At 59.6% G+C, this 57,671-nt stretch carries 39 protein-coding genes (1 of these 39 running past the window's edge); 26 read left to right on the top strand and 13 right to left on the bottom strand.

The window, feature by feature from the left end; genetic code table 11:
* Positions 1 to 1,156 carry the 3' portion of a glucose-1-phosphate adenylyltransferase gene (gene glgC, locus HMPREF2875_RS07750; RefSeq protein ID WP_070671973.1) on the top strand. The gene continues 62 nt to the left of window position 1, outside the view, so the window shows 1,156 of its 1,218 coding nt (coding positions 63-1,218); the start codon falls outside the window, past its left edge; its stop codon occupies positions 1,154 to 1,156.
* 137 nt (positions 1,157 to 1,293) lie between these two features.
* Here the strand turns inward: glgC and HMPREF2875_RS07745 are convergent, their stop codons facing one another.
* Positions 1,294 to 1,941 (bottom strand): O-methyltransferase, encoded by a 648-nt coding sequence (locus HMPREF2875_RS07745; RefSeq protein ID WP_070671830.1) that lies wholly within the window; start codon positions 1,939 to 1,941, stop codon positions 1,294 to 1,296.
* Positions 1,942 to 2,104: 163 nt separating this feature from the next.
* Here HMPREF2875_RS07745 and sigE point away from each other — a divergent pair, with 163 nt between their 5' ends.
* The 3 genes from sigE to HMPREF2875_RS07730 all read left to right on the top strand — a co-directional run bounded on the left by sigE (position 2,105) and on the right by HMPREF2875_RS07730 (position 3,952).
* Positions 2,105 to 2,767 (top strand): RNA polymerase sigma factor SigE, encoded by a 663-nt coding sequence (sigE, locus tag HMPREF2875_RS07740; protein ID WP_070671968.1) that lies wholly within the window; start codon positions 2,105 to 2,107, stop codon positions 2,765 to 2,767.
* A gap of 73 nt (positions 2,768 to 2,840) precedes the next feature.
* The gene (locus HMPREF2875_RS07735) at positions 2,841 to 3,290 is read left to right on the top strand and encodes an anti-sigma factor family protein (RefSeq protein WP_070671828.1); all 450 of its coding nucleotides are present in this window, start codon (positions 2,841 to 2,843) and stop codon (positions 3,288 to 3,290) included.
* 77 nt (positions 3,291 to 3,367) lie between these two features.
* A complete protein-coding gene (locus tag HMPREF2875_RS07730) occupies positions 3,368 to 3,952 on the top strand; it encodes a twin-arginine translocase TatA/TatE family subunit (RefSeq protein WP_070671826.1) in 585 nt (194 codons plus the stop codon).
* Between the two features lie 10 nt (positions 3,953 to 3,962).
* On the opposite strand, the gene HMPREF2875_RS07725 is transcribed toward HMPREF2875_RS07730, so the two are convergent.
* The gene (locus HMPREF2875_RS07725) at positions 3,963 to 5,102 is read right to left on the bottom strand and encodes an Mrp/NBP35 family ATP-binding protein (protein WP_070671824.1); all 1,140 of its coding nucleotides are present in this window, start codon (positions 5,100 to 5,102) and stop codon (positions 3,963 to 3,965) included.
* A gap of 161 nt (positions 5,103 to 5,263) precedes the next feature.
* Between HMPREF2875_RS07725 and HMPREF2875_RS07720 the strand changes: the two genes are divergently transcribed.
* Both HMPREF2875_RS07720 and HMPREF2875_RS07715 read left to right on the top strand, forming a co-directional pair.
* Entirely contained in the window at positions 5,264 to 6,040 is a 777-nt protein-coding gene (locus HMPREF2875_RS07720; RefSeq protein ID WP_070671822.1) for a hypothetical protein, read from the top strand.
* A 386-nt stretch (positions 6,041 to 6,426) separates the two neighbouring features.
* Positions 6,427 to 14,661, top strand: a complete 8,235-nt coding sequence (locus HMPREF2875_RS07715) for a G5 domain-containing protein (RefSeq protein WP_083311886.1) — start codon at positions 6,427 to 6,429, stop codon at positions 14,659 to 14,661.
* A gap of 347 nt (positions 14,662 to 15,008) precedes the next feature.
* On the opposite strand, the gene HMPREF2875_RS07710 is transcribed toward HMPREF2875_RS07715, so the two are convergent.
* The gene (locus tag HMPREF2875_RS07710) at positions 15,009 to 18,752 is read right to left on the bottom strand and encodes a multifunctional oxoglutarate decarboxylase/oxoglutarate dehydrogenase thiamine pyrophosphate-binding subunit/dihydrolipoyllysine-residue succinyltransferase subunit (RefSeq protein ID WP_070671818.1); all 3,744 of its coding nucleotides are present in this window, start codon (positions 18,750 to 18,752) and stop codon (positions 15,009 to 15,011) included.
* A 153-nt stretch (positions 18,753 to 18,905) separates the two neighbouring features.
* Positions 18,906 to 19,625: a hypothetical protein gene (locus HMPREF2875_RS07705; RefSeq protein WP_070671816.1), complete on the bottom strand. Its 720-nt coding sequence runs from the start codon at positions 19,623 to 19,625 to the stop codon at positions 18,906 to 18,908.
* A 103-nt stretch (positions 19,626 to 19,728) separates the two neighbouring features.
* Here HMPREF2875_RS07705 and HMPREF2875_RS07700 point away from each other — a divergent pair, with 103 nt between their 5' ends.
* From HMPREF2875_RS07700 to HMPREF2875_RS07690, 3 genes are all read left to right on the top strand, one after another.
* Positions 19,729 to 21,444 carry a carboxylesterase/lipase family protein gene (locus HMPREF2875_RS07700; protein ID WP_070671814.1) on the top strand — a complete coding sequence of 572 codons (1,716 nt, stop codon included), beginning with the start codon at positions 19,729 to 19,731 and terminating at the stop codon, positions 21,442 to 21,444.
* A gap of 60 nt (positions 21,445 to 21,504) precedes the next feature.
* Complete coding sequence (locus HMPREF2875_RS07695) at positions 21,505 to 22,395, top strand: DNA primase (protein ID WP_070671812.1); 891 nt, start codon at positions 21,505 to 21,507, stop codon at positions 22,393 to 22,395.
* A 77-nt stretch (positions 22,396 to 22,472) separates the two neighbouring features.
* On the top strand, positions 22,473 to 23,324 hold the full coding sequence (locus tag HMPREF2875_RS07690; RefSeq protein ID WP_070671810.1) for a hypothetical protein: 852 nt from the start codon (positions 22,473 to 22,475) through the stop codon (positions 23,322 to 23,324).
* 11 nt (positions 23,325 to 23,335) lie between these two features.
* Here HMPREF2875_RS07690 and HMPREF2875_RS14000 read toward each other — a convergent pair whose 3' ends face one another.
* The gene (locus HMPREF2875_RS14000) at positions 23,336 to 23,872 is read right to left on the bottom strand and encodes a hypothetical protein (RefSeq protein ID WP_246817071.1); all 537 of its coding nucleotides are present in this window, start codon (positions 23,870 to 23,872) and stop codon (positions 23,336 to 23,338) included.
* A gap of 94 nt (positions 23,873 to 23,966) precedes the next feature.
* Here HMPREF2875_RS14000 and HMPREF2875_RS07685 point away from each other — a divergent pair, with 94 nt between their 5' ends.
* Both HMPREF2875_RS07685 and HMPREF2875_RS07680 read left to right on the top strand, forming a co-directional pair.
* Positions 23,967 to 25,193, top strand: a complete 1,227-nt coding sequence (locus HMPREF2875_RS07685) for an MFS transporter (RefSeq protein ID WP_070671808.1) — start codon at positions 23,967 to 23,969, stop codon at positions 25,191 to 25,193.
* An 80-nt stretch (positions 25,194 to 25,273) separates the two neighbouring features.
* Positions 25,274 to 26,113, top strand: coding sequence for a MurR/RpiR family transcriptional regulator (locus tag HMPREF2875_RS07680; protein ID WP_070671805.1), 840 nt, complete (start codon positions 25,274 to 25,276; stop codon positions 26,111 to 26,113).
* A 506-nt stretch (positions 26,114 to 26,619) separates the two neighbouring features.
* On the opposite strand, the gene HMPREF2875_RS07675 is transcribed toward HMPREF2875_RS07680, so the two are convergent.
* Genes HMPREF2875_RS07675 through HMPREF2875_RS07660 form a run of 4 tightly spaced genes read right to left on the bottom strand, consistent with a single transcriptional unit; the run spans position 26,620 to position 32,525 of the window.
* Positions 26,620 to 29,736, bottom strand: coding sequence for a DUF3427 domain-containing protein (locus tag HMPREF2875_RS07675; RefSeq protein WP_070671803.1), 3,117 nt, complete (start codon positions 29,734 to 29,736; stop codon positions 26,620 to 26,622).
* Positions 29,733 to 30,125, bottom strand: coding sequence for a (deoxy)nucleoside triphosphate pyrophosphohydrolase (locus HMPREF2875_RS07670; RefSeq protein WP_070671801.1), 393 nt, complete (start codon positions 30,123 to 30,125; stop codon positions 29,733 to 29,735). The genes HMPREF2875_RS07675 and HMPREF2875_RS07670 overlap by 4 nt, the downstream gene beginning before the upstream one ends.
* Before the next feature lie 52 nt (positions 30,126 to 30,177).
* Positions 30,178 to 31,137 carry a formimidoylglutamase gene (gene hutG, locus HMPREF2875_RS07665; RefSeq protein WP_070671799.1) on the bottom strand — a complete coding sequence of 320 codons (960 nt, stop codon included), beginning with the start codon at positions 31,135 to 31,137 and terminating at the stop codon, positions 30,178 to 30,180.
* 2 nt (positions 31,138 to 31,139) lie between these two features.
* Positions 31,140 to 32,525, bottom strand: coding sequence for an amino acid permease (locus HMPREF2875_RS07660; RefSeq protein ID WP_070671797.1), 1,386 nt, complete (start codon positions 32,523 to 32,525; stop codon positions 31,140 to 31,142).
* 375 nt (positions 32,526 to 32,900) lie between these two features.
* Between HMPREF2875_RS07660 and HMPREF2875_RS07655 the strand changes: the two genes are divergently transcribed.
* The 7 genes from HMPREF2875_RS07655 to HMPREF2875_RS07625 all read left to right on the top strand — a co-directional run bounded on the left by HMPREF2875_RS07655 (position 32,901) and on the right by HMPREF2875_RS07625 (position 43,572).
* Complete coding sequence (locus HMPREF2875_RS07655) at positions 32,901 to 34,247, top strand: YjiH family protein (RefSeq protein WP_070671795.1); 1,347 nt, start codon at positions 32,901 to 32,903, stop codon at positions 34,245 to 34,247.
* Between the two features lie 37 nt (positions 34,248 to 34,284).
* Positions 34,285 to 35,013, top strand: coding sequence for an IclR family transcriptional regulator (locus HMPREF2875_RS07650; RefSeq protein WP_070671793.1), 729 nt, complete (start codon positions 34,285 to 34,287; stop codon positions 35,011 to 35,013).
* Between the two features lie 189 nt (positions 35,014 to 35,202).
* Positions 35,203 to 36,756 carry a histidine ammonia-lyase gene (gene hutH, locus HMPREF2875_RS07645; protein WP_070671792.1) on the top strand — a complete coding sequence of 518 codons (1,554 nt, stop codon included), beginning with the start codon at positions 35,203 to 35,205 and terminating at the stop codon, positions 36,754 to 36,756.
* A 246-nt stretch (positions 36,757 to 37,002) separates the two neighbouring features.
* Positions 37,003 to 38,679, top strand: a complete 1,677-nt coding sequence (locus HMPREF2875_RS07640) for a urocanate hydratase (protein WP_070671789.1) — start codon at positions 37,003 to 37,005, stop codon at positions 38,677 to 38,679.
* A 21-nt stretch (positions 38,680 to 38,700) separates the two neighbouring features.
* A complete protein-coding gene (gene hutI / locus HMPREF2875_RS07635) occupies positions 38,701 to 39,882 on the top strand; it encodes an imidazolonepropionase (RefSeq protein ID WP_070671787.1) in 1,182 nt (393 codons plus the stop codon).
* A gap of 86 nt (positions 39,883 to 39,968) precedes the next feature.
* Positions 39,969 to 41,531: an ATP-binding protein gene (locus HMPREF2875_RS07630; RefSeq protein ID WP_070671785.1), complete on the top strand. Its 1,563-nt coding sequence runs from the start codon at positions 39,969 to 39,971 to the stop codon at positions 41,529 to 41,531.
* A 67-nt stretch (positions 41,532 to 41,598) separates the two neighbouring features.
* Positions 41,599 to 43,572: a DEAD/DEAH box helicase gene (locus tag HMPREF2875_RS07625; protein ID WP_070671782.1), complete on the top strand. Its 1,974-nt coding sequence runs from the start codon at positions 41,599 to 41,601 to the stop codon at positions 43,570 to 43,572.
* Positions 43,573 to 43,726: 154 nt separating this feature from the next.
* Here the strand turns inward: HMPREF2875_RS07625 and HMPREF2875_RS07620 are convergent, their stop codons facing one another.
* On the bottom strand, positions 43,727 to 44,170 hold the full coding sequence (locus tag HMPREF2875_RS07620) for a DUF2269 domain-containing protein (RefSeq protein WP_070671780.1): 444 nt from the start codon (positions 44,168 to 44,170) through the stop codon (positions 43,727 to 43,729).
* A 46-nt stretch (positions 44,171 to 44,216) separates the two neighbouring features.
* The gene (locus HMPREF2875_RS07615; RefSeq protein WP_070671778.1) at positions 44,217 to 44,759 is read right to left on the bottom strand and encodes an HNH endonuclease family protein; all 543 of its coding nucleotides are present in this window, start codon (positions 44,757 to 44,759) and stop codon (positions 44,217 to 44,219) included.
* Between the two features lie 189 nt (positions 44,760 to 44,948).
* Here HMPREF2875_RS07615 and HMPREF2875_RS07610 point away from each other — a divergent pair, with 189 nt between their 5' ends.
* Positions 44,949 to 46,289 (top strand): lipase family protein, encoded by a 1,341-nt coding sequence (locus HMPREF2875_RS07610; protein WP_070671776.1) that lies wholly within the window; start codon positions 44,949 to 44,951, stop codon positions 46,287 to 46,289.
* Between the two features lie 97 nt (positions 46,290 to 46,386).
* Here the strand turns inward: HMPREF2875_RS07610 and putP are convergent, their stop codons facing one another.
* A complete protein-coding gene (gene putP / locus HMPREF2875_RS07605) occupies positions 46,387 to 47,949 on the bottom strand; it encodes a sodium/proline symporter PutP (RefSeq protein WP_070671774.1) in 1,563 nt (520 codons plus the stop codon).
* Positions 47,950 to 48,191: 242 nt separating this feature from the next.
* Here putP and HMPREF2875_RS07600 point away from each other — a divergent pair, with 242 nt between their 5' ends.
* The 7 genes from HMPREF2875_RS07600 (at position 48,192) to HMPREF2875_RS07570 (ending at position 57,145) form a co-directional block, all read left to right on the top strand.
* On the top strand, positions 48,192 to 51,296 hold the full coding sequence (locus HMPREF2875_RS07600; RefSeq protein WP_070671772.1) for a DEAD/DEAH box helicase: 3,105 nt from the start codon (positions 48,192 to 48,194) through the stop codon (positions 51,294 to 51,296).
* On the top strand, positions 51,297 to 52,121 hold the full coding sequence (locus tag HMPREF2875_RS07595) for an SWIM zinc finger family protein (protein ID WP_070671770.1): 825 nt from the start codon (positions 51,297 to 51,299) through the stop codon (positions 52,119 to 52,121).
* 37 nt (positions 52,122 to 52,158) lie between these two features.
* Positions 52,159 to 53,292 (top strand): metallophosphoesterase family protein, encoded by a 1,134-nt coding sequence (locus tag HMPREF2875_RS07590; RefSeq protein WP_070671768.1) that lies wholly within the window; start codon positions 52,159 to 52,161, stop codon positions 53,290 to 53,292.
* A 3-nt stretch (positions 53,293 to 53,295) separates the two neighbouring features.
* Positions 53,296 to 55,878 carry an AAA family ATPase gene (locus HMPREF2875_RS07585; protein ID WP_070671766.1) on the top strand — a complete coding sequence of 861 codons (2,583 nt, stop codon included), beginning with the start codon at positions 53,296 to 53,298 and terminating at the stop codon, positions 55,876 to 55,878.
* A 10-nt stretch (positions 55,879 to 55,888) separates the two neighbouring features.
* Positions 55,889 to 56,398: a MarR family winged helix-turn-helix transcriptional regulator gene (locus tag HMPREF2875_RS07580; protein WP_070671765.1), complete on the top strand. Its 510-nt coding sequence runs from the start codon at positions 55,889 to 55,891 to the stop codon at positions 56,396 to 56,398.
* A gap of 66 nt (positions 56,399 to 56,464) precedes the next feature.
* The gene (locus HMPREF2875_RS07575) at positions 56,465 to 56,758 is read left to right on the top strand and encodes a molecular chaperone GrpE (protein WP_070671762.1); all 294 of its coding nucleotides are present in this window, start codon (positions 56,465 to 56,467) and stop codon (positions 56,756 to 56,758) included.
* A gap of 177 nt (positions 56,759 to 56,935) precedes the next feature.
* Complete coding sequence (locus HMPREF2875_RS07570; protein ID WP_070671760.1) at positions 56,936 to 57,145, top strand: hypothetical protein; 210 nt, start codon at positions 56,936 to 56,938, stop codon at positions 57,143 to 57,145.
* Between the two features lie 145 nt (positions 57,146 to 57,290).
* On the opposite strand, the gene HMPREF2875_RS07565 is transcribed toward HMPREF2875_RS07570, so the two are convergent.
* The gene (locus tag HMPREF2875_RS07565; protein WP_070671757.1) at positions 57,291 to 57,653 is read right to left on the bottom strand and encodes a VOC family protein; all 363 of its coding nucleotides are present in this window, start codon (positions 57,651 to 57,653) and stop codon (positions 57,291 to 57,293) included.
* Positions 57,654 to 57,671 lie beyond the last annotated feature (18 nt).

Below are 57,671 nucleotides of genomic sequence, written 5' to 3'. Positions count from 1 at the left end.
CCCCCTAACTGAAGACCGCGCCAAGCCCGCCGTTCCGTTTGGTGGTTCCTACCGCCTCATTGACTTCGTGTTGTCTAACCTCGTCAACGCCGGTTTCTTGAAGATTGCCGTGCTGACTCAGTACAAGTCCCACTCCCTGGACCGCCATATCTCCCAGGCGTGGAACCTGTCGGGGCCGACTCCGCAGTTCATCGCCTCCGTCCCGGCCCAGCAGCGCCGCGGTAAGCGTTGGTACAACGGTTCAGCCGATGCCATCGTGCAGTCGTTGAACCTCATCTATGACGAGAAGCCCGATTATGTCATCGTCTTCGGCGCAGACCACGTCTACCGCATGGACCCGGCTCAGATGGTGGAGGAGCACATCGCTACGGGTCTGGACTGCTCTGTTGCAGGTATTCGCGTTCCACGTTCGGAAGCTACCGCCTTCGGCTGCATCCAGGCAGACGGCATGGGCACCATCACGTCCTTCGTAGAAAAGCCAGCAGATCCGCCGGCTACTCCGGATGATCCGAACATGACCTACGCGTCGATGGGCAACTATGTCTTCACCACTGGGGCCCTCATTGAGGCCCTCCTGCAGGATGAGAAGAATGAGGAATCTGCCCACGATATGGGTGGTGACATCATCCCGTACTTCGTGGATCGCCAGCAGGCTCACGTCTATGACTTCATGTCCAATGAGGTCCCCGGTTCCACGGACCGTGACCACGGTTATTGGCGCGATGTCGGTACCATCGATTCCTTCTATGAGGCGCACATGGACATGATTTCCGTGCACCCCATTTTCAATCTGTACAACCGCTCGTGGCCTATTCACTCCACGGATGATTCCAACTTCCCACCGGCCAAGTTTGTGCAGAACGGTATTGCCCAGTCCTCGATGGTGGCACCTGGCTGCATCGTCTCCGGCGGTACTGTGCGCAACTCGGTGCTGGCTTCCGACGTTCACGTGGCCGACGGAGCAACGGTCGAAGGCTCCGTCATTCTCCCCGGCGTGCGCATCGGCCGCGGTGCCGTGGTGCGCCGCGCCATCTTGGACAAGAACGTCGTTGTGAGCGACGGCGCCATTATCGGTGTAGACCGTGAGCGCGATGAGCAGCGCTTCAAGGTCTCCGATGGCGGCGTGGTCGTCGTGGGCAAGAACGAGAAGGTTTAACTCAGCCCACACCGCGGCCCCAGACCGGAACCAGCCCCTCGACCAAGACCAAAGAGAGGGCACAAGGACAACAATCCCGGCCTCTTCACCCCATGCAAGGGGGGAGGAGAGCCGGGATATTTATTCGCCTCGGTGAATTAGAGCTTGGTCACGAGGGTGAGCCCCGCACCATAGGGCAAGCGCGTGACGGCCGCGCCTTCGAGGGAACGCGCGAATTCGTCGGCCTCACGGGCAGCGGCGGTGTCGCGGTCAGTACGCGAGGTATCGGCCACAGTGCCATCCAGCAGCGAGTTCGCGAGCACCAACGTGCCGTGCTGGTGTAGGAGCGGCCAGGCGGCCTTGACCAGCGCGGGCATATCGAGGGCGGGGACCTCGGCGTAGATGACCTGGTAGGTGTCGTTAGCCAAACGCCCCATGATGTCGAGCGGACGTGAGGGCAGGAAGCGCCCGCGGCTGGAGGAATAGCCGGCATCGCGGAAGGTCTGCTTTGCACTGGCTTGGTGCTCAGCCTCTGGATCAATGCAGGTGAGAATGCCGTTGCCCGACATTCCGGCGAGAAGGTAGAGGCCCACCACCGAAGCCGCCGGGGTAATCGCTACCGCCTGGGGGCGCGACGTCGTGCCGGAAGAGACCGCCGCCAGGGTGCTCAGAAGCTGTCCGGTGGATTCATCCGGAACCGGCAGTCCGTACTCTTCTGCGTGGGCGCGGGCGCTGGTGAGCGCTTCCGATACCTCGCTGGTGGATTCGATAAAAGATCGCAGTGCGTCATAAGCCGTAGTAGTCACAGTGAAAACCATAGTGAAAGGACCGTGGCTGTGGGACAAGAATCGCGCAGGATGCAGTGCCCTATGTGACGCGAGTAGCGCATGAAACCGGTGGTATGGATTCACAGGGTGCTCACAGTACTGTGGCTGGAGTTTCCGTGCTGTCTATAGAAAGATGATCGTCATGACAAAAAAGCAGCGCGAGAACGTACCCTCTCTCAGCTCCGACGAACAGGTCAGCACCCTCGAAGAACACACCGCTGACACTGAAGAGCTCACGGGTACTGCCGCGTTTGATGCCGGTGAAGCTGACATGCCCTCGTGGGGCGAGCTGGTGGCCGAGCATGCTGATGGCGTCTACCGCTTGGCGTACCGCCTCTCCGGTAACCAGCACGATGCCGAGGACCTCACGCAGGAAACCTTCATGCGCGTCTTCCGCTCTCTGGACAAGTATCAGGCCGGTACGTTCCATGGCTGGTTGCACCGCATCACCACCAACCTCTTCCTCGATATGGTGCGCCACCGCTCCAAGATTCGCATGGAGGCCCTGCCGGAGGATTACGAACGAGTGCCTGGTACCGACATGACCCCAGAGCAGGCCTACTCGGTGGCCAACTTGGACCCGGCGCTGCAGTCGGCCTTGGATAACCTGGCTCCGGACTTCCGTGTCGCCGTAGTTCTCTGTGATGTCGTGGGCATGAGCTACGACGAGATTGCCGAAACCCTCGGAGTCAAGATGGGTACTGTGCGCTCCCGTATCCACCGTGGCCGTTCTCAGCTGCGTGCTGCACTGGAAAAGGAAGCGCAGACCAACGCAGACACCCGCAGCCTCCTGCGTACGCGCTAACGCTAGACTTGGCCAACAACTAGCCCCCTCGATAGGGGCGGCCCGAAGATTGAGGACGAAAGGAGAACGTTTCGTGGAGTCGTTAAATGGCAAGTCCCACGAGCGTTCCCATTCCTTGCCCGGCATCTTTACGGAGGCACAGGCCAAGGTCCGTGATAAGGCTAAGGCTCGCGCACAGCGCGCGGACACCATCGGGCATTTGGGCCCGGAAGCCATCGTGGCTTTCGTGGATGGGGAAATGCCCGCAAAATATGCGCACCGCGTGCGCGTCCACCTCGTGCACTGTGCCGAGTGCCGCGCCGAAATTCACCATCAGCGCAACGCCTCCGAGTGGGTCCGTGAATGCAGCGTGGAATCACACGTGAGAGCCCCGGAATCCCTCATGGCCAAACTGGCCGGTATTGCTCACCAAGGGGCGGGTCCAGGTCCCGATGCGGAGGAACCTGCCTGCCAGCCGCGCCAGGATTTCCTGGACAAGGTGGAGATGGTGATGCGCGCCATTAAGCACAATCAGCGCGGCTGAGCTGGGAGAGTGCTCGTGCTCAGTAAGCGCGGCATGCTCGTCCCAGATCCTGCCGGCAAAGTGGTTAAGATAGTTTCGTGTTTTCCTCAATCGGTTGGCTGGAGATCATCACTATTGTTCTCCTCGGCCTCGTCATCATTGGTCCGGAGCGCCTCCCCGGCGTGATTATGGACGTGCGTGCGGCCATCTACGCGGCGCGCAAGGCCATTAACAATGCCAAAGCGGAGCTCAATGGTGAGATGAACGGATTGGGTTCGGAATTCGATGACCTCCGCGTGCCCCTCGGGCAGGCGATGGAGTGGACGCGCTTGGGACCACGTGGTGTCATCACAAAGGCGCTTTTCGACGGCGACGATTCCGCCTGGGATGACTTCAACCCGAAGAAGATGGCGGAGGACATCAAACACAGCACGGACCCCGCTCAAAGGGACATGCCGTCCCCTGCGGCTCAGACCGGGCAGGCGCCACAGCAGACCGGTGGGCCACAGCCAGCAGCGCAGGATCCGCACGAGCAGCGCTCGCCGCAGCCAGGCCGCCCGACCTTTGATTACTCCCAGATTTACGCCGACCCTAACGCCAGCTCCCCTGAGAAAGAGCAACCCCCGCGCGGCGGGAATGCATCCACCGGCGGGGGCAGCGTCTCGTGGGAAGACGTCACGTAAGCGTGGCGTACTAGTTTTTACGGGTTACACCGAGGCCGAGCTTCTTACCCACGAGGGAATCCGAGCGCACGGCGATGGAGTCTGCCACCGAGTTGATGGCCTGGGTGGCGGGGGACTGTGGCGCCTTGATAACGATGGGCGTTCCCTCGTCGCCAGCAGCGCGCAGGGCGGGGTCCAGTGGGATGGAAGCCATGAGCGGAACCTCGTGGCCCAACAGCACGCTAAGGCGCTCAGCCACGACCTGTCCGCCGCCTTCACCGAAAATGTCCATGGTGGAGCCATCCGGCATGACCATGGCGCCCATGTTCTCAATGACGCCGGCAACGCGCTGGCGCGTTTGCTGGGAAATGGAACCGGCGCGCTCGGCAACCTCGGCAGCCGCAGCCTGCGGGGTGGTCACGATGAGTAGCTCAGCATTCGGAATGAGCTGCGCTACCGACAGCGCCACGTCACCGGTGCCCGGCGGAAGGTCGAGGAGGAGAACATCTAGGTCACCCCAGAAGACATCTGCGAGGAACTGCTGGAGTGCGCGGTGCAGCATGGGGCCGCGCCAGACGACGGGAGCATTACCCTCAACGAACTGACCAATGGAAATGTGCTTGATGCCATGGGAGATGGGGGGAAGCAGCATTTCGTCGTCAAGCACTGTGGGGCCCGCAGTGGAGCCGAGCAGGCTGGGGACGGAGTGGCCATAAATATCGGCGTCCACAATGCCGACCTTGAGGCCCTTCTCCACGAGAGCAGCTGCTAGATTCACCGTGACGGAGGACTTGCCCACACCACCCTTGCCGGATGCTACGGCGAATACGCGGGTGGTGGACTCCGGCTTGGCAAAAGGAATCTCCGGCTCAGCCTGCCCACCGCGCAGCTTCTGCTTGAGCTCCTTGCGTTGCTCATCGCTCATCGGCGTCATGGAGATGGAAATCTCACCCACGCCATCAATCTCAGCGACGGCTGCGCGGGTGTTGGATTCGATGGTGCTCTTCATCGGGCAGCCGGCGATGGTGAGATACAGCTCGATGTCCACATCCGCCCCGTTGACGGTCACGGCCTTCACCATGCCGAGCTCAGTGATGGGACGGCCGATTTCAGGGTCGTCGACGCGCTCAAGCGCGGAACGAACAGCAGATTCAGTAATTGCGCTAGTCATAACTCGCACCAGTCTAGTCATCCTCCATTGAGGAGAGCCACACCGCATGAGGGCTACGGGGTGTGTAAGATTCAGCCAGACGCTGCAGCTAAGCGCTGCGGCCCGTTAGTTGTGACATGTTGTGCTTGATGTCCTGTGCCTTGTCCGGTCAAAAAGAAAGAATGCGCCAGATTTTGATGCCCCGCCTTGCTGCACCTTCCCGAACCTTCTCCCGCGTTGTTGGGGTGGCAATGGTGGGGATCGTGGGGGCGTCGATAAGCGCGTGCTCCGAGTATGAACCCAAACCGGACCCGCAACCTTTTGCGTCCTCGCCCATCACCATCATGATTGACCCGACGTCCCACAAGCAGCGCGTGCTGGCGGAAATCTACCGCCAGACCCTGCTCGATGAAGGACGCGCAGTCACCGTGTCCCAGGATCCCATGGTGGTGCGGCGCGGCACTGGACATACTGGCGGCGTGAGCCGCACCGGCAACTTTTTTGTAGGCTGCACGGGTGAGTTTTTGAACGCCTTTAATCCAGCGGAAGCCCGCGCGATATCGAAAGACTACGCGGCCGCTCAGGATGAGGGCACAAAAGACGTAGATTTCTTGGAGCGTGCACACATCGCGCTCATGGCGTCGATGCCGCCGGAGCTGTCCGTAGTGGAACCCGCAGGCGCTCAAGGCTGCCCGAACGCCAAGCCGGAGCTGCCGCAGAATTACGTCGTGGTCTACCAAGATGGCCTGTTCAACCGCGACGAGAAGCTCGAAGTCGCCTCCTTCACCAAGTTCCTTACCGCGCAGGACCTCGACGAGGTAGTGCAGGACGTGAAGGACTCCGACGACTTTGAGGCAGTCGTGCGTGCCTGGATGGAGGCCAACCTCCAGCAAAACCTTAATGAGGAGGGCGACTCCAACTCTTCCGGCGGTTCGGATTTGGTCCATGAGGAATCCTAGAAGAGACAGGCATAAGGGGTGAAGCTCCAGGCATCTGAGCGATGTCCCAGGACTGTATAAAACGCCGATGGGCACGCCCTGCTTGGCGACGTCTCACCGAACCGCCCGTTCCTTCAGTGCAGAAACGGATCAGTTTCTCACAGGGTGGGTGGTTCAGGAAAAATTATAATTCCCATGAGGCGGGTAGTTTTTCTTAGAAATCCCAGGTAAAAGCCTGTTTTCCTTGAGATTTTCTGTGACGGCGGGTAATATCCAAGGTGACCATCTGCCTTTTTTCTGTCTATTCTCAAGAGGATTTGTGAAGCAATGTCTTGATAAGTCACAGCGACTATCGGGTTGCCCAATGTTGGGTGAGGCAGGGTACTGCATTTGAAAGGACCTAAGGAATGAATGCACCACGAAGTGACTTCGCCCGTCGGCGCTCTTCCCGTAAAGGAGTGGCAGCCCTTTCTGCTATTACGCTCGCGCTGAGTGGCCTCAGCATCACCTCTTTTAATACGGTGGTTCCCGAAGCCACCGCTGCGGAGTTCTCCGGGGGTATCCGCGACAAGTCGGGAGCGGTGGAGCAGGATGCCCAGAAGGCCTCGGATCTGCCGGCTGGCTCGTGTGTTGTCTCGGAGAACGCTCCGCAGGGCAGCCAGGCTGGTTTCAGCTGGTATACCTCTGAGCCGTCTGCGACCAGCCCCAACAAGAAAGCCTGGGGCTTGAGTGTTTCCTTTGATAATTCGAAGGACCGCACGTTTGCCGATTGGAACTTTTCCAATTCAGGCCTGATGGGTAAGTACCTCGATGCAGCGCAAATTCCCGCTACGGACGCGGGCCAGACTTTTGGTGACAAGGTAGTCACAGACAAGGCCGACGAAGCCCTCGTGATTGATGGCTCTAGGGACCAGCGAAACCTGAACCTCTACGCGGAACTGACCGATGCGAAAGTCAAGCAGTTCGCTGAAGCCACTGCCGCTAACCCGGTACGTTACGCCTGGCAGGGAAACTATAAGGCTGACCGTACCTCCGGCCCGTTTGCCACCCAGGGGGGGGGCAGTGCATCCTTTACGGCCATCGTGAACCCGTGGCCGAGCGAGAACATCGAATGTAATCCGATCTCGGTATCCTGGGAGAACCGAGAAAAGCTGGTGATCAGGCCGGGCGAAGAGCTCAAGGTCGGTAAGATTAACGTTCCAGCGATTAAAAATGGGGGCGTGGATGATTCCCTGTCCCGCATGGTTGTGGAGGCCTACGACGCCCAGGGTAGCTTCATCGGAACGAGCGACACCGCTGCTTCCGGTGGTGGCACGTCGAGCCTGCGTATTGATCAGACTACCGGCGATATCTACTACACCATGCCGGAGTACAAGGGCACGAAGCTGAGTCAACAGCAGGGCATGCGGTTTAGCGTGTTGGCCAAGCCGCGTTCTGTGGAGCAGCTTCAAGCTGCTGCTGAGAAGAATAACGGCGGCGAAGGCAGTGCTTTTGATAGCTCTAATTCGCTATCTCGCTACAATAAGGCCAACGTAGTGAGCAACTATCAGTGGAGCTTCGACGACACCCAGTTCCACGATCCGGAGTATTCGCCGGTCCAGCAATCGGTGACCTCTGGCGTTGATAAGGCTTCGAATACAGTTGTCACTGGGCCCCAGACCCTTACGTATAAGCAAGTTGGTGACAAGATCGCTGACTTGATAAGAAGACGTGAGGATGGCGGCGTCGAAGCCGAAGTTAAACTTGATAAGCGCTACGTTTATAGAGGTTGGGACGCCAAGCTAGATCCAAACACCTATGACGTCACGGTCACGACCCCAGCCAATCCGATGCCGGGCACGTTTGCTCAGCCTCGTGTTATCGTCACCTATTCCAATGGCTCGCAAGATATTATTCCGCTGCTCGCTGTCATCGACCCGAACGATACTCAGGTTACGGAATTAGCTGTCAGAGGAACCGTCGAGGGCCCAGCTGGTAAGGAACTTGTTTCCGAGCTTGATTTAAAGCCCAGCTTTGAGGGATACGACCCAGTCTGGCCCAAGTCTTTTGATGTTGACCCTACGTCCGTTCCGGAAGGATGGAAAGTAACGGTCGATGATGACGGAACTGTGAAGGTCAAGGCGACGTCGCCGGAAGCTGCTGCGAACAACACCAAGATTTTGCCGAGGGTTATCGCTACCTACCCAGATGGGACGACCGATACCGTTGAGGTTCCCTTCCAGATCGTCAATGCGATCAAGGTTCCGGACTACACCGCGGAGTCTGGCCACGTAAATCAAACGGTTACGCTTCAGCCAACCTTGCCGGATCTTGGCTTGGGCGGTCGCACCGATGACGAGAAGCCCAATCGCTATACTTTCCCAGACGGTTCTTTGGAGTACAAGTATGGTGACTGGACAGTCACTATCGACGAGAATACTGGTGAGCTGACTTCGACGATTCCGGAAACAGCTATACCTGGCGCGCGACTAACCATCCCAGTGAAGGCTTACTACGATACGGGCGCTACCCCACAGGTGGTGACCGGAACCATCAACGTTATTGGTGATGGCACCGGCAAGGACTTCGCTTCCTACCCTGCGCAGGTGACTAAGGCAGGGGAGAAGGTGACTTCGGATATCGATACGATGTTGTCCGATCCGAAGCTCGCTAAGTACAAGTTGCCTGATAACTTGCCGCAGGACTGGAAATTCGACATTGATGAGAAGGGTACGGTTACCGCAACCCCGGATGTGACTGTGCAGAACGGAACGACTGTCACCGTTCCGGTAGAAGTAACCTACCCAGACGGTTCCACCGCTACCGTTCCGGCAGAGTTTACGGTCATCGATGCCTACGCGCGTACAAACGATCCCGTGTATCCGACAGTTACGGGCCGACCAGGCGACTTGGCGGTCAGCCAGGTTGACCGCACTAAGATGCACGAAGCTTCTGAACCGAAATTCTCCATCATCACGGATCCGAATGATCCGGACTATATTGCGCCTCCGCGTAATTTGAAGTGGGAAGACGTAAAGATTGACCCGGATACGGGTGTGATCTCTACCCCGATTAGCAAGCGAGCGCTTCCTGGTAGTTCCGCGGATATTCCTGTTCGCGTCACCTATAAGGACGGCTCGTCTGATAGGACCATCGCTACCGTCGTCGTTGTGGCAGAGATGCGTCAGGTTTACGAGGCACAGTACATGCTGCAGACCACGACGCCGGGTGGCGTGATTACGTCTGACATCACGGACGAATCAAAGATTCCCGAGCGCGACCTAGCTAAAGATCCGTCGCAGCGCTACAAGGTGCCTTCCGACTTCAATGGATGGAAGATCAGCGTCGACGAAAACGGTGTCGTCACCGCCACCGCACCGAAGGACGCTCGACCTGGTGACGGTGTGAATGTCCCTGTTACCGTCACGTACATCGACGGTTCCACTGACACCGTCTTCGCACCGTTCAATGTGAAGGGGAACCAGAAGGACATCAGCGAGCCTACCTACCCGGTCCAATCCACCAAGCCAGGCGCTGAGGTGAAGCGTTCGGTTAACCGGGACGGTGCACCGGAAGGTACGACCTTCTCCTTCGGCATGGACGGCGACAACCCGAGAACTAAGGACACCGTTGATGGATGGACCTACAAGATCGATCCGAAAACCGGTGAAGTTTCCGTAACCCCGCCTGCTGGCTCAAAGCCGGGCGACAAGCACGTACACAACGTCACGGTGACCTACCCTGATGGCTCAACTGATGAGACCCCAGTTACCACCGTGGTGAACTTGACTCAGAACTTTGAGGTCGATCCGACCTACCCGCCGGAGACTACGTTCCCTGGTGAGACGGTTACTTCTCCGCTCACCATTGAGCTGCCTGAAGGTATTACCGTGGCGAAGGATCAGCCATACAAGATCACTCCGGCTGATGGCTACACTGCAACCGGGGATAAAAACGAGTTTGGTAATCCGACGTACACGGTCGCGACGGCCAACGGCAATTGGCTGGTCGGCCTGGATGACAAGGGCAACGTAATTGCTATTGCACCTAAGACCGCGAAGCCGGGTGACTCTATCAAGGTTCCGGTCACGGTTACCTACTCCGATGGTTCCACCGATCGGATTTATGCACCGATCAACATCCAGGATGCCCCGACGCGCGAGGTGCCGTTCGATGTTGAGTACAAGTTCGATGACACCGTCCCGCAGGGCACCTACAAGGTCGAAACCGAAGGTGTTCCAGGCACAGAGGTACAGGACCGAAAGGGCAAGTGGTCGCAGACCAAGGCTCCGGTCAATGAGGTCGTCGTCATTGGTACCAAGCCCGCAAAGGCTACCGATGAAATGACCTGGACCATGGCTACTGGTTTCGATACCATCATGCGTCCGAACTCGGCACTCAAGCCGGGTGAGGTGAAGGTTGTTCAGGAGGGCGAAGCTGGCGAGCGCACCATCACTGCGAAATTCGACGCCACCCTTGAGCCGGGCGGTGTTCCAACGGTGAAGACCACGTCGGATACCGTGACCAAGGATCCGAAGCCACGCATCGTGGAGTATGGCCCGCGCCTTGATGATCAGGAACTGGTCTTCACCGAGAAGAACCGCGTTCCGTTCGAGACTGAGATCATTTATGACGACACTCTTAAGGCTGGTGAGCAGGTCGTTAAACAGAAGGGTGAAGAAGGCGAAGAGACCGTTACGACTAAGCAGAAGCTTGTCGACGGTCAACCTTCTGGCGACCCTGTAATCACCACCGAGCGCACCAAGGAGCCGGTCAAGCAGATCATCCGCGTTGGTGGCATGACCACTGGTGAGAACGTCGAAACCTTCAAGACGGAAGCTCCGTTCAAGGTCGTCATCAAGTACGACCCGAACATGCCTGCTGGTGAGTCCAAGGTGACGAAGCCAGGTGTTCCGGGTGAGAAGACGGTGACGATCAAGCGCGACATCGTCAACTCCAAGCCCGGTGATCCGCAGATCACCGAGGAGATCACCAAGCAGCCTGTCGACGAGGTCATCACCGTTGGTACCAAGCAGGCCACGGCGACCGACAAGGTGGAATGGAAGGAGCCGATTCCGTTCGGCACGACCCTGCGACCGAACCCTGACCTCGCTCCGGGCGAGACTAGGGTTATTCAGGAAGGCAAGAACGGCGAGGCTTCCTATGCTGCAGCCTTCACCGGCACCAACGGTGAAGCACAGGTTGCGGAAAGCAGGGCCCGCACTGAACCTGTCGAGCGCATCATCGAGTACGGCCCGAAGGCTAAAGAGACCTCTGTGGTAACCAAGACTGAGAAGCCGGTGCCGTTCGAAACGAAGATTACCGCGGACCCGAAATTGGAGGCAGGCAAGCAGGTCGTCGACAAGCAGGGCGAACTCGGTACCGAGGTTGTGACCTCGACTCAGAAGATCAAGGACGGCAAGCCGGATGGCGATCCGACCGTGACAACTGAGCGCACCAAGGAACCGGTTGCAGCTGAAATTCGTGTGGGCACTAAGACCACTGGTGAAACCACCAAGACGGTTGAGACTGACGTTCCGTTCGGTGTGAAGGTCGAGTTTGACCCGAACATGCCGGCTGGTACGTCTGAGACTGTCACCGAGGGCAAGCCAGGCAAGAAGACCATCACAGTGACGCAGAAGGTCACCAACTCCCAGCCGGATGGCGAGGCCACCGTGGAGGAGAAGGTCACCGAACAGCCGGTGGACCAGGTCATCAAGGTCGGCATTAAGCCTGCCGAAAACAGCGAAAAGGCCGAATGGACCGTACCGGTGCCGTACAGCACCACTGTGCGCGTTAACCCTGACCTGAAGCCGGGTGAGACCCGCGTTGTCCAGAAGGGCGAGAACGGCGAGAAGTCCTTCACCGCCATCTTCCGTTCTGTTGGTGATGAGTCCTACGTAGCTGAGGGCGAAACCACCAAGGAACCGGTCGAGGAAATCATCGAGTACGGCCCGCAGGCCGAGGACACCTCTGTTGTCACCAAGACCGAGAAGCCTGTCCCGTTCGAGACGGAGATCGTCTTTGATGATTCTCTGAAGGCGGGGGAGAAGGTCGTCGACAAGCAGGGCGAGAACGGCACCGAGGTTGTGACCTCTACTCAGAAGATTGTGGATGGCAAGCCGGATGGCGATCCGACCGTGACCACTGAGCGCACCAAGGAGCCGGTCAACGCCAAGATCCGCGTGGGTACCAAGACTGAGGGCACGTACACCACCGAGTCCGAGGTTGCCGTTCCGTTCGAGACCGAGATTCAGTTCGACGATTCCCTGCCGGCCGGCACTCAGGAGACTGTCCAGGAGGGCAAGCCAGGTAAGGATAAGGTCACCACGACCCAGACCATCGAGAACTCGAAGGTCACGGGTATCACGACCGAAACCAAGCCCGTTGATGAGCCGGTCAAGAAGATCATCAAGGTCGGCACTAAGGGTAAGACCACGTCCAAGACCATTGAGTGGACCGAGAACACCCCGTTCGAGGTCGAGGTTCGCGAGAATCCGAACCTGAAGGCTGGTGAGACCAAGGTTGTCCAGGAAGGCAAGCCGGGCGAGGTCAAGCACACCGTCAAGGTGACCTCCGATAATGGCGAGATTTCTACCAAGGATGACACCGAGGAGATCAGCAAGCCGACCAAGCAGATCATCGAGGTCGGTACTGCACCGACTCAGACCGAGCTGACGGATAAGCACACCGAGCAGACTCCGTATGAGACCCTCATTGAGACTGACCCGAACCTTGAGGCCGGAAAGGTTGTAGAGGACCAGGCCGGTTCCTTCGGCGAGAAGGAAGTCACCAAGGTTTGGAAGCTCAAGGACGGCAAGGTCGTCGGTGACCCAGAAACCACTGAGGACGTCACCAAGGAGCCGACCCCGCGCAAGCTGCGCGTAGGCACCAAGGTGGTCACGGAAACGCAGACCGAGACCGAAGCCGAGAAGGTCACCGAGACCAAGGAAGTTCCGGTCCAGCTGGACCGCGGCTTCTACGGCGTGGAGCTGACCAAGCCGGGTGAGCCTGCCTCCCAGAACATCAAGGACGGCTCCGAGGGCAATACCTACGAGATTGGTGAGCTCCCGGCCGGCTGGACCGCCACGGTGGACGAGAACGGCACGGTTACGGCCACGCCGCCTGCCGACGCCAAGTCTGGCGACTACGCCGAAATCCCCGTTACGGTTACCCCAGAGGGCGGCAAGCCCTACACCGCGACGGCAACGTTCATCGTCAAGGATGACCAGCCGGTAGACCCGACTCAGCCAACCGAGACCGAAGTCATCACCGCGCCAACCTATAACCCAGCGGTTATTGAGGCCAGCGATACCCAGACCGTAGACATCAACTACGGCCACACGGATGGCAATACCTACGAGTTGGGCGAGGTTCCAGCGGGCTGGACCGTGACCATCGATGAGACCACCGGCCAGCTGACGGTTATGCCGCCGGATGATACCCCGAGCGGTACCATCCAGGAAATCCCGGTCACCGTCACCACCGAGGATGGCCAGACCTTCAACGTGAAGACCGTCATCGGCGTCATCAGTGACAACTGCGGTTGCGAGCCGGTTGAGCCAAATGAGCCAACCGACGAACCCACGGACGAACCAACTGGTACGCCGACCGACGAACCGGAGGAGCCAACAGTCAAGCCGGAGGTCCCGACGACTGTAACGGTTACCGAAACGGTTGATCCGTCTAACCCGACGCCGAGCGAGGACCCGAAGGGTCCAGAGCCGACCGACGAGCAGCCAACGGGTGATGTCTCGACGACGACCGTCACGGTTACCGAAACCAAGGAGTCTCCGAAACCGAGCGAACCGACGCCGTCTGACGACCCGAAGGAACCGGAGCCGAAGCCGACGGTCACCGTGACAGTAACTGAGGATCCGTCTAAGCCGACCCCAACCGACGAGACCACGTCGACCGTGCCGACTTCAGACAATCCGAAGCCGTCTGATGAGAATCCGACAGTGACGGTTACCGTGACGGAGGATCCTTCCGAGCCGAGCCCGACCGACGACACCACGCCGGCAGAGCCGAGTGCGGAAGAGACCCCGTCTGAGGATCCGACCACTCCGGTGGAGCCTTCCGACCCGACTGATCCGGATACTCCGGCTGAACCGTCCGACCCGACTGATCCGAACGAGCCGACTGAGCCGGACACTCCGTCCGACCCGAACGAGCCTCGTATTCCGGAGGTCGGCAGTCTGTGGCCGATCCTCATTCCGCTGGTCCTGGTACCTGCAGTCATCGGTCACTTCATCAACCAGCCGGGATCTCCGGCTCCGAAGCTGCCTGGTCTGCCGCTGAAGCCGCAGAAGCCGGAGGATGCCATCAAGGATTTGCAGCCAAAGGCTCCGGGCGAGGCAGAACAGCCTCAGCCGCAGGCACCGGTGGAGAATGAGCAGCCTAAGCCGCAGGACCCGCAGGCTCCGGTGGAGAGCGAGCGGTCGAACTCGGTCGAATCTAACGATGTTCAGCCAAGCCAGAGCGACAACACCAGCCGCTACACTGGCAAGTCCCCGAGCACCACGGATTCCAAGAAGAGCACCAATTCTGGGTTGCTGGCCAGCACTGGTGCGAACGTCCTGGGGCTGCTGGCCGCAGGTCTGGCGCTCATTGCTGGTGCCGCACTGCTGCTGCGTCCTGGTCGCCGCCGCAAGGAGTCGTAGAACAACCTAGGACCCCTGGGCCAGATTGGCCTTAGGCCGCGGCTGCTGAAGCCGTGACAGAAACACCCGAGCATAATGCTCGGGTGTTTCTTGTTTTGCTGGGTCCCTTGTCTAGTGTGGGCTCCTTCATCCCCATGTGCGATGGCGCAAAAAATGAGCACGATAGGCGACGAAAGGAAATTGATTGAGGGGCTATCGTGCTCATTTTTATCGGTCGGGGTAGGGCGCAAGCATAGTGTGGACAGGAGCACGTGAGCCTGCTTGGAAGAAAGGTATAGCAAAGGCCCCGGCCGCCACTACTCGGGGAGAGGTGGCAAGACCGGGGCCTTGGAAGAGCCTAGACGCTACTAGATGTCGAATGCCTCTTCCAGCAGGTTCTTCTGTTCAATCTGGTGAACCTTTGCGTTACCGGTTGCAGTCGAGGACTGCGAGCGGCGGGAGACGCGGACCAGCTCCGGCATATCCGGGATGAGCTCACGCAGGTGTTCGTTGTAGAACGGCCACGGACCCTGGTTGGCCGGCTCGTCCTGAACGAAGCGAACCTGCTCAGCGTTCGGGTAAGACTCGAAGGCCTCACGCAGACGGTTGAACGGAATCGGGTGGAGCATCTCCACGCGCACGATGGCGATGTCATCGCGGCCATCGGCTTCCTTCTTCTTGGCCAGCTCCCAGTAGAGCTTGCCGGAGACCAGCATGATGGTCTTGACCTTGTCGGCGTCGCCTACCTTCTTACCGTTGATGTCGAAGAAGTTCGGGTCGTTGATAACGGACTGGAACTTCGTGACCTCGGTGAAGTCGGACACGGAGGAGGTCGCAGCCTTGTTACGCAGCATGGACTTCGGGGTGAAGACGACCAGCGGGCGCTTCATCTCACCGAGGGCCTGGCGGCGCAGCAGGTGGAAGTGATTGGCCGGGGTGGATGGCTGGGCCACGGTCATGGAGCCCTCAGCGCACAGCTGCAGGTAACGCTCGATGCGGGCGGAGGAGTGGTCCGGGCCCTGGCCCTCGTAGCCGTGCGGCAGCAGCAGGATCAGGCTGGAGAGCTGGCCCCACTTGGCCTCACCGGAGGAGATGTACTCATCGATGATGGTCTGAGCGCCGTTGGCGAAGTCACCGAACTGTGCCTCCCAGGCCACGACGGCATCCGGGTTACCCACGGTGTAGCCGTACTCGAAGCCCATGCCGGCGAACTCGGTCAGTGCCGAGTTGTAGACCATGAACTTACCGCCGTTGCCCTTGGACGTAGCCAGGTGAGCAACCGGGTTGTACTCTTCGCCGGTGGCTGGGTCGAAGGCCACAGCGTGGCGCTGGGTAAAGGTACCGCGGCGGGAATCCTCACCGGCGAGGCGAACAACCTTGCCGGAGTTAGCCAGGGAACCGAAGGCGATGAGCTCGCCCCAACCCCAGTCGATGCCGCCTTCGCGGGCGGACTTCTGGCGCTCCTTGGCAACCTTGCCCACACGCTTGTGGTACTCGAAGCCCTCCGGCGGGGTGCCGTAGGCATCGCCAATCTCCGCCATCTCCTCGGCGGTGATGGAGGTATCCAGACCGCGGGTGAGGTCCTGGGAGGAGGTGATACCGGTCTGCTCCTTCGGGCCGGCCTTCTCCGCTTCCTTGTGCTCAGCGAAGACGGACTCCATCTGGTCATGGAAGTCACGTGCAGCTGCCTCTGCCTCTTCATCAGACAGGTCACCGCGGCCGATGAGCTCCTCGGTGTAGCGCTCACGGACGGACTTGTGGTTGTCGATGATGTCGTAGAGCTGCGGCTGCGTCATGGACGGGTCATCGGCCTCGTTGTGGCCGCGCAGGCGGTAGCACACGAGGTCAATGAAGACGTCCTTGCCAAAGCGGCGGCGGTATTCAGTGGCGAGCTTACCTACCCAGACAACAGCCTCCGGGTTGTCGCCATTGACGTGGAAGACTGGGCAGTCGAAGCCTTTGGCCAGGTCGGTGGCGTAGTGCGTGGAACGGCCAGAATCCGGGGTAGTGGTGAAGCCCACCTGGTTGTTGACCACAACGTGGACGGTACCGCCGGTGGTGTAGCCACGCAGCTGAGACAGGTTGATGGTCTCCTGCACCACGCCCAAGCCGGCGAAGGAAGCATCGCCGTGGAGCATGATCGGGACAACAGTGTGACCCTCCGGGCCCTTGTCCAGGATGTCCTGCTTGGCGCGGGCAATACCTTCCATGACCGGGTCAACGGCTTCGAGGTGAGACGGGTTAGCGGCCAGGGTGACCTTGATTTCACCGTCGCCGAACATCTGGAGGTGTTCGCCCTCAGCACCGAGGTGGTACTTCACGTCGCCAGAGCCGCCGAGCTGGCCGCCCTTGTAGTTGCCATCGAACTCACCGAAGATATCGGCCAGCGGCTTGCCCACGATGTTGAAGAGCACGTTGAGGCGGCCGCGGTGCGGCATGCCGATGACGACCTCGTCGAGGTCCTGGCCAGCGGCAGTGTCCACGATGGAGTCCAGCAGTGCGATGAGGGACTCCGCACCCTCCAGGGAGAAGCGCTTCTGGCCCACGTACTTGGTCTGCAGGAAGTTCTCGAAAGCCTCGGCAGCGTTGACCTTCTGCAGGATGTACTTCTGCTCAGAGTTGGACGGCTTCGGCATGCCGGCCTCAATCTGCTCCTGCAGCCAGCTGCGCTCGTCGCGGTCCAGGATGTGGGTGTATTCGGAGCCCACCTTGAGGGTGTAGGCGGAGCGCAGGCGGGTAACCACCTCGCGCAGCGTCATGGTCTCCTTGCCACCGAAACCACCCACGTTGAAGGTACGGTCCAGATCCCAAATGGTCAGACCGTGAGTAGACAGGTCGAGGTCGCGGTGGTCCGGCCACGGCAGGCCCGGCTGCTTCCAACCCAGCGGGTTGATGTCAGCCAGCAAGTGGCCGCGGGAGCGGTAGGCCTCGATGTACTGCATAACGCGCGTGTTCTTATCGACGCCCGTGTTGGGCACGTCAGCAGCCCAGCGGAAGGGCTGGTAGGGAACACCCAGGGACTCGAAGAGCTCGTCCCAGAAAGCGTCGTCCAGAATGAGCTGGCCAATGGTGCGCAGGAATTCACCGGACTCCGCGCCCTGAATAACGCGGTGGTCGTAGGTGGAGGTCAGGGTAACCAGGCGGCCAACGCCCAAGTCAGCCAAGCGGTCGGCGGAGGTGCCGGCGAACTCAGCCGGGTAGTCCATAGAACCGACACCGATGATGGAGCCGGAGCCCTTGGTCAGGCGGGCGATGGAGTGGCGGGTACCAATGCCACCCGGGTTGGTGAGGTTAATCGTGACGCCGGAGAAGTCATCCATCGTCAGCTTGTTCTTGCGGGAACGGTCAACGATGTCCTGATAGGCATCGATGAACTCAGCAAAGGACTTGTTCTCGGCTTCCTTAATGGCAGCAACCACGAGGGCGCGGGAGCCATCCTTCTGCGGAAGGTCAATGGCCAGGCCCAGGTTGATGTGCTCCGGCTGAACCACGGTGGGCTTGCCGTCCTGAATCTCGTAGCGCACGTTCATGTCCGGGTGGATCTGAACGGCCTTGACCAGGGCGTAGCCAAGGATGTGGGTAAAGGAAATCTTGCCGCCGCGGGTGCGCTTGAGGTGATCGTTGATCATCGCGCGGTTTTCCCACATGAGCTTGACCGGGATGTCGCGGACGGTCGTAGCAGTCGGGATCTCCAGGGATTCGTCCATGTTCTTGGCAATTGCCTTGAACATGCCCTTGAGCACGCGGGAGCCGGGCTCCGGGGCGTCCTTGATGCGGTCGAGCGGGGACTCCGACTTCTTCGGATCTGCCTTCGCCTTCGTTGCCGAAGACTTCGAGTCGCTCGGTGCCTTAGCACCAGGAGCAGCAGGGGACTTCTCTGCAGGCTTAGGAGCGGAGCTTTCCTTCTTTTCTGCCGGCTTCTGTGCCGGGGCAGAAGCCGTGGAGCCAGAGGCCTTGGCGGAGGCCTTGGGCTGTGCGGCTTGCTTGGGAGCCCCGTTGGCCTCAAAGTAGTCACGCCACTCCTTATCTACGGAGTTGGGGTCCTTTGAGTACTGCTGGAACTGTTCGTCAATCAGCCACGCGTTCGGGCCGTAGATGCTCGATTTGCTCACGGCAGGTGTTCGCCTCTTTCTGTGCTTTAAAGTTTGTCTTTAATCGACTGTAGTAGGCCATTCCATGGGTACGAAAGGCACCCGGAAAGGCGTCTCCCCATATGATACGGCCCACGTAAGTTTGCTCACTACCCTGGGGCGCGTTTCCCGGTTTTAATCCCCCTGCAGGGGGGAGAGCTGGGTGCCCGCATGGTTAATAACTTGGCGGGCAATTTTACGGTTGGCCGTTGTTCCCAGAACTGCGCCTACCCCCATCGGCAAGAGTTTAGACAGCCATGCCCACTTCACTTTCTTACGGGCCTGCTTCAAGAACAGCTTGGTCAATCGGCCGTTGATGCCACTGAGGGTGGGCCCGGAGAAACGGGAGAGGGTAGCAGCGGACTTCATGCCGGAGAGCGTGGTGACGTCGCCAAGCATGGTGTCCACCAAAGCACTGCCCTGGGAGCCAGTAAGGACTACAAGAACGAGCGCACGGCGGCGCTCTTCATCGCGGATATCATCGCCACGCAAGTGCGCCGAGGCCAGGATGTACCACGCAGCAGCCTCAAGGAAGACGAGGGATTCTGCACCAACGGCTGCCGCGCCGGAGACCAGACCGATGCCGGGGATGGCGGCCGAGGCACCCGCGGCCGCACCGGTGCCCGAGACGATATTGAGAAAGTGCTTGTCAATGAGCTGCTGCAGCTGCTCCGGGGATGCGTCCTTATTCTTCTTCTTTAGACGGTCGACATAGCCGATGATGATGGAGGATTGCGCCGACACCACCTTGTTGGTGGCCGCCAGAAATCCTTGACTAATGCGGTTGCTCTCGTCCACAGAGAGCTTGTCCACCTCGACGGGCGTGTTCTGTTCTTTCTCGCTAATTCCGAACATGTTCTTCACCTGATTTCGTCTACATTGTTAACGGTATGTTCACTACCGTATCGAAAAAGCAGTTCCCAGCGCAGAGTCAGGCTGGGGGATTAGTCTAGGGTCCATGAGCGAGTACGAGCCTTTCCCGCCGCGCGAGGTAAGCGCGGCTGCGGCCCGCCTGCTTGCTGAGTCTTTGCACACCCGCGCCCGCGCCGCTCAAGAAGCAGCGCGGACGGCGTTGGCGGATGAGATTACGGTTCTCACATCCTCTGGGTGGGTACGCGGCAGCATCGAGGAGGACTTGCGCCCGGACCGGCCACTGTCGACGCCAGTGCGTTCGTGGCGCGGCATTCCTTTTGGGGCCGATACCGCGGGGGAGTATCGCTTCCGTGAACCGCGCCCAGCGCCGGCGTGGGAAGGAATTCGGGATTGCCGTGAGTTCGGAGAGGTGGCCCCGCAGCCGGTCTATTCGTGGACGGACCGCATCGAAGGCACAGAGAATTGCTTGACCCTCGATATCGTCCGCCCACACACCGAACCCAGCCCTGGCACTGCCCCAAACACGGAGAAGCTCCCCGTTGTCGTCTACTTACATGGCGGCAGTTTTATCGTGGGTTCTTCGCACATGCTCATGCTGCGCGGCTTTGAGTTCGCCGCGCAGATGGGCGTGGTCTATGTGTCCGTCAACTTTCGCTTAGGGGCGCTGGGCTACCTCGACGTGCGCAGTTTGGGAGGGGAGGCCTGCGCTAACCCCGCGGTGGCGGACCAAGTCCTTGCCTTGGAGTGGGTTCGCGACAACATCGCTGCCTTCGGCGGAGACCCGAATAACGTGACTCTTATGGGCGAATCCGCGGGTGGCGCAGCGGTGCTGACCCTCATGGCGGTGCCCCGCGCGGAAGGCCTCTTTCACCGCGCCATTGCCCAGTCGCCGCCGATTGGCATGATTCATTCCCGTGCACAGTCGATGTTCTGGGCGCGCGAGCTTGTGGACAAGATGGCCCTGCCGCGAGACACCACTGCGGATGATCTACGCCGCGAGGATTTCGCGGACCTAGTGCGCTCGGGTCAATCCATGATGTGGCGCGCAGGCGAGTTGCTTTACCTGAACTCCTGCTACGCGCCCACCGTGGATGGTGAACTCATTCCGCAGCATCCTATCGAAGCTTTTGAGGACGGCGCTCAGCACCCGGTGCCGCTGCTCATCGGAACTAACTCCGGTGAGGCGAGTTTTGGAAAGTTCCTCTATCAACGCCAACGCTCCCGCGAACGTGCGGCCTTGCGGCTGTTGGCGTCTTTCGATCCGGAGAGCGCGCCGGACGTCGTTGCGGCCTACGGTGGGGCAGTCTCGCGCAGTGACTTCGGGGACTTGCTTACCGACGCCCTCTTTTGGGCCCCCACCGTTCGTGTCGCCTCCGAACACGCTCGTCGGTTCCCCACGTGGATGTACCGATTCGACTTCGCGCCGGCAGCGTTGCGCTGGCTGGGGTTGGGGGCGATGCACTCGATGGAGTTGTCCAACATCTTTGGCGATCCTGGTGCCTCGCGCGTGTCCTTTTTGACCACCATGGGCAAGTCCTCCGAAATGGAGGAGGTCACTGAGAATATGCAAGAGCAATGGAGGGCGTTCATTAACGGCGGCGCTCCGCGCGAGGATTGGCCGCGCTACCGGGCCCCGCAGCGCGAGACGATGATTTTCGACGTGCAGCCTCATATCGAAGAGGCACCAATGGAGGCGCGCCGCCAGGCCTGGGAGTCCTATGACATGTTGGAGTGGGGAACCGGACGCCCGGAGATTCTGAAGCTTTTGGGTTTCATGCCCGATGACCACGATCGCGGGTAGGATGTGTGGGGCCTTGGTAGCAGCCGGGGTGACACTGCCACATGGACGGATGTTGATCACATGAGCTTTTTTGAAGATATTGCTTCTGCGCTGGACGGGGAAGGCATTGAGTCCCGCGTCAATGACGATGTGATGTTCGTGCCCATCACCTCTGACTTGGAGATCCAGTTTGTAGAAATTGACCCGATTCTCCCCGCCGCAAACGTCTACATCGCCGCCGCAGATGTGGATGAGGATGATGAGGATTTCGAGGCCGTCTTGGTCTCCGTTGCGTTCTCTGTGGAGGATGCGGTGGAAGCCGTGTCGCGCCATATCGCTACCGACCAAGTGGTCACCGTGCTCCGAGACCTTCTTGAGGGCACCGATGAGCGTATTGCTGAGTTGGAGTTTCTCCAGGATGAGTTCAACCCGAACCTCGTCGTGGCGGAGGTCGCCAACGATTCCGAGCTGCGCGTGCTCGTGGAAACCATCGACGGCGTCCCCAGCGCTGTGGTGCGGTTCCTCTCCTTCGACTTTGATGAGGACGAGCTCGACGAGCTGGAAGATGAAGCTATCAACGAGCTGTGGGAAAACGACGCCATGGAGGACCTGGGGGAGGAAGAGCGCGTGGCGCTTTTCGACGCCGGCGAGTTCGACGACGCCACCCTCGCCCCCATCATCGAGGTTCCCGCCGAAGCACTCGAGCTTGGCACCTACACCGACTTTGATCGCCTCTTTGACGTCCTGAGCTTGGTCTCCGACCAGGCCCTGGATTGGGAAGCCCAGCTGGTCAGCGTGGAGGACCCCGACTTTGATGAGCCGGACGTCTACGACATCTTCGGTGCCGACGACGATGAGGACGACGATGACATTCTCTTCGACGATGCCGATGGCGACGAGGTCGAAGACGATGATGCCGACAACGAAGCCGATGATGGCGCCAACAATGGCCCAGAAGGCAGCGACAGCTAGGATTAGTCGCCTCCTAGGCATGGGCACGCTAGGATAATCGGGTACATTTTGAACTCGATGAGGAGCAGCCAGGGGCTATGCCGGTTAACAGGGCTTTTCGTGGTCAGCGCATAAGCGTTGTCCTTGGCGTAGCCTGCGCAGTGGCGGCGTGGGGCCTCACCTTGACCCCGAGGTTCAAGTTCGCCGAAAGGACCTTTGAATCCCTCCTCCCAGCAACTGTGTGGGGCTTGAGTTTTCTATGCGTCCTTCTCCTCTTTGGCTCCCAGCGAGGGCTATGGAGTAGGCATGCGCTCATCAATGCCTTGCTCGCAGTTGTGGTGGACATGGTGGGCTCAACGGTGTTCTTCAATCTCCACATCCCGCTCTATATGGACACGGTGGGAACGGTGTTCATTGCGATTATTTATGGCCCCGTTCTTGGGATGGGGACCGCAGCTCTGGCATTGAGCCTCAGGTGCGTCGTCAGTCCTTTGGAACTTGCTTACCTGCCCAACGCGTTGATTCTGGCGTTAATGGTGGGCTGGCTAGCACGCCGTGGTGCGTTCAAACGCATGATTTCTACCCTGTTTGCGGGCTATGGGCTCGGCATCATTGCAGCGCTCGTGTCGTTGGCCTCGACCCTGTTTGCGCTGAACCAGATTTTGCCCCGCGGCGCCCGAGAGCTCGCCAACTTCTTCCTGTTGATTACCCACGACGAAACCACGGCGACACTTCTCCAAGTTCTAACCTCAGACCCGCTCGATAAGGCCTTTACTGTCGTGCTGGTGTGCTTGTTTATCCGCTTCGTGCCGAAGCCCGTGCGGAACTCGTTCGACCGACCAGAAACCCAGTCGGCCGTGGCCCGTGTGCTGACAGAAGGTCGTTTCACCCTTTCCTTGGACGAGGAACCTCCCCGCAGCTTCGTCGGCCGATTGCAACGCTACCTGTAGAGCGCCGCGGCTTAAGCTGCCTGGCTGAATCCTTCGAACAACGACAGCGGAGAGCGAACTGGGGTGTACGTGCTATCAACGAGCCAGACGAAGGTCGCAGCACTGCTGCTTGAAATCTCATGCACTGCCGTGACTAAGTGTGCGGGAACGAGCGCGCGTACCCACGCTTCCGCGACCGCAGGGGACACGGGCCGTCCGGTAGGGGAGGTAATACGAACGGTAATGAGGTAGGTCGGCACACGTTTTTCCCCGAAGCCAAGTACACGAGCTTTCGCCCGTTCGCCAACACGGTGACGCGACACAGTTAGCGTCAGCGGTGGGGTGGATTCTCCTTCCTCGCCTCGAAGCGGTACTGAGGGAAGTGACTTTGATGGTGGCCGCCATTGCGGTGTGGGACGCGCCAATGAGCGTGGATGGCGAATGATGCTCTCCACGGAGTTCAAGGTGTCACTGTGGTGAAAGAGGATATCTGCCGTGAGTTCGCCAGCATGAATGCTGGGCTGAGTGGAGCGCGGAACCGAGGTACGAAAGCTGTTGTAATTCTTCATGGCCCTCACAGTAGAAAGCGGTGCGGACATCGAAACCTACATTTGCGAAAAGATGTTCGACAGTTTGGATGGGTAGGCTACAGTTGGTGTCGCTATGAGTAAGGGCGTTGCACAAGAACTGAAGATTCCGCGGGAGATCTGGGTGATGGTTACCGCGGGCTTTATCATCGCATTGGGCTATGGGTTAATCGCGCCCTTGCTTCCGCAGTTCATTGTCAGCTTCGATGTGTCGATGGCGGCCGCGGGACTGGTGGTCTCCATTTTCTCTGCTAGCCGTCTCATCTTCGCACCAGCCGCTGGCCGCCTCATCGATCGCGTTGGCACGCGCGGTGTCTACCTGACGGGGTTGTTAACCGTTGCTCTTACGACGGGTCTTGTGGGAATCGCCCAGGAGTATTGGCACATCGTGGTGCTGCGCGCCATCGCGGGTATTGGCTCCACCATGTTCACTGTGGCAGCCATGGCGCTCATCGTGAAGCTCTCGCCACCTGCTATTCGCGGTCGGTGCTCAGCCACGTATGCCACGTCCTTCCTGCTGGGAAACGTCATCGGCCCGCTCGTTGGTGCCAGCTTGTCCTTCCTCGGCTTTCGGTGGCCCTTCTTCATTTACGGGCTAGGAGTGGCGCTCGCGGCACTCGTTGTCTGGGTTCTGATGCCGGCGGTCGACACCGATGCTGAGCGTCAACACTGCCTTCCGCCGATGAAGCTGCAGGAGGCCTGGGGTGATACCGCTTATCGAGCAGTATTGACCTCGAATTTTGCCCAAGGATGGATCAATATGGGCGTGCGTGTTGCAGTCCTTCCACTGTTTGCAGCGTCCATCTTCCATAATGGTGGCCAGGCCTCGGGCATCGCACTCGCGGTCTTTGCGGCGGGAAATGCAGCTGTGCTGCAGTTTTCTGGTTCCTGGTCTGACCGTATTGGACGCCGGCCACTCATTCTTGCGGGCCTTGTGGGCTCGGCGCTGTTTGTAGGAACGCTGGGCTTGGCGACGTCCGTGTGGACCCTCCTTGTGCTCTCCGCCTTCGCCGGTGCTTCATCAGGGCTTATTGTGCCGTCGCAGCAGGCGGCCATCGCCGATGTGGTGGGGTTGAAGCGTTCTGGTGGACAGGTGCTTTCGACCTTTCAGATGGCTGGTGACTTTGGGCAAATCCTGGGGCCGATCGTGATTGGATTCCTTGCGGATCGATTCGGCTTTGGGGTGGCCTTCAGCATGTGTGCCATCGTGGCGGCGGGCGGAGTCCTTGCGTGGAGCTTCGGGCGTGACACCTTGCAGGATAAAAAAATTGTGTTGCAGGGGCTTCGCCGAAAGTATAAGTAGAACCTGCAAAAAGTCACTATATTTGGCCACATTTTGAAAGCTGAGGCGGCCCTTAAAAAACTTTTTGTTAAACTTGTGGTGTGAATTTTCAACAAAGGGTGGAGCGCCACCGGGCGGAACTTAGTCGGGCAGACGAGGCGGTTGTTGATGTGATTCTTAGCCGCCCGCAAGAAGCGGCCCTGTGGCGCGGCGAAGACGTCGCTGCCAAGGCCGGCGTCCACGGTTCTGCCGTGACTCGAACGGCCAAGAAGCTTGGATACAAAGGCTACCTGGAGCTGCGCCAAGAATTGCGCATGTTGCATGACCAGTACCTTGCTGCTGAGCATTCGAACGGTCGTCGGGCATTCCGCAATGAGGCTGGACAGACGATTCTGGGACAACTGGTGTCCAAGGAAATGGATTCGTTGTCCGCGGCGTCGGGAAGCGTTGACCAGCATTCCATTAACAGGGCAGCGGACTTGGTGATGAATGCCCGCGATATCTACATCTACGGCCGCGGCAACTCCATTCCACTGTGTGATCAGGCAGAGCGCCGCTTTCGCCGACTGGGACGATCTGTCCACGACCTTGCGGGTGAGACGGACCAAGACATCGCTGAACAGCTGCTCCGCATGGGGGAGCCGGACCTTCTTATAGTCTTCGCCTTCCGCCGCTCCACGCGTCCGCTACGTCAGCTGCTGAACTATGCTGAGGCGGTTAAATGTAAGGTCCTTCTCATTACGGATGACCTGCGTGTTGTTCACCCAGTACCTGTCGTCACTCTGGCCGCTCCCCGTGGCGATGAGGGAACCTTTACCACCCTGTCGGTTCCAATGCTCATGCTAAACGCCATTGTGCTGTCGATTCAGCGGCGGTACGAGCATGATATTGCGCCGTTCCAGCAGAAGCTGAAGAATATTCTCGAGGGCTTCGAGTACTAACGAGAGGTATGTGCTCGCTTGCTGCAGGCGGCCCAGCGTGGGGCGTGGCCCAATGCAGCCTTGAAGTCACGCTCGCGAAAACGCGTGAAGCCATACGTGGAAGCCTCGGAACCGGTAGTAGGGCGGCTCCATCGCTTCTGGCTGCGTTTGCTGGAGGCTTCCATGCCTCTCCTCCGTAAGTTGCTCAACGGGTGTATATGCTCAGCGGACACTAAGCATCTAAGAGAATATTAGGTTAGTGCAAAATATCAGTCAATTCGCCACCATGAAATCCTCTCATTCGGGGGTGTGATTCTGACCAAATCCAAATGCCAACGCCCGATCTGAATCTGATACACCGTGAATATAGGCATTCTTTGTTGAATTGGGGGTGCCAGTATGTACCCGAGGTTAGCTAGCGTTACCAGACCGTAAGTTCCTGAAAATTCTTACATAACTGAATCAATTGCGGCAGTTCTATCTCCACTTGGTGGAGGTGTCCTCGACCTAAAGTGGCCAGTTATTGTTTAAGCGACCGTTCGTCCTGCCGCATACAGCTTCTTAGGCATGTCGCGACGTAGGCTCCATTCGAATTGGATGGGCTTTTCGCCGCGGTGAGTTACATAGTCAACGTTGCCGAGGAAGGTATAGGCCGCTGCGGTATCAACCTTGTTCTTCTTGGTGAAACGAGTAGCGATGATGATGCTTCCGCCGAGTTCTTGGTGATGGATGTAGCGCTTGGCCATCGCTGACTTCAAAGTGGTCGTGGATTGAGATTCCCAGTGAAGTCGATCTGGAGATAGCGGGTAGTCGCGGTAATTTGTCGAAGCACTTACATTCTCATCCTTTTGGAAGGTCACCAAGAAGAGATCAGTGTTTGATGTGTCGAAGCGTTTGACTCCTTCGCGGGGAAGGTTGGCGAGCTTCTTGAGCGGGCCCTCGTCCAAGGCACCGACAAGTTCAGCAAGGCTATAGTCTGCATGCGTCTCGAGCACACTGTGAGAGGACTGCTGAGGAATTACGCGGGACGCTTCAATTGCAATCCGCATGACTTGATTGACTTCGTTGACGAACGCGGGATGGGACCGAACGATTTCAAGCGCTTCATCCAACGAGCCCGGGATGGCTTTATTGGAATTCGCCCAGAGCGCCAGAACGAGCATCGTGGCATAGCGCTTTTCGCGGTCAGTCATGTCCTGTTCTGAGGGGCCGTCGGCCTCCATGAGTCGGCTGTATGCCGCTACGCGGCCGGGGTCATTGATGTGGAGCAGAACTCGGATACGGCTCAGGAGGAAGGATTCTTCGCTGTCCTCGTTGGACGGAAGCAGAAGCTTTTCATCACGGAGGAGTGTGGTCCAGGAGATTCCTTTCCTGCGGTAGATGTCCTCCAGAGGAATATTGGAGGCGTGGATGAAAGCCGCAAGGTCAGTGGTGCCGTGTTCACTAATCTGAGAGCGGATCTTCTTGACTGTGTTTCGTGCCAGACGCTTGACGTTGGCCAAAACGCGGTCTGTCGTCACACGGTCCAACGTGATGTTGGAACCCGGTGGCGCAGTGGGGAAGCCCTGCTCGACTTCCTTCATGAAACTTTTGCCGCGGGCAGCGGTTAGCACTTTGAAGCGTTCTTCAAAGTCGAATTCTTCGTGCTGGAGTCCAAGAAAATCGAACACGATACATGCGTCCTTACCCTGGTTAAGGCGCAGTCCGCGGCCCAGCTGCTGAACGAAAAGAACCGGGCTCTGAGTTGGGCGCAGGAGCAGCAGAGTGTTGATAGAAGGAATGTCGACACCCTCGTTGAAAATGTCGACCGCAAAGATGATCTTGATGTAGCCATCGCGCAGCTGTGCAATAGCTCTTCTGCGTTCCTCAGTACTTTGCTTGCTGCTTACCGCTAAAGCAGGAATACCAAAAGCGTTAAATTGCTCCGCCATGTACTCGGCGTGGGCGATCGAAACACAAAAGCCGAGGGCTTTCATCTCGGAGAGATCGAAGATTCGGCGATTGAGTTCATTGATGATGAAACGGGTGCGCTTTTCTCCAGCCTTTATATAAAACTCGCTGAGCTCTGTCGTGTTGTAGTCTTTCTTTCCTCTGTTCCATGTCAGACTCGAGAGGTCGGTATCGTCATCGACCCCGTAATAGTGCAAAGGCGCGAGTAGCTGTAGGCGAAGCGCATCCCAGAGGCGTAGTTCATGGGCCACGCGGTAGTCGAAGAATTTCTGGACGTTCTCGCCGTCTCCGCGCTCGGGTGTTGCTGTGAGTCCGAGGAGCTCTTGAGGTTGGAAGTAATCGAGAATCTTTCGGTAGGTCGTGGCCTCTGCGTGGTGGAATTCATCGATCACGATGACATCGAAGTGGTCAGGAGCTATGCGCGTCAGGCGTTCGCCGTGGAGGGATTGAATACTTGCGAAAACATGGTCCCAGCGACGAGGCTCTTCGCCGCCAACCAGAAGTTCACCAAAATCGGAGCTCTGGAGAACCTCCCGGTAGGTGCGCTGTGCCTGTTGGAGGATTTCCCGGCGGTGAGCCACAAACAGAAGGCGCGGACGGCGTCCAAACTCATCACAGAGGTGGCGATAGTCTAAGGCTGCGACGACAGTCTTACCGGTGCCGGTAGCAGCGATTAGCAAGTTCTTGTGTCGGCCGTGCACTGCTCGCTCTGAACGCAATGCCTCCAGCATCTCCTGCTGATAGGGGTAGGGCTCGACACGCAGGCCCGATAACTCAAGCTTCTCTCCCTCCTTTGCTTCGAGGAACTTCGCTCCACGAAGTGCTTCAAGCAAGCGCTCGTAATCACGCTCCGGGTCGAAATGTTTGAAGTGATTGTCGAACCAATAGCTGTCAAAAGTCTTGATGAACTTCTCGATGATCTCCGGAGTGGTAGAGCGGGAGCCGCGAACGTTCCACTCCCATCCGTCGACAAGGGCAGAACGGGACAGGTTAGAACTGCCGATGAAGGCGGTATCGAATCCGGACTCACGGCGAAAGAGCCACGCCTTTGCATGCAAGCGGGTGGTCTTGTGCTCGTAGCAGATTCGAACCTCAGCGTTGTAGTCTTCGACAAGACGGCGCACTGCAGCGGCTTCAGTCGCACCGCAATATGTTGAGGTGATGACTCGCAGAGGTTTCTTGTGGTCGCGAAGGTATTCCAGCTCATCACTAATGACAGAAATTCCGGAATTCTTGATGAATGCGCAGAGCAGATCGACTGAATCCGCAGTACAAATCTCGCGCGCAATTTCCACCGACATGTTGGTGTCGTCCACGCTATTGGTGAAAAGCGCGCTGGAGTTCAGGGATACTTCGGGCAGGACTGGTGGTTCGGTGAGCTCTGAACTGTAAATCGCATAAAGGAGCTGTTCAGCTGATACCTTTTCGTCTGCACCAAGGTGCTGCGCGAGGTCATTGATGAGCGCGACGCGTTCTTCCGGCTTTTTGACTTCGAGCAGCCGTTGTTCAATAAGCCGGGCGAAGTGTTGGGAAACGGCCGTGGCAAATCTTGGATCGACATCCTTAGTGGTCACCTCGGTAATTCCGGAAGCCGCAGTGGGAAGGGCTCGTTGAGTTTCCTTGATGCGCTCGTGGATACGAGCCGTGACGGGCGTTTCGTAGATGCCAAAAGGCAGCAGGGAATCAGAAGTCATAGGCGTGAGGAGATGAGCTCAACGGCAGGGATGTCAGCGGGAGCCCAGTCGAGCTCTTGTGCTTCGGCGGCGGTGACCCACCGGGTGGCGTCATGGTCGGTGAGTACAAGGTCACCGGATTGGATGGTGCACAGGAAGGTGGTGAGTTCGATGGTGGCGAACTCATAAGTGTGAAGCGTCGTGGTGACTTTCTCACCGACAGTCGCTGTGAGAGAGAGTTCTTCTGCCAACTCGCGAGCTAATGCCTCCTGTGGAGTCTCGCCCGGCTCAATCTTTCCACCCGGGAATTCCCACATGCCGGCTAGAGATTTTCCTGGGGCCTTACGGCAAGCCAGGAATCGGTCACCATCAATAAAGATGGCGCCGACAACACGAATCGGAAAACTCATGTGACCAGTATGCCGGCTGGGCCGGCTCTTAGCCAGAAGGTACGGCCTGGTTTTAGGCCGAAACCGCAGAAAAGTGTGCGGTCACGATGTCGTCGATAAGCCGGGCGGCGAGCTTGGCTGTGCGGGAGTCGAGGTCGAAGGAGGGGTTGAGCTCGACGACGTCGACAAGCGCGAGGCGTCCCGTGGCGGCGAGGGTGACGGCGAGTTCGCGGATGATGGGGAGGTCAACGCCGAGGCCTGCGGGGGCAGAAACGCCCGGGGCTTGTGCTGCGGGGAGGACATCCAGGTCAATGGAGAGATGGATGGGGGCGTCATCGGTGCACAGGTGCTCGGCGTGGGCGCGGACCTGCTGGAGGTTCATGGCGAGCAGTTCCTCGTCAAGAGTGATGGCGACGCCGAGGTCGGCGGCCTCGTCGAAGAGGACCTTGGTGTTGTTGGGGCGGGAAATGCCGAGCACGGTGTAGTCGAATTTCTCGCGGCCAACGAGTTCAGAAATCTGCTTAAACGGCGTGCCGGAGGTCGGCACGTCCGCGGTGCGCAGATCGAAGTGGGCATCGAGGTTGATGATCTTCAGCGGGCCCTTCGCCTGAAAAGCGCCGCGGTGAGAACCGAAGGCAGTCTCATGGCCGCCGCCCAAGATGATGGGCAGGTGGCCGGCATTGGAGAGGGCTTCCACAGAGGTGGAGAGGCGTTCGTGGGCGGACTCCAGGTCGGTGCCTTGGGTGGTGATCGTGCCGGCGTCGTAAAGCACATGCGCATGGTGCACCGCGAGGGAACCGAGGGCACTGCGCAGTGCTTCCGGGCCCGCAGCCGCGCCGGGGCGGCCATGGTTGCGCGCCACTCCCTCGTCAGAGGCGAAGCCCAGTAGTGCTACGCCGGGCTGCCCCTGGGGGTTGTCCACGTCGAGGGGACGAACCACGCTGTGCCACCGCGCGTGCTCTGGGCCGGGGCCATCGGAGCGGCCGGACCACTCGGGGGCAGGGGAGTAAGCGGGGGCATCAACGCTGTTCATAGCTATCCTCTCGAAACGGGGCTGGGGTCAGTGTGTGCAGTGGCGTGGTTGTGCCGGCCGGTGAGGTAGAAAATGGCTGTCATGAGGATGATAAAGCCAACGCCTACCGCTAGGGCCGGACGATACTGCGGCTGCCATGCCATGATGCCAAAAGTAAACGTGATGAAGGCGATGGCGAAGTATTGCCCCCACGGCCAGAAGGGAACCGTGTAGGTCAGGCTGGCGCGTTCCTGTGGCGACATTTTCCTACGGGAAGCCACGTGGGCCAGCAGAATCATGAGCCAGACGTAGATGGTGGCGAACGTGGCGAGGGAGGCGATGACCTCGAAGACATTGTCAGGGATGAAAGCGTTGAGGGCAGTGCCGATGACCAAGACGATGAGCAAAATGACCATGGTCATCACCGGTACGCCGCGTGCTTTCTTGGCCATGACCTTAGGTGCGAGATTCTGGCGTGCAAGGCCGGTGAGTACGTTGCCGGCGCCGAAGAGATCGGCATTGATGGCGGAGACTGCCGCGGTGATGACCACGACGTTGAGAGCGGCTGCTGCCCACGTGACGCCCAGGGTGGAGAAGATTTGGACGAAGGGGCTTTCCTCACCAGTGATGGTGCGCCAGGGGTTGATCATGAGGATGACCAGGATGGCCAGCACGTAGAACAGCAGGATGCGCACAGGGATGGTGTTGACGGCTTTGGGGACGGATTTCTCCGGTTCTTCGGCCTCAGCACTGGCCACGCCCACGATTTCGGTGCCGCCGAAGGCGAAGAGAACGAGGATGAAGGAGGCCACCATGCCGGTAGGGCCGTTGGGGAAGAAGCCGCCGTCATTGACCAGGTTGGCAGGGCCGGTGGTCTCTGCGGTGGAGAGGCCAAAGACAAGGACAGCAACGCCGCCAAGAATCATTGCGACGACTGCGCCGACCTTGACGATGGTGAAGGCGAACTCTAGCTCGCCGAAGGCTTTGACCGTGGCGAGGTTCGCGCCGCCGACGAGTAAGAGGGTGGCTGCCACCCAGACCCATTGCGGTGAGCCGGGGAACCAGAATTGCATATAGACGCCGATGGCGGTGAGGTCTGCGAGCGCCACGATGACCATCTCAAAGGCGAACATCCAGCCGGTGATGTAGCCTGCCCAGGGGCCGAGGAAGGCGCGGGCGTATTCGGCGAAGGAGCCGGTAACGGGGTGGTGGACCGACATCTCTCCGAGCGCGCGCAAGAGGAAGTACACGACGGCGCCGCCGAGAAGGTAAACCAGCAGCACGGAGGGGCCGGCAGCTTGGATGGCGCTGGCGGAGCCGTAGAACAAGCCGGTGCCGATGGCGGAGCCGAGTGCGATGAAGTGCAGGTGGCGGTGTTTCAAGCCTGGGCGCTTGGTGGTTTCTGCCACGGGAATGCGTCCTCCTCTGTACCCCCCCCTTTCGTAGCGCTTGGGGATCTAGCGCCGCGGATGAGGGGGAGTGGTTGGTGCGAGTGATTCTGGGAGCTACTTTCCTCTAGTTCAGACGTGTGGTCAATTTTGCCGTGGAGGATGCCTGACTGGGCCTATGACAACTGACTCACTGGGGGTGCGGGGGTGACTTGCATGACATTTGTGTGTGGCGCCGCTAGTATGTGGAAGACCTGCGTGTGGCTGTCGCGTGGGCATGGCCAAAGCCGCGTCGTACGTTTGTCGTTGACGTGCGCTTGCTTGGTGCGTTCGGGACAAGAACGTGCTCTTGGCTGTGCTAATGACGTGTCGTTTCCCACCACCGTGAGGTAGAACATGAAATCTGAAGACGCAATCGTTGACGCCTTCTACGAGAGCGAAGACGATGTCCCCTCCAAGAAGGGCATCTGGCGCCTTTTTGTCTACAGTGCCACCGGCGCTTTCGTATTCTTCTTTCCCATCAGCTACGACGGGAAGAAATCCATCCCGCTTGACCACATGGTCACCATCATCCGCACCTATGCCGAGGCGTTCGTGCCCTGGTTCATCCTGGCGCTAGCGCTTTACGGCACGGTGCGCAGCATCGTGAACAAGAATTGGCAGGAGGGGCCGCTGCAGGCGGTCTTTACTGTTCTCAATGTGGTGGGCCTGGTGGTCTCCTTTCTCATGGTCATTGGAACTCTGCCGGGAGTGCTGGGCAACGACGACATCGTGCCTTTCCTGTGGAACTCCATCGCCACGCCAGTGGGACTCATTGTTCCTATTGGTGGTGCCTTCTTGGGCCTGCTCATTGGCTATGGCCTGCTGGAATTCGTGGGCGTGTTCATGCAGCCCATCATGCGCCCGCTGTGGCGCACGCCGGGGCGCTCCGCCATTGACGCGGTGGCCTCCTTCGTGGGTTCTTACTCGTTGGGAATCCTCATTACTGACCGCGTGTATCAGCGTGGCGGTTATACCGCGCGTGAGGCGTCCATTATTGCGACGGGCTTCTCGACGGTGTCAGCGGCGTTCATGGTTATCGTGGCCAAGCAGCTCGACCTAATGGACATGTGGGGCATCTACTTTGCGGTTTCCCTCGTGGTGACCTTCCTGGTCACGGCGATCACCGTGTGGATTCCGCCGTTGAGCAGGATTCCGAATGAGTATGTGGGTGGCGTGGAGCCAGATCCGGAAAAGCCGGTCAAGGGCAACTTCATCAAGGCCGCCTGGCGCGAGGCGCTGCTAGCTCTGGACCGTGCGCCCTCCTTGGGTGCTGCCATCTGGGAGAACCTGCGCGATGGTGTGCGCATGGCGGCAGCGATTGTGCCCTCCATCATGTCCGTGGGCTTGATTGGCCTTTTGCTGGCAAACTTCACTCCGCTCTTCGATTGGCTGGGCTACCTGTTCTACCCGTTCGCGTGGATTGTCCAGCTGCCGGAGCCAGCACTGGCGGGCAAGGCGGCGGCCATGGGAATCGCGGAAATGTTCCTTCCCGCAACCGTGGCGGCTGGCTCCTCAAGCATGGTGCTGAAGTTCGTCATCGGTGTGGTCGCCATTTCCGCCATCATCTTCTTCTCCGCGCTGGTGCCCTGCATCATGGCCACCAAGATTCCGATCAAGCTATGGCACTTGGTCGTCATTTGGTTCGAGCGTGTGGTGCTCACCATCATCATTACGACGCCGATTGCGTTTTTGGTGACCTAACTAGGGCTCACACGAGGGCTCATTAGACTGTGGGCTCATGAGTACCTCCCGAGTCCCGGCGGCGCGCAATGCGCTGGAAATCCTCCGGCTGTTGTCTACCATCGACGTGCCGATTTCCGCCGCACGCATTCGCAGCGAGCTGAATTTGCCGCGTTCCTCCACTTACCACCTACTCAAGGAAATGGTGGACGCGGGATTCGTGGTGCACGTTCCGGAGAATCAGACCTATGGCTTGGGCCTTGCTGCCTACTCCATGGCCGCGGCGTATGCCACGCAACAGCCCCTCGTGCGAGCAACGCAGGGGCACCTCGAACGCATAGCCAGCCGTGTGGGCGGCTCGGGGCACCTGTCGCGCCTGGCGGGATCGGAAATCCTCTACCTCAACGAGGTGCGCGCGCCAGGGGCGTTGTCCTTGGTGACGGAAAGGGGAGTGCGGCTGCAAGCGCAACGGACGGCCTCCGGGCGAGCCATGCTGGCGCTGCTTCCGGAAGCAGAATGGCGGGCGGCATACTTCCCCGGTCCCTTGGGGTTTGGTGAATACAAGGACATCCTGCGCCAAGTGCGTAAGCGCGGGTGGGCCGAAGAGATTGAGGTGGTGGCGCGCGGTCAGGCGTCGGTAGGCGTGGCGGTGGTGGATCACGTTGGCAGACCCGCGGCGGCGCTGGCGGTAACCTTTCCGGTGGGCACTGCCGATGCTGCCAGCGTGGCGCAGCAACTGCACGAAGCCGCGCAGCAGGTGGCGGGGAGGATGTATGGACGCGGCTAGCGAGGGCAGAGTGTACGCAGAAAGTCTTGGCGCGCCGGGGAGCCTGTTGTACTATGAGCGCAGCGCGTAAGGCTGTCGCGCGTATCACTATTTTTCTAAACTTGTGAAAGCAAGTACGTATTTTCGCGTGCCTTTCTCCCCACCGGTGGGTGAGGTGCGGGCAACGCGGCGACGTTGAAGGAGCCTTACATGTCTCATACTTATCCTTCCACCGTGACTGTGGGAATCGGTGCCTTAAGCATCGAGGAGGTCGTGGCCGTTGCGCGCTGTGGCGCGAAGGTAGAAATCTCCAATGAAGCGCTAAATGAAATCGCCACCACGCGTGACCGCGTGGAAGAGCTGGCCCAGGACCCGACTCCGGTGTATGGAATCTCCACTGGTTTCGGTGCGCTTGCGCGCCGCCACATTCCGGAAGAGATGCGCGCCCAGCTGCAGCTGTCCTTGGTGCGCTCCCATGCCGCGGGTACCGGCCCGGAGGTAGAGACCGAAGTGATTCGCGCTCTTATGCTTCTGCGCCTGTCTACCTTGTGCACCGGCCGTACCGGCGTGCGTCCGGTCGTGGCTGAGACCTATGCGGCAGTGCTTAATGCCAACATTCACCCGGTGGTTCGCGAATACGGTTCCCTGGGCTGTTCCGGTGACTTGGCTCCACTTGCGCACTGTGCGCTGGCCTTGCTTGGTGAAGGTGAGGTGCGCGTTAACGGCGGTGAGGTTACCCCGGCCGCCGAAGCCCTTGCGGCTGCGGGCATTGAGCCGCTGCAGCTGCGTGAGAAAGAAGGCCTTGCCCTTATCAACGGCACCGATGGCATGCTGGGTCAGCTCTGCCTGGCCATTACTGACCTGCGTGAATTGGCCAAGATGGCTGATATCGCCACTGCGATGACCGTGGAAGGCCTGCTGGGAACCTTGGTGGTCTTCGCCGACGACCTGCAGCAGCTGCGCCCGCACCCGGGCCAGGCTGATGCTGCTGCCAATATCCTCACCGTGGCAGAAGGTTCTGCGATTCTGGAGGCCGCCCTTGAGGAATTCAAGAAGAACCAGGTGCAGGATGCCTACTCGGTGCGTTGTGCGCCGCAGGTGGCCGGTGGCTTCCGCGATACCTTGGCGCACACCGCGCTGGTGGCCGAACGTGAACTGGCTGCCGCCGTTGATAATCCTGTCGTAGCCAAGGACGGGCGCGTCGTCTCCAACGGCAACTTCCATGGCGCGCCGGTGGCCTATGCGCTGGACTTCCTGGCGATTGTGGTGGCTGACCTAGCCTCCATTTCTGAGCGCCGCACCGACCGCTTCCTCGACACTGCCCGCAACCGAGGCCTTAACGCTTTCTTGGCCGATGATCCAGGCGTGGACTCCGGCCACATGATTGCGCAGTATGCGCAGGCGGGCATTGTTTCTGAGCTCAAGCGCTTGGCCACCCCATCCTCGGCGGATTCCATTCCGTCCTCGGCCATGCAGGAGGACCACGTTTCCATGGGCTGGTCTGGTGCGCGCAAGCTGCGCAAGGCCGTCGACGGCCTGCAGCGCGTGCTCGCTATTGAAATCCTTACCGCCGCCCGCGCCATTGATATGCGTGAAGGTAAGCCGGCCAAAGGCACCGGCGCGGTCATTGATGCTCTGCGTCAGACCGTCCAGGGCCCGGGAACGGACCGCTACCTCTCCCCGGAAATCGAGGAGACCGTGCGCCTAGTCAAGGAAGGCGCGCTGGTGGCTGCGGTAGAGGAGGCCGTCGGCACGCTGCGCTAAGCGCCACCCCGGCCCCCATGGTCGTGCTGTCCCGCACGTTCCATGGGGCTTTTTCTGTGCGCACCGCCCAGGCACCGGTCGCGCGACAGTTTGGTATCTGAGACAGGTAGCTGAAAAGTGCCCTAGATCAAGGTTGTGGGTCACAGTAACTTGTCCTGTGTGACGCCGACCAAGCCTCTAGGGACAGCCCCGGGATACCGGCCTGGGGCTTGGGAGGGCGTCGAGAAGCACGAGCGAAAGGAAGTCATGTCTGAACCCCGCGAAGTACGCGCCCCGCGCGGAACCGAACTCACCGCCAAGTCTTGGCAGACCGAAGCCCCGCTGCGCATGCTCATGAATAACCTCGACCCCGAGGTTGCTGAGCGCCCCGAGGACCTCGTGGTCTACGGTGGCACCGGCCGAGCTGCCCGCAGCTGGGAAGCCTTCGATGCCATCGTGGAGTCGCTCAAGGACCTTGAGTCTGATGAGACCCTGCTGGTGCAGTCCGGCAAGCCGGTGGGTATCTGGAAGACCAACGAGTGGGCACCGCGCGTGCTCATTGCCAATTCCAACCTAGTCGGTGACTGGGCCAATTGGGAGCACTTCCGCAAGCTCGAGGATGAGGGCCTCATGATGTACGGCCAGATGACGGCCGGTTCCTGGATTTACATCGCTACCCAGGGCATCCTGCAAGGCACTTTTGAGACCTTCGCGGCCGTGGCCAAGAAGCGCTTCAACGGAACGCTTGCCGGCACGTTCACCCTCACTGGTGGCTGTGGCGGTATGGGTGGCGCACAGCCGCTGTCCGTCACCCTCAATGGCGGCGCCTGCCTCATCGTCGATGTGGATGAGACCCGCCTGAAGCGCCGCCAGTCCAAGCGCTACCTCGATGAGGTCGTTACCGACCTGGATGAGGCCCTCAAGCTGGTGCTCGACGCCAAGGAGAACAAGAAGCCGCTGTCTGTTGGCCTCGTAGGCAACGCTGCTGAGGTCTTCCCGGAGGTGCTGCGCCGCCAGCGCGCAGGCGATTTCACCGTGGATATCGTTACCGACCAGACCTCCGCACACGACCCGTTGAGCTACCTGCCCACCGAAATCACTGTGGAAGATTGGCACAACGAGGCCAAGGCAGATCCGACGACCTTCACCAAGAAGGCTCGCGAGTCCATGGCTGCTCAGGTTCAGGCCATGGTGGAATTCCAGGACGAAGGTGCGGAGGTCTTCGACTACGGCAACTCCATCCGCGATGAAGCCCGCAAGGCCGGCTACCAGCGCGCCTTCGAGTTCCCGGGCTTCGTTCCGGCCTACATCCGCCCGCTCTTCTGCGAGGGCTTGGGCCCGTTCCGCTGGGCAGCGCTGTCCGGCGACCCGGAGGACATCAAGGTCACCGACCAAGCGCTCAAGGAGCTCTTCCCAGACAACGAGCACCTGCACAACTGGCTCGATGCCGCGGAAGAGTACGTGGAGTTCGAGGGCCTGCCGGCACGTATTTGCTGGCTGGGCTACAACGAGCGTCACAAGGCTGGTCTGCTCTTTAACGACTTGGTCAAGGAAGGCAAGATCAAGGCCCCGATTGTCATCGGCCGCGACCACCTGGACTCCGGCTCCGTGGCCTCTCCATACCGCGAGACCGAGGCCATGCTCGACGGTACCGATGCCGTGGCCGACTGGCCGCTGCTCAACGCCATGACCGCTGTCTCTTCCGGTGCCACCTGGGTCTCCATCCACCACGGCGGCGGTGTGGGCATGGGACGCTCCATCCACGCTGGTCAGGTCACCGTCGCCGATGGCACCGAGCTGGCCGCCGCCAAGCTGCGCGCGGTGCTCACCAACGACCCGGGCATGGGCGTTATCCGCCACGTGGATTCCGGTTACACTCGCGCCAAGGAAGTTGCCGACGAGCGCGGCGTGCGTATCCCGATGGAATTCAAGGCCCGCGACTAGACACGAGAGGAAAAGAAGATCATGTCCACCCTGTTTACTGGAATCTCAGAGCTGCGCACGGTGTCGGAGGCAGGCACGCTTGCCGACGCCGCCCTCATCGCCAACACCGACGGCACCATCGCCTGGATCGGATCGGCGTCCGAGGCGCCGGCCGCGGACGAGAAGGTTGACCTTGGCGGGCGCGCAGTTCTGCCGGGCTGGGTGGATTCCCATACCCACATGATCTTCGACGGCGACCGCTCCGCCGAGTTCGAGGCCCGCATGGCGGGCGAGTCCTACCAGGCTGGCGGCATCGCCGTGACCATGGATGCGACCCGTTCGGCGGGGGAGGAGCGCCTGGAAAAGCTTCTGGTTGAGCGCATTGCCGCTGCCCATCGCGGCGGTACGACGACCCTGGAGACGAAGACCGGATACGGTCTCAATACCGAATCTGAGGTCGAGGCTGCTCGCGTGGCCGCCCGCCACGTTGATGACGTCACCTTCCTCGGCGCACACCTCGTGCCGCCAGGAGCAGAGGCCGAAACCTATCTCGACGAGGTGGTCGGTCCCATGCTCGACGGCGTGGCCGAGCACGTGCAATGGATCGACGTCTTCTGCGAGCGCGGCGCCTTCAACGAGGAGCAGTCGCGCCGCGTACTGGAGGCAGGCAAGGCCCGCGGACTTGGTGTGCGCGTGCACGGCAACCAGCTTGGTGAGGGCCCGGGCGTAGCACTCGCGGTGGAGTTGGGCGCGGCCTCCGTGGACCACGTCAATTACCTCAGTGACGCCGACGTGGAGGCGCTGGCTTCCTCTGACACCGTGGCCACGCTGTTGCCGGCCTGCGACTTGTCCACGAGGGAGCCGCTGGCCCCGGGCCGCAAGCTTCTCGACGCCGGCGCCACCGTCGCCATCGCCTCCAACCTCAACCCCGGCACGTCCTACACGTCCTCAATGAACTTCTGCGTGACCACGGCCGTGCTCCAACAGCACCTCACCCTCGATGAGGCTATTGCCGCCGGCACCGTGGGCGGTGCCACCGCGCTGCGCCGCCAGAATGTTGGCGAGGGCAAGGACGCGCAAGGCCGCCCGGCCAAGGGGTCGCTGGTGGTTGGTGCTGCCGCGGACCTGCACGTGCTCGATGCTCCGAGCGCTATCCACCTGGCCTACCGCCCGGGCATGCCGATGACCTGGAAGACCTTCGTGGGTGGTCGCGAGGTGGGCTGATAAGGCCTCGTGAGCCCTAAAACTCTAGAATGTGAAAGTTTGCAGTCTAGAGTGTAAAAAGTGTCACTCTGCTGTAGGCTGTGGACATGCACTGGACGGTTGAACAGCTCGAGGAGTACCTCGAGCACTGCCGCCTCAGGCAGTCGGATACCACGACTGTGGAGGTGAAATCGGGACGCAGAGGAATGCCTCAATCTTTAGGGGCAACACTGTGTGCCTTTGCCAATATGCCTCGCGGAGGCACGGTCATCATTGGCGTCTCAGAACCGGACTTTGTGGTGCAGGGAGTTGACAGCCCTGCCACCATCGAGAGCGCCTTGGCAGACCAGGCGCGCACTCTCGTAGAGCCGGCTCCGTATATCGAAACGCAGACCCTGTATGTGGCGGGCCGCGCTGTTGTACTGGGACACGTGGAAGGGTTACTTCCACACCAGCGGCCAGCGTTGTATCGCGGCCGCCCCTATTTGCGCATGGCTGATGGTGACTACGTGATGAGCTCAAATGACCTCCGCATGGTGGAGGTTGACAAGCTTCATGCGCGTGAGGCCATGGCCTACGATTCAGTACCTGTACCAGGCTCTGGACTGGACGTCTGCGAAGAATCAAAAGTGAAATCAACCATAGCGGAATTGCGTAAAGCTACGCCTCGCCTCACAGAGGTCAGCGATACGGAGCTGCTTGAGCTTTTCCGCGTGGTGGATGCTCAGGGACAGTTAAGCGTGGCTGGGCTCTACGCATTGGGGCGCTTTCCACAGGGGTTCTTTCCGGACCTTCATATTTCAGCCGCAATCCAATATCCAGCTGGGGACGAAGGGCCGCGTACTCGCAATCTTGAAGAATTCTATGGCTCCGTGCCTGAGCTTGTGGATGCCGCGGTGGCGTGGGTGGAACGTAACATCGATGTTGACTTGGTGTACGGCACTGATGGCCATGTGCGCGAAGTGCCGGAGCTTCCCATGGCGGCGGTACGCGAGGTCATAGCCAATGCCGTGGTCCATAGAGACCTCGGGCCAGAAAGCCTGGGTGCCGGAAAATTCATCACTATTCGGCTTACCCGTCAGGCACTTATCGTGACCAGTCCTGGTGGGTTACGCGGCATCTCCGTGGAGGAATTATCGGGCACAATTTTGTCGCCGGTGGCGGTAAATCCGCGGCTGTACACTTTGGCGACCAAGCTGCGCCTTGACGACGGTGAGCGGGTCATCGAAGGCCAGGGCGGAGGCATGCGTGTGGTGTTTGATTCGCTGAGACGTGTTGGGCTGCGCCCGCCGACGCTTATCGATACTGGCGTGCGCTTCACCGTCATTATGTGGCGCCCGACAAAGGACAACGAGCTCGACAACGCTTTGTTACACCAAGCGCCGGTAGAGCCGCCACTTGTTTCTCCACCGAGTGCTGTGGAACCCACCAGCAGCGTGGTGGAGGACAGTCTTGTTGCCCAACTCGGTGGAAACGCGGCTCTTGTTCTTTCTGCTTTGAGGCGGCAGGGAGCACTGCCCCTCGTTGACATTGTGGCTAACACTCGCCTCACACGCGGCCAAGTTCGTTACGCCTTGGACAAGCTCATGAAGTCTGGGCGGGTAGTGATGAACGGCAAACATGGAGATCGTGCCACGCGTTATGCCCCGCATGATCCGGACACAGAGTAAGTGCATGCCAGGTACTCGGCTGACGAAATGGCTAAATAAGAGTAGGTGCCGTACTCTGGTCTGAGCAATGAGCATTACCGATAACGCCACCGGCGGCGTGAACGAGCCGGAAGAATTCAATATGTCGGAATCTCAGGAAAACTCGCAAGGTGGCGAAGCGCAGGACGCTTCGCAGGCTTCTAGCCAGGACACCGGGGCTGCGAATAACCCTGAGGACACCGGCGCTGAAGAAACTTCAGCCACTGACAACTCCCAGGGTTTTGCACACCTCGGTTTGCCTGATGACGTTCAGGAAGCCGTAGCCAAGGTGGGCTTTACCCAGCCATCCCCGATCCAAGCAGAGACCATCCCGATCCTGATGGAGGGGCGCGACGTCGTCGGCCTCGCCCAGACCGGTACGGGTAAAACCGCAGCCTTTGCGCTGCCGGTTCTCTCCCAGATCGATACTGATGCCCGCCATCCGCAGGCACTCGTTCTCGCGCCCACGCGCGAGCTGGCCCTCCAGGTCGCGGACTCCTTCCAGTCCTTCGCCGACCACCTGGGACGCATCGAGGTCCTGCCCATCTATGGTGGCCAGGCCTATGGCATCCAGCTGTCTGGATTGCGCCGAGGCGCCCAGGTCATCGTGGGTACCCCGGGCCGTGTCATCGACCACCTGGAGAAGGGCTCGCTGGACATCTCCCAGCTGCGTTTCCTCGTCCTCGATGAGGCGGACGAGATGCTCAACATGGGTTTCCAAGAAGACGTTGAGCGCATTCTTGAGGACACTCCGGAGGATAAGCAGGTCGCGCTGTTCTCGGCCACCATGCCGAACTCCATTCGCCGCCTGTCCAAGCAGTACCTCAACAACCCGGCAGAGGTTACGGTCAAGTCGGAGCGCCGCACGAATGACAACATCACACAGCGCTTCCTACTGACCCCACACCGCCACAAGATGGATGCCTTTACCCGCATCCTTGAGGTCATTGACTACGACGCCATCATCGTTTTCTGCCGCACCAAGCATGAGACTGAAGAGGTTGCGGACAACCTCAAGGAGGCTGGCTACAACGCTGCCGCCATCAATGGCGACATTGCCCAGCAGCAGCGTGAGCGCACCGTGGACCAGCTCAAGGACGGCCGCCTCGACATCCTCGTGGCAACCGACGTGGCTGCGCGTGGTCTCGACGTGGACCGCATTACCCACGTGGTCAACTACGATATTCCGAATGACACTGAGTCTTACGTGCACCGCATCGGCCGCACCGGCCGTGCTGGCCGCACTGGTGAGGCCATCCTGTTCGTCACTCCACGTGAGCGCCGTATGCTGCGCTCCATTGAGCGCGTGACCAACGCTCGCTTGGAAGAGATGGACCTGCCGACTGCCGACGAAGTCAACGCGAAGCGCAAGGAGAAGTTCTTCAACTCCATCGGCGCCTCGCAGGAGGACAAGCAGTTCGAGTTCTTCCGCGACATGGTGCGCGAGTACTCCGCTGCAGAAAACGTGGCCATGGATGACATCGCTGCATCCATTGCAGTGCTGCTGCAGGGCGGTACGGACTTCCTGCTGAAGGAACGTCCCGTCACCAAGAAGGACCGCCGTGAGCGTGAGCGCTTTGAGCGTGATGGCCGCGGCCGTGATCGCGACGGCCGTGGCCGTGACCGCGGTGGCCGCGACCGTGACCGTGGCCCGCGCCGCCCAGACGGTGACTTTGAGACCTACCGTCTGGACGTGGGCAAGCGTCAGAACGTGCGCCCAGGTGCCATCGTTGGTGCACTGGCCAACGAAGGCGGACTGACCTCCAAGGACTTTGGCCGCATCACCATCGCGGTAGGCCACACCCTGGTGGATCTGCCGAAGAATCTGGACCCGGCAGTACTGGACCGTCTCAAGGACACCCGCATCTCCGGCCAGCTCATCAAGATTCAAAAGGATACCGGCCGCCCGCCACGCCGCAACTTCGACGATGACCGCGGTGGCCGCGGTGGCCGTGGGGGCCGTGGCGGATATCGTGACCGTGACCGCGGTGGACGTGGCGGCCGTGGAGGCTGGCGCGACTAAGCAACTGTCGGCACTGGTGACGTACTAGTGCCAACGCAGAAAACCTCCCGAACTCTGAAAAGTCTTCGCCCAGATGGGGGATTTATGAGCAGACTTTCTAGTGTTCGGGAGGTTTTACGTTAGCGAAGCGCTGTCCCTCCGCTGCGCAAGTGTGTTAGACGTACATGAGGATGGCGCAGACAACCCACAGCAGGTTGAAGATACCGGAGAACATCGCCAGCTGCTTCTTCAGCTTGGCAACATCGGCGGTGCCGGGGGACGTGATGGCAGCCAAAGCCTTGTTCTGCTTCGGAATAACCATGGCGAGCAGGATGACCCATGCGATGACTGCGAGCAGGATTGCAATGTGGAACTGGACCTGGGACTTATAGGCGTCAAGGTCAGTAAGGAAGACTGCCAGACCGATAACCGGAACGATGGTAGAGATGTAGCCATAGGTGGTGGTGATCTTGTTGAGGACGCCCGCAGCACCAGCAGCGGACGCATCGCCAGCAGCGGCCTTCTCAAGTTGGCCCGGGAAGGCAGAAGTGGAGACACACACGGTACCGACCAACAAAATAGCGGCGAAGGCGTGGAGGAAGATGAGCAAGCTAGTCATGAGGAGAAGTATTTACCTTTCTGGTCATGGGTTTCCCTGCGAAAGTCTAACGGCGCTCCGTAATGAAATCGAATCGACACTGATGACGCATGGCCTCGTAGTCGCGGACGGGAAGTGGTAGTTCATACTTCCGCGCCACGGCAGCGAGCCTTCGCGAATAGTCACACCGGTCTGTCGGTGGAAGCCAGTCACCAGGCAGTGAATCTGACTTTGCTTGGTTGAGAGTTCGAGCGGTGGCAACGAGGTTGAGTGGGTCGTTAGCAAACGCGAGCTTGTGCTCTCTTGTCCACGTCGACGCACCGAGGTCCCATGCTGCGGAGAGTGGAAAGACGTGGTCCACTTCAACGCGGTCCGGGGCAGGGCCGCTGGAGTAAGGGTCATAAAGGATGCCGTTGACGGTTTGGGTGTCTTTGATGGCCTCGCGTGTGCCGGGCAGCCAACCACCAAAGTCAGCACGTTCATAGCCCGGTGTCGATACGCGCGCGGGCACTGTGGCCACTCCTAGGTTGGGGCCGGGGAAGAAGTGGTAGACCCCGTAGACCAGGGTCGCAACGGAAAGCAGACTGATGTAGGCGGTGCGCGCGTTCATGCTCTTTTAGACTGTGCGCAATGTGGAGAGGTTCCTAAAAACTGACTGAAAAGGGGGCGACAATAGAGTCGAGTGGGTGTCAACAAAATTTGACACAACCCATCAAAGATTAATAATTAGCTTGGCACTCAATTAAAAAGTGCCGAGATCTATTAATCGCGCTATCACTGCTGGAAGAAAGGAAATGCAGTGAAAACTCCGCTCCCCATTTTCACCGCGGCATGTCTCGTTGTCGCAACAAGCCCTCTTGCCTTTGCGCAGGACGTCGCGCCGGAACTGCCGGAATCTGCTTTGGTTGAGGAAGCTCTCAAAGACCCCGTCACAACGCAGAGCCCGGAGGAATCCGGTGATATTAAGGAAGCCGCTGAGGAGCTAAAGAACTACTCCACGGTTCCTGCACCTGATACCACCAACTTGGTCGGCGATGAATACTCAGCCTTTTACCACGATGTCGTTGATGTGGAGTCATCTGCTCCCGGCCAGCTTTTCCGCTCCGAGCCTGTTCGTAATCCGTCGAATACCCTCGGAATTACGAACATTGGCCCGTACAAGGCTCAGCGCATCCTGTATTCCTCTACCAACCGCACGGGAGAGAAAACGGCAGTCAGCGGCATTGTTATTGAGCCCAAAGCAGCATGGACGAAGCCTGGACCACGCCCGGTTGTAGCATTCGCCCCTGGTACCCAGGGGGTGGCAGACCGCTGTGCACCATCGCGCAAAATTGCAGAAGGTGTGGGAGATTATGAGCAGTTCTTCTTTGAGCAATACTTGAAGAAGGGATATGCGGTGGTGGTTACAGACTATGAAGGTCTTGGCACCCCAGGCATGCACACCTATATGGATCGAATCTCCCAAGGGCACGCTGTCTTGGATAGTGTGCGAGCAGCCCAGCAGCTGAGCGGCTGGGATATTAGTGGTGACAACCCCGTGTTCATTAACGGCTATTCGCAGGGCGGTGGGGCAGCGGCATCTGCAGCGGAACTCTATGATGATTACGCGCCTGAGCTTAACGTCAAACTAGCAACCATTGGTGCTGCACCCGCTGATCTGACGTTGCTGCCGCCGGCTCTCGACGGCACGCTGTATTTCCTGTTTGAATCCTATGCGTTGTTGGGCTTGAGTAACTCCTATGGGGAAGACTTGTACTCTCATCTCAATGAGGAGGGTGCTGCAATCCTCAAGCGCGCCACCAACACCTGCACCTTAGGGCTTACTGGCTTTGCAGGAAACACCATCGAAAAGATTAGCAATGAGGGCAAGAACGTGGACCAATTCATTGCTACTGCTCCCTATGACCGGATCCTAGCGGACCAGCACATTGGCTACGACGCGCCGTCGATTCCGGTGGTTGTTACGCACGGCCGTGGCGATGATGTGATTCCTTTCTCCACCGCTGAGCAGCTGGTTGAACAGTGGACTTCGCGTGGTGCACACGTGACCTTCATCCCGAATGATGCCCGCTCTCATGTGGCTGGTACCGTCCCGCACATCACTGAATCTGTCAAGGCTGTTGAGGCAGCGTTGTCTTAAAGTCTCTGGTTCAAAAGTCAAACCCCCTCGCCGGAGCATCGTTGATTGAACTAGCTCAGCAAGGGGGTTAATTAGAGGTGGGCAATGCGGTGAGAGATTACTTCTGAACCTTCTCCGCGGCCTCCTCGAAGTCGAGGTCCTTGTCCTTTTCGACGAGCTTGGCCAAGCGGGTGGCCTCTTCAAACTCCTGGGTGACCTTCTCATCCGGAGCCTTGGTGGCTAGGGATACACCGATAGCCACAAGCAGGGCGGAGATGAAGCCCGGAACCAGCTCGTAGAGGGTATCGCCCAGCGGGCTCATGCCCCAGCCGATGGCCACGACGGCGCCGGTGAGCATGCCGGCGATGGCGCCGGTGGAGTTCAAGCGCTTCCAGTACAGCGACAGAAGGACAATCGGGCCGAAGGCGGAACCGAAGCCAGCCCAGGCGAAGCCAACCAGACCCAGAATCGAGTCGGACGGGTTGATGGCCAGCAGAGCGGCGATGACGGCAATGGCCACGACGGCGGTGCGGGACAGGTTGATCAGGACGTCCTGGCTCGGCTTCTTCTTAGCGAAGATGAGGTAGAGGTCCTCAATCAGGGAGGTGGAAACAACCAGCATCTGGGAGGACATGGTGGACATGATGGCCGCCAGAACAGCGGTGAGGACCAGACCAGCGAACAGCGGGTGGAACATAACCTGTGCCATGTCCAGGAAGATGGTCTCGTAGTTTTCCTGGTCAGTAATCGAGTGGTTGGTCTCAGTGAAGAAGACGGTACCGGACAGTGCCACGAAGATAGCACCAATCAGGGAGATGCCCATCCAGCTGACGCCGTAGAAACGACCCGCGCGGGCATCGGAAGGCTTACGCAGCGCCATGAAGCGCACGATGATGTGCGGCTGGCCAAAGTAGCCCAGGCCCCACGCCAAGTTACCAATGATGACGGCAGCGGAAACGCCGGAGAACAACGAGAAGTAGTTCGGGTTCTCAATAACGCCACCGGTGGCGTAGGGGTTCTCAGCAGCGAAGCTGAAGATCTCGCCCGGGTTGTCCAGTGAGAAGAGCACCATGATCGGCACGATGATGAGGGAAGCGAACATGAGCAGGCCCTGGACGGTATCGGTATAGGACACCGCGAGGAAGCCACCGACGAAGGTGTAGAACACCGTCACGGCAGCCACGACGAGCATGCCGACCATGTAGTCGCCGCCGAAGCTGGACTCGAAGTAGCGGCCACCGGCGACCATGCCGGAGGACACGTAGAAGGTGAAGAAGAAGATAATGATGGCCGCAGCGATGATGCGCAGCATGCGTGATTTATCGTGCAGACGGTTCTCGAAGAAGGACGGCACGGTAATGGAGTTGCCGGCAATTTCGGAGTAGGAGCGCAGACGCGGCGCAACCCACTTCCAGTTTGCCCAAGCACCGGCAAGAAGGCCGATGGCCATCCAGAGCTCGGACATACCGGTGAGGAACAGGGCGCCAGGCAGGCCCATGAGAAGCCAGCCGGACATATCGGACGCACCGGCGGACAGTGCGGCTACGAACGGGTGAAGCCCGCGGCCGGCTAGAACATAGTCGTCGTATTCATCCGTCTGCTTGTAGCTCCAGAAGCCGATGCCGGCCATGGCAAGCAGATAGATGATCATCGCAACGACGTACCAAGTGGAGTCTTGCACTGATCTCTCCTTGAGATTGAGATTAAGAGTAGGACTCATTCACGCTAACGAGGTAAACGGCCCTGCCCAACTGAAAATCGGCAAGGTGACCAGTATTCGGTTACCTTGGTCACAGCTTAATGTACGGTCTTACTGGTGTAACGCCGAAATGTAACGAGACTATAACGATTGGGTATTTCGGCAGCATTTGGGAACTTTCTGTACAAAGTGCCCCCAGATGGTGTGCTGCTAAACTGGCCGTTATGGCTTCTTACCTGCTGCATGGCCTCTGGCTGCCCGTCTCTGGCCTGAGTCTGTGGATCGAACAGGTCGAAGGACACAAGATCGTCATGCCCTCCGCCGTTCCTGAGGGCACCTTCCCCGATGTCGTCGACACCATCTTGGAGAAGAAGACGTTTCGCAACCGAGCGCGGGTATCGCTGCGCACGCCGAAGGGAAAAGACGTCTCCCTTATGGTGCCCATGGCCATGTTCGCGCCGGACGAGGCAGTTGAGACCCTGGCCAAATTGGAATTTCTCGATACTGGCAGTCAAGCGGTGACGGCAGAGCAGCGCTTGACCATTGCCCCAGATCTCATGTGGCTCATCCGGGCTTACCGCGGTCTCTACCGCTTTGTGCGCGCCGGACGCGTAACTATTCGCCTCTCCTACCAAGCCGGCGAGTGGTACCCCATGTGGCAGCTCGCCTCCGGATTAGGAGAGCGCAGCTGGCTGGCGGAGATGCTTGCCTCAGCACCCGGCATCCTGACGATTAATAACCGTGCGCTCTCAGATGATTTAGCTGATGAGCTCACGCACTGGATCGCCTATACCCAGCTGCGCCCGCAGATCGATGCTCCGCGTGCAGCGCCCTGGCATGATTTCGCCCTCTCGCTGCTGAAGACCTCACCGGTGAAAAAGGGCCGCGCCCAGCTGCTTCGCGGGCTCAACGAGTGGAAAGACTCCATCACATCGGTAGATCTGCAGCTGGTTTTCCTCGTTGAAGAGCCCAGCAATGATGAGGACCCCGAGGAGACCATCTGGCCCATCCGCGTGCTTGTGCGCTCCGGCACCGATTCACCGCGCCCAGTGAAGCAGGAGCAGTTGGATCGGGGGAGCGTCGAGAAGCTGCGCGATGCCCGCCGCCACGCCTTTGACGTGGCCCCGCGTCTGAAATACAACTCGGGGGCGCCCTCGCCCTACGCCGGTGACTGGGACGTGTATCTGACGACCGAACAGCTCGTGGAGTTTGTCACCCACGATGCTGCAGCCCTGCGCAAGGCCGGTTTCACCGTCATGCTTCCGAAGTCCTGGTCGCATATGGAGACCAAAGCCAAGCTGGAGACCGTCGAGGCTCACGATCCAGCCGAGGGCGCCACGAAGGCCCATATCGGCATGGAAAAACTCGTCAACTATGACTGGAAGCTCTCCGTCGGTGACACGCAGCTGACCGACGCCGAAATGGAGGAGCTGGTTAAGTCCAAGTCCGGCCTCATCAAGTTGCGCGGCGAGTGGGTTATGGCGGATACCCAGGCACTTAACAAGATTCAGCAGTACATGCGTGAGCTTGCCGATACCGCCCGCAGGCGAGCCCTCAAGGAACTCGAACAGCTCGCAAAAACCGCAGAGATGGCCCGCCAGCTGGAGCAACCCGGCTGGGAGGAGCTCGTTGCTGAAGTAGAGCGTCGCCGCAAGGAATTCAACGAAGGCGAAGAAGAAAACCTTGTCTCCATCGCGGATCTGCGCGAGATGGCGCTTAAATCCATGGCGGAGGATCCCATCGCCTTTACCGGCTCGCAGTGGCACACCTCGTTGCTTGGAGGCCTGGAGACCACCGCCCCGGACCGCGTGGATATCCCAGACACCGTCCACGCAGAGCTGCGCGATTACCAGCGCCGCGGCGTGGACTGGCTCTACTGGATGTCCCAGAACAATATTGGAGCAGTGCTTGCCGACGACATGGGGTTGGGCAAAACCCTCCAACTACTGTCGCTGCTGGCCGTCGAAAAGGCGGCGTGGGCGAAAGCCCACGCCGCGGGAGATACGGAAGCCCACGCCGCGGAAGACAAGGAGGCCACGGCGTGGAACCCCACGCTGGTTGTCGCCCCCACCTCCGTCGTGGGCAACTGGGCCCGTGAGGCCGCGCGCTTCGTGCCGAGCTTCAAAGTCGTGGTCCAGCACGGCACCGGCAGGCTCAAAGGCGACAAACTTGTGGAGGCAGCACAGAACGCTGACGTCGTCATCACCTCCTACGGCACCGTGGCCCGTGACTTCCTCACCTTGAGCAAGGTGGACTGGGACCGCGTTGTCCTCGATGAAGCACAAGCCATCAAGAATGCGGCGACACGCTCGTCCAAGGCGGTGCGCGCTATCCCGTCGCGCCACCGCGTGGCACTGACCGGTACGCCGATTGAAAACCGCTTGTCAGAGATGCGCTCCATCCTGGACTACTGCAACCCCGGCATTCTCGGCTCAGCATCTTTCTTCCGCAACCACTTCTCCAAGTCCATCGAACGCGAAGGCAACGAGGAAATGGCCGAGCGCCTGCGCCTTCTCACCGCGCCGTTTATCCTGCGTCGGCTGAAGACGGACCCAAACATCATCGATGACCTGCCTGACAAATCCGAGCAGATCATCACCGTGCGCATGACCGACGAGCAAGCAGCGCTCTATAAGGCACTCGTTGCTGACGTGGAACAAGCCCTGGGCAAAAAGGAAGGCATGTCGCGCCGCGGGCTCGTGCTGGCCTCGCTCACGCGTATCAAACAGATTTGTAACCACCCGGCCCACTTCCTTGGTGACGGCAGCGCGGTCACCATCAAGGGCAGGCATCGCTCCGGCAAAGTGGAAGAGCTCATGCGCATTGTGGACCAGGCGATTGAATCCCGCGAGCGCGTGCTCATCTTTACCCAATACAAGGCCTTCGGCGATATTCTCCAGCCTTATCTATCCGACCAGTTGGGCACTGACATTCCTTTCCTCCACGGCGGGGTAAGCAAGAACAAACGTGATCAGATGGTGCAGGATTTCCAAGCCGACGATGGCGCTCCCGTCATGTTGCTCTCGCTCAAGGCGGGAGGTACGGGGTTGAATCTCACGGCGGCGTCGATTGTCGTGCACATGGACCGCTGGTGGAACCCGGCCGTGGAGAACCAGGCCACCGACCGCGCCTTTCGCATTGGCCAGGAGCGCAACGTACAGGTCTACAAGATGATTACCGCCGGCACGCTGGAGGAATCCATCCAAGACATCCTCGACGGCAAGACCCAGCTCGCCGGCGCCGTGGTGGGCGAGGGCGAAGGCTGGCTCACGGAACTAACTCCGGAGCAGCTGGCAGATCTCATGAGCTACAAGGGACAGGAGAACTAGATGGCACCGGCACGCCCCAGCGATGACAACGTCATTTACGCTAACTTTGGCACCCGCAAGCGCGTCAGCACCCCTGAGGAGGTCCACCGCGTAGACCGCGTGCGCACTATGCAGCCGGCAGCCACGCGGGTGGTGAACTTTGTCAACGGGCATACGGACTCTGGGCGCATCAGCCGCGGCCGCCAATACGCTACGGAAGGTCACGTCGTGGGCCTTGACGTGCGCAATGGTGCGGTTCACGGCAAGGTTGCCGGCTCCCAGAACGAGCCTTTCGCGGTGCTCATCCAGGTCCCGTACCGCAACAACGAGGACATCGGCCGTTTGTCGGAGATGTTCGCGCGCACCCCCAACTCCGTGGCGAAGGCGAGGGAGGGCCTGCTTGCCGACGACGCCCTTGACATCCTCTTCGCCGAGTTTGCCGACGACCTGAGGTTCTCCTGCACCTGCCCTGATCCGGAATATGTGTGCAAACACATCGTCGCCGTGGCAGACCGCCTTGCTGCCCGCATGGATGCCGATCCGTCTGTCATCTTCGCCCTGCGCGGACTGGACTTTGCTCGTTTGGAGCAATCCGTTATGGAGCAGGCCAAGGCGGCCTCCGAGGATTCCTATAGCGGCGTGGAGATGGACCCTGAAGAGCGCAATGCTCTGTTCTGGGAAGGGCGCGAACTGCCACCGCTTCCCGAACCTAAGTACGCACCCGCAGTGGATGATTCTGACCCTGACCTGCTGCGCCGTGCCATGCGTGCGGTGAGCCATACGAACATAGATGTGCTTCGCGCAGTCTCCGATGTCGATGACCTTTACTACCATCTGACGCATTAGAATTGTCGTCTCCGCGACCCGTGAGGAGTAAGAATTCATGGCCGCTGTCACGTTCATCCATACCTCCGACTTTCAGCTGGGGATGACCCGCTGGTTTCTTTCCCCCGCAGCGCAATCGCGCTTCGATGATGACCGGGAGGAGGCGGTAGCGCGTCTCGGTGAGCTAGCCAGCGAAACGGGTGCCGAATTCATCGTGGTGGCTGGTGACGTTTTTGAACATAACTCCCTCAACAAGTCCACGTTGCTGCGCGCAAAAGAGGTATTTAAGAACTTGCCCGTGCCCGTCTACCTGTTGCCAGGCAACCACGACCCGCTCGTGGCGGACTCCATTTTCTTTCACTCCTTTGCGGATAACGTCTACGTTATTGAAGATTCCGAGCCCATCGAGGTACGCCCAGGGGTAGAAATCGTCGGCGCGCCCTACCTGTCGAAACGCGCGAATTACGACCTCGTGCGCCGTGCACTGGAGCCCTTGGAGCCATTCGATAAGGCAGCGGGCGGGATTGCCCGCATCGCGGTGGGCCACGGCCAAGTGGAATCCCGCGCAGGTGAATCTGCTGATACCGATGCAGACACCATTGACTTGGCATTCGTGGAGCGCTGCCTCGACGAAGGAATTATTGATTACCTGGCGCTCGGGGATACTCACTCCACGGCCTCTCTTGGCCGCACCGGCAAGGTGTGGTTCTCCGGTAGCCCGGAAACCACGGCCTTCGATGATCGCGAGCGCGATTCCGGTAATGCGTTGGTGGTGACGGTTGAGGGTGAGCGGGTGGACGTCGCCAAGCACAGCGTTGGACGCTGGCACTTCCGCGCCATCGATGCTGACCTCAACTCGATGGAGGAGGTCGAGCGTTTCCTGTCGGAGCTAGATGAGCTGCCGGGAAAGACGCGCACCGCGGTGAAGTACAGCCTGCGCGGAACGCTGGGCCTGAATGCGCAGGCGCGCCTGGAGCAGGGCCTGGCGGATTTGGAAGAGGTCTTTGCCTCCCTGAAACCGCGGGAGCGGACGATGGACCTGCACCTGGCTCCGTCGGAGGAGGAATTGGGCGAGTTGAGTCTGAGTGGCTATGCAGCAGATGCGCTGACAGAGTTGCTTGAGGATCTGGACAATCCCACCGCCCGTGATGCAGCCAACCTGCTGTTTCGTCTCAGCGCGAAGGGAGCTTAAACCATGATGCAGCTACACTCTGTTGAACTGAATAACGTCCGCGCTGTGGAACGCCTGGTGGTTTCAGACTTGCCGGAGACGGGTGTCGTGGTGATTGGCGGGCCGAACGAGGCCGGTAAGTCCACGCTGGTGGAGGCCATCGATTTTGTACTGACGGAAAAGCACACGGCGGGCTCGAAGAAGATTAAGGCGCTTAAACCCGTGGGCCGTGACGTAGCGCCCGAGGTCACGCTGGAAGCGACCGTGGGTCCGTACCGTTTCCGCATCCACAAGAGGTGGTTGAAGAAGCGTGCCTCGGAATTGCAGGTGTTGTCTCCGCGCCCCGGGCAATGGACGGGAGCTGAGGCCGATGATGAGCTCGACCGCATCTTGAGCGAACACCTTGACCGCGCGCTGCTCGATGCACTGTTTGTGCGCCAGGATGACCAGAATGAGGGCATCGCTGCAGTAGGTATTCCGTCTCTGACTGCCGCACTGGAAGAAGAAACCGGGTCGAGCGCTGTGGCTGAGGATTCCGAGCTGCTCACGCGCATCGAAACTGAGTACACGCAGTACTACACCGCCAAGACGGATAAACCGGCAGGGGAGTATAAGGCTGCTATTGCGGCTTTAAAGGAAGCAGAGGAGGCCCATGTCTCTGCTGAAGCCGCCCTGCGCGAGCTCGATGGCGTGGTGGAGCGCTACGAGGCTGCGGAGCTCAAGCAGAGTGAAGCTGAGACCGCCCTGCCTGCTGCTGAGGAGGATTGTGCTCGCCTTGATACGGAACTTGCTGCGGCGCGCGCGGCTCAGGAGAAGGTGAGTGCTCAAGAGGCTGCCGTGACCCGCGCTGCGGAGGCCGTGACCCGTGCCCAGGAGGATGCCGAGCGCCGCCAGGTGCTCGTGGAGGAGCACTCCCTCGCGGTCAAGGCTGCTGAGCGCGCTGCGGCGGTTCTGGCGCAGGCAACTGAACGCGCGGAAAATGAGGCAGCCGCACGGGTAAAACTCGACCAAGAGCGCGCTGAGGTACAAAAGCGCTATGACGCAGTGCGTGAGGAGCGCCAGCGGGCTCGCCATGCGCAGCAGCGCGCGGAGCACGAAGCACTGGGGACACGTTTAGAAACGCTGAATACTCTTGAGGAGACCCTGGCGGTTCGCCGCCGTGACCTAGCCGCAGCGCCCGCCATTGCGAACCTTGATGCGCTGGAGGACGCTGAACGTGAGGTCAGCATTCAGAAGCGCCTGCGTGCGGCCGCTGCCGCGAAGCTCTATGTCACCGGCTCGGGTGATATCTCGGTGGATGGTGAGCCTCTGGCTCTTGTTTCCGGTGAAGAAACCCCGGTTGAGCTGCATGATGGAACGATGGTGCGCATCGGTGAGGTCACTGCTCGTTATGCCGCCGCTACCGGCGAATCCGGAGTCGATGGTGTTGAGAAAGCCCAAGCAGAGCTAGCCCGCCTTCTGGACAACGCCGGCTGCGAAAGTGTCGAGGATGCTCGCGTTGCCCACGAGAAGCACGAGCAGCTCGCTACAGCGGTAGACAGCGCTTCCCGCGAGCTGGCTGCTGCCTTGAGCGGTGATGATTTGGGCGAGCTCCGCGCACGCTTTGAGGTTAGTGCCATCGAGGAATCAGAGGCTGTCGCTGACTCCGATGAAGAGCTGCGAGAGCTCGCCGTTGTGGAGAAGGAAGAAGAAGAGCTGCGCACTCAGCTCGACGAGCTGGACCGTGCGTTGGCTCCCTACCGCGAGAATAAGGCTGGCGCGGCCCTCGACGTCGCTCAGGTCCGCGCCGAGGAAGCTGAATCGCAGCGTGGCCTCAAGGCCCAGGCCCTTGCCGCCGCCCGAGAGCAGCGTAGTGACGACGACGTCCAGGCTGCTATAGAGAAAGCCCGTACCGCACAGGCCAACGAAGAAGCCGTCCTCGAAGAGATGTCGGGCGTGGATGTTGCCACCGCAGAAAGCTTGGCGCAGGGCGCGCGGACACACGTGGAGTCACTCAAAGCCGCTGTGACTTATGCCAACGGTGAGAAGCGTGAGCTTACTGGCCGCATTGAAATGCATTCCGGTGCGGCTGAAGCACTAGAGAGAGCTGCCGCTGAGCTGGAGATGGCCCGCGAACGCCACGCCGCCACCGAACGCCGGGCTGAGGCTGCCCGTTATCTGCGCATGCTCATGCTGCGCCACCGCGATGCCGCCCGCCAGCGCTATGCGGAGCCGTTTGTCACGGCACTCAATGGTTTGGCGCGCACCGTCTTTGGCAGCGACGTGGATTTCCACCTGTCAGAAGAACTTAAGGTGGAAACGCGCAGCCGTAATGGTGACACCGTGGCTTTTGAGGGCCTATCCGGTGGTGCCAAAGAACAATTGGGAATTCTGACGCGGTTTGCCATCGCACAGCTCGTCTCTGGGGATTCCGTGCCCATCATTATTGATGATGCATTGGGGTCTACCGATTCTTCCCGCCTGCAGCTCATGGCAGCGCTTTTCACTAAGGCAGGAAAGAGTTCCCAGGTCATCGTGCTGACCTGTATGCCGCAGCGCTACTCCTGGGTTGGCGGGCGTACCGAGTTGAGCATGGAAGAATTAAAAAGCTGTAACCCCAAGGTGTAGGGTTGTTGTCATGACTGCGGAAACTCGATGGCTCAACGAAGACGAACAAGACCTGTGGCGTCACCTCCTTGCCTGCATCCGCAAAATCAACCGCGGCATGGAGGAGACCCTCTTGGCCTGCGGAGATATCTCGATGTCTGAGTATTCCGTGCTCGTGTCCCTTTCGGAGGCTCAGAACCACCGGTTGCGCCTGCGTGAGTTGTGCTCGGAGCTGGAGTGGGACCGCTCCCGCGCCTCGCACCAAATCACGCGTATGGAAAAGCGTGGTCTTGTGACCAAAGAAAGGTGCGAAGGCGATGCTAGGGGAGTGGAGGTCATTATCACGCGACTCGGCTTTGAGCGCCTTCAAGCATCCGTACCGGAACACGTCGAGTCCGTTCGCCGAATGGTCTTCGATCACCTCGACCCCGCAGATGCCCCGGCGCTCCTGCGGTTCTGCGAAGGCGTGCTGGCGGAGAATAACCTGCCCGGTTATAAGGACTTCGTTCCCGATGAGCTCCTGCGCGGAAGCCGCTCCTAAGACGGAGCGATTCGCAGGTACAGTGGGCTCGGACCGCATTCTCACCAGGAGGTGAATCCCCACATCATGATGGGACAAGAACTTTTCGAGCACCCGGAACGCCAGTACGCTCAGTACCGCATTGAGGCGCTGAAGGAGCTGAGCGCACAGGTGGGCCCAGTCGAGGACGTCGACGAGCTCAACGATGAGCAGGCCGCGGCTTTGGAGCAGGCTCTAGAACAGCACCCAGAAAGTGCTGTGACCTTCGATGAGCTTTCCCAGCAATGGATTGTTGGTGCTGAGGATGACATCAATCGCATGTTCCAAGACCGCGAAGAATTCATCGAAGCACTGGAGAAAAACGAGGATCCTGGGGTCTAGCTCACACACGGTGTCAAACTTCCGACGGATAGCGACGGAAAATCAGCGGATAACTACGGCCGGTATTGCATAACCTGCTAACATACTTTGTGTTAATGGGCGAGCGTCCCTCAGCCGTGGGGGAGATGACTCCAGCATGAGCTCCTCGGATAAGGGAGCTAAGTGAAAGGATTGAACATGACCAATCAGCGTGATTTTGCTCAGGAACAGCGCGAGGCTGCCGCACGCGACAAGTCTGACGGTTGGGTATCCGTCTTCGTTCAGTGGATCCCCATGATGCTCATCGCCTTGGTTATCCTGACTGCCCTCTTCTTCGGCATGTACTACATCGAGCACGGCACCTTGGACATCACTCAGGAGATCGTAAACCCGTTCATCACTCAGTAACTCGAACGGACCCGCGGACGCTGTAAAGCCTCCGCAGCCCGTGGCGCAGTAGCCACGGCACCAACAACGCCCCGGCAGCTCAACGCAGAAGCTGCTGGGGCTTTGTCATGCCTTTTATCATGCGGCCATGCCGCTAGCACGCTGGCTAATCGATGGGAGCCACGCGAACACGGTTACCGTCGGGATCAGCAACGACAAACGTGGTGCCGAAGACATCCTCGTGCGGTTCTTCAAGGACGTCTACGCCTGTGGCCGTCCAGTTGTCGTAAACCTTGAGTACTTCGTCCTTGTCCACATTGAGGCAGACTTCCGAGGTGCGCGTCGGGGCAGAGGAGAGTGCTTGGCTTTCGCCGCTCCACACGGCGAGTGAAACTCCATCGCCTAGAGCGAAGGTGACGTAACGGGGTGAGGTGAAGTCAACCGCGAGTCCAAGATGCTGTGAATAGAACTCAACGGATTTCTCGACGTTACTGGCATAGACAATGAAGACGATTTCACGATTCGGCATGCGTAAAACTCTACCTAT

The sequence above is a fragment of the Corynebacterium sp. HMSC078H07 genome, assembly GCF_001812805.1.
Classification (GTDB): domain Bacteria; phylum Actinomycetota; class Actinomycetes; order Mycobacteriales; family Mycobacteriaceae; genus Corynebacterium.
This window is presented reverse-complemented; position numbering and strand designations above follow the sequence as displayed.

Excerpts from the sequence above, each read along its gene's own strand:
- sigE (WP_070671968.1), top strand. The coding sequence starts at position 2,105 with ATGACAAAAAAGCAGCGCGAGAACGTACCCTCTCTCAGCTCCGACGAA.
- HMPREF2875_RS07725 (WP_070671824.1), bottom strand. The coding sequence starts at position 5,102 with ATGACTAGCGCAATTACTGAATCTGCTGTTCGTTCCGCGCTTGAGCGC.
- HMPREF2875_RS07720 (WP_070671822.1), top strand. The coding sequence starts at position 5,264 with ATGCGCCAGATTTTGATGCCCCGCCTTGCTGCACCTTCCCGAACCTTC.
- HMPREF2875_RS07715 (WP_083311886.1), top strand. The coding sequence starts at position 6,427 with ATGAATGCACCACGAAGTGACTTCGCCCGTCGGCGCTCTTCCCGTAAA.
- HMPREF2875_RS07705 (WP_070671816.1), bottom strand. The coding sequence starts at position 19,625 with ATGTTCGGAATTAGCGAGAAAGAACAGAACACGCCCGTCGAGGTGGAC.
- HMPREF2875_RS07700 (WP_070671814.1), top strand. The coding sequence starts at position 19,729 with ATGAGCGAGTACGAGCCTTTCCCGCCGCGCGAGGTAAGCGCGGCTGCG.
- HMPREF2875_RS07695 (WP_070671812.1), top strand. The coding sequence starts at position 21,505 with ATGAGCTTTTTTGAAGATATTGCTTCTGCGCTGGACGGGGAAGGCATT.
- HMPREF2875_RS07690 (WP_070671810.1), top strand. The coding sequence starts at position 22,473 with ATGCCGGTTAACAGGGCTTTTCGTGGTCAGCGCATAAGCGTTGTCCTT.
- HMPREF2875_RS14000 (WP_246817071.1), bottom strand. The coding sequence starts at position 23,872 with ATGAAGAATTACAACAGCTTTCGTACCTCGGTTCCGCGCTCCACTCAG.
- HMPREF2875_RS07685 (WP_070671808.1), top strand. The coding sequence starts at position 23,967 with ATGAGTAAGGGCGTTGCACAAGAACTGAAGATTCCGCGGGAGATCTGG.
- HMPREF2875_RS07675 (WP_070671803.1), bottom strand. The coding sequence starts at position 29,736 with ATGACTTCTGATTCCCTGCTGCCTTTTGGCATCTACGAAACGCCCGTC.
- HMPREF2875_RS07670 (WP_070671801.1), bottom strand. The coding sequence starts at position 30,125 with ATGAGTTTTCCGATTCGTGTTGTCGGCGCCATCTTTATTGATGGTGAC.
- hutG (WP_070671799.1), bottom strand. The coding sequence starts at position 31,137 with ATGAACAGCGTTGATGCCCCCGCTTACTCCCCTGCCCCCGAGTGGTCC.
- HMPREF2875_RS07655 (WP_070671795.1), top strand. The coding sequence starts at position 32,901 with ATGAAATCTGAAGACGCAATCGTTGACGCCTTCTACGAGAGCGAAGAC.
- HMPREF2875_RS07650 (WP_070671793.1), top strand. The coding sequence starts at position 34,285 with ATGAGTACCTCCCGAGTCCCGGCGGCGCGCAATGCGCTGGAAATCCTC.
- hutH (WP_070671792.1), top strand. The coding sequence starts at position 35,203 with ATGTCTCATACTTATCCTTCCACCGTGACTGTGGGAATCGGTGCCTTA.
- HMPREF2875_RS07640 (WP_070671789.1), top strand. The coding sequence starts at position 37,003 with ATGTCTGAACCCCGCGAAGTACGCGCCCCGCGCGGAACCGAACTCACC.
- hutI (WP_070671787.1), top strand. The coding sequence starts at position 38,701 with ATGTCCACCCTGTTTACTGGAATCTCAGAGCTGCGCACGGTGTCGGAG.
- HMPREF2875_RS07630 (WP_070671785.1), top strand. The coding sequence starts at position 39,969 with ATGCACTGGACGGTTGAACAGCTCGAGGAGTACCTCGAGCACTGCCGC.
- HMPREF2875_RS07625 (WP_070671782.1), top strand. The coding sequence starts at position 41,599 with ATGAGCATTACCGATAACGCCACCGGCGGCGTGAACGAGCCGGAAGAA.
- HMPREF2875_RS07620 (WP_070671780.1), bottom strand. The coding sequence starts at position 44,170 with ATGACTAGCTTGCTCATCTTCCTCCACGCCTTCGCCGCTATTTTGTTG.
- HMPREF2875_RS07615 (WP_070671778.1), bottom strand. The coding sequence starts at position 44,759 with ATGAACGCGCGCACCGCCTACATCAGTCTGCTTTCCGTTGCGACCCTG.
- HMPREF2875_RS07600 (WP_070671772.1), top strand. The coding sequence starts at position 48,192 with ATGGCTTCTTACCTGCTGCATGGCCTCTGGCTGCCCGTCTCTGGCCTG.
- HMPREF2875_RS07595 (WP_070671770.1), top strand. The coding sequence starts at position 51,297 with ATGGCACCGGCACGCCCCAGCGATGACAACGTCATTTACGCTAACTTT.
- HMPREF2875_RS07590 (WP_070671768.1), top strand. The coding sequence starts at position 52,159 with ATGGCCGCTGTCACGTTCATCCATACCTCCGACTTTCAGCTGGGGATG.
- HMPREF2875_RS07585 (WP_070671766.1), top strand. The coding sequence starts at position 53,296 with ATGATGCAGCTACACTCTGTTGAACTGAATAACGTCCGCGCTGTGGAA.
- HMPREF2875_RS07580 (WP_070671765.1), top strand. The coding sequence starts at position 55,889 with ATGACTGCGGAAACTCGATGGCTCAACGAAGACGAACAAGACCTGTGG.
- HMPREF2875_RS07575 (WP_070671762.1), top strand. The coding sequence starts at position 56,465 with ATGATGGGACAAGAACTTTTCGAGCACCCGGAACGCCAGTACGCTCAG.
- HMPREF2875_RS07570 (WP_070671760.1), top strand. The coding sequence starts at position 56,936 with ATGACCAATCAGCGTGATTTTGCTCAGGAACAGCGCGAGGCTGCCGCA.
- HMPREF2875_RS07565 (WP_070671757.1), bottom strand. The coding sequence starts at position 57,653 with ATGCCGAATCGTGAAATCGTCTTCATTGTCTATGCCAGTAACGTCGAG.